Genomic DNA, 55,771 nt, shown 5'->3' with positions numbered 1-55,771 from the left:
TTCCACCTCCAAAGCCACCACCACCTTCGGGAGGATTTCCAGTTGCTTCTCCATCTGGTTTATTTCCAGGTGCTCCATCAGGCGCCTCACCGTCCGGCTTTTCAGGTGCATCAGAAGGGTTGCTGCTTTCTTCAACTGTACTTTCCTGTGTAACTACAGTGTCAGTTTCTTTTGTTGATGTGGCTGTCTGTCCGCATGCGGTGACAGCTACGCACATGATTGTTACTATTGCTAATGATAAGATCTTTTTTAACTCGTTTCTTTTCATAATTAGACTCCTTAGTAATTCCTGAACATTTATCAGGGAATATTTGTTTGTTGTTGGAATGGATTATGAATAAGAAAACTAAATTATAGTTAAAAGATTTTCTTAATTTTTCAATGTTTATAAATTGTTTAGAAACTGCCATCAGAAAACTGATGGCAGAAAATTTATTTTTTTGATTGTCTACTTGACGGGGAGCGGTTCATGTTCAAAGGTCAGGGGCTTTATTATTTATTGCGCCATTGATATTTATGTAAATCAACAACTCCATCTTTGACTTCGACTCCTTCAGAGAGCAGGATTTCTCCCTGCTTCCAGGCTCCGCCAAATGCATAGTTGCCGGCAAGTTCTCCTTTTGAGTTTACTACACGATGACAGGGAATTGTGCTGGGGTCAGGGTTTTTGTGAAGAGCATTTCCTACAGCTCTTGCCATCTTTCTATCCCCGGCTTCTTCTGCAACCTGCGCATAAGTTGCAACACATCCCTTTGGGATTCTGGCTACAGCATCATAAATCCTCTTAGTCGGAGAGTCTGCTATCAGGTCGTAGCTCTCGGCAATCATGAGCTTTATGTCTTTATCCGGGATACTTCCATCGAGGATGATTGTATTCCAATGCTCCTTATTCTGATGGTATCCGGGAATAACTGAGCTGTAAGCCTTTCTCCAGAAAAAAGCCGTCTCGGGATCAACCTTCACATTGAGATTTATAAAGCCCTCTCGTTCATAAGTCCACAGGAATGCTTTTTTATTATACTTATATCGCACCAGCTGCCAGTTAGGATCGTGGAAGGGCGCTTCCTGATAAGTATCCGGAAAAGATAATCCGTATTTTAATGCTTCTTCTCTTGTTTTCATGAAATAATTCTAACACATTCAAATAGAATTACTCATAATTCACTGTTATTTTTCCCAACGTTATTTTATCCAGAACCTTATCATTAGTCTTTACTGTATGTTCCGGTAGAATCTTTTCTTGATAATACACGCCGTCCCAGTTTAGAAGCTTTTCTGGTTCTTCGGAATACCCTGTTAAATCACAGGTATTTACAAGAAATTTGGCATATTTTACTGCAAGAGCATGTTTTATCCGCATATTAGTGAGGATGCTTTCATCCACCCCTGTTCTTGCAAGCTGATTCCCGGTCATGCTGCTTAAGATCATCTTTGCTTCGACCATTGCTTGTTTTTCTTCCGCGCTACTTAATACAACTCCTTCAGAAAGAGCTCTTTTATAATAAATCTCATCTGATATACAAGTGTTAACTGCCACCTTCTTGGCGTAATCACAGACAAACTGAGAATCCATGCCGGCTGAAAAATGGGTATTCCACCAGTGCTTTGGATTCTCAGGATCATACAAAAGAGCCTGGTTCTGCACAAACTCTTCTACTTCATATATGTAATATCCAAATTCTCTTAAGGTAATCTCGGTATCATCAACTGTGATCAAAGGCTCATCAAGATGATCTTCATAAACGAATCTGCTCAGTATTCTCCCGCAAATAGCAGCAACTATCAGGATGACGTTTGCAATTAAAATTATTATGATAGCTCTTTTAACTGATCTCTTCATAATCACTATCCATCCTGTGTAAACAGCTCTTGGAATTCCTTTCTTCCGGGAACCCACGCCTTTTCATAAATGTGAGTGAAATGATTTTTTACCGTCTGCTCAGAAATTCCGAGCATATAAGCAATTCTATGATTTGAAAACCCCGACACTTTAAGGTATCCGAGTTCAAGCTCTCTTTTCGTAAATCCGAATTTACGAGCTATATTAAGATACTGCTCCTTTGTAATTCCGGGATCATTCATCTTCCATGTCCATCTCTTCATTCATCTTACGCTCGGCATTTAACTTAAGCGGCAGAAGAAAAAACTCGATTATTACTGCATAAAAACCTGAAAGGAAGCAGACAGCAAGGTTTGGTCCAAACGTTTCCGGCTCAGATAAATGTCCCATAAGAATTATTGCTTGAGTTATGATGGCAAAAAGAGCTCCAAATACAGTAAGCTTCTGGGCAGCGCCTACGGCTTCTATGAACTACCTCCACCGACTCTGCGTCGGAAGAGGTTTCTGTTATGCCGCAGAACGGCATGAACCTTTGGGATGGTTAACGCATCCCAAAGAACAGGGCATGTCCACTATGCCTCTATCCCATTGGGTTACCTTTGGGAATACTTTTCTTAAGATGTTTGCAGCTCCATTTATATCTGCATTTGTTATTGTCCCATCGTAGTGCCTGTAAAGTCCACGTTTTATCCTTTTTCCGGAAAAAACATAGTCAGCATTACTTCCCTTTTTATACACAGGGATTGCATCCATCGCAAGGAAATCCGCTTTGGATGTATAGCTCTCTTCCGTAAGTGCAAACCTTATCCCGTATTCAGCAAGCTTATATCTTAGCATATCTGCAAATATCAGCATTGGTATCTGCACAAAATTCTGGTTATTCATATGTCCCATATCTGCTTCCTGTTTCTGGAATACGTTATGCCCCATCACTACTACATCTACGTGGTTATTCCTCGCATAGTCTGCCAGCTGTCTGCTTATCTTATGGAACTCATCCTTTATGCGCCTGTTGCGTTTTTCTGTGAGTATGTTCATTTTCCTGGTGCGGTATCTGTTATTGCACTTCATGGCACATGATGAGAGCCGCCCCATTTCTTTGTTGTAGAACTGGTTTACGGACTTTATCAGTCCGCCCTTTATCACAAACGGTTCTGCTCCAAAGTTGTTCGCTACGGCTGCTATATTGTCCGTACCAGGATCTATCGACATGACCCTGATATCGGATATGCCATCTTTTGATGAAAGAAATCTGAGAACATCCTTGTCATCCAAAGGCTCTATACCCACTGTTAAGACATCGATCACCACATCCATCACAAAGTCCTTACCATGTGGTTTTATCCGTACTTCCTTAAGTTTCCCATGGGGAAAGTCCCTGCCAAGTCTTAAAGTATCTGTTGTTCCGGGAAAACGTATATAGGAATCCTCCTTTATCCTGCATATCTGATTCGTAAGGATGGCTGTCTTGTATTTTCCCTGGCGTACATAACCCGGCATGCGGGGGCGCCCCGTAAATGCAGATGGTGTCTTGGCGTATGCCTTCACTGCTTCAAAAAATGACTTGTAATCCCTAAGAAGAATCTTAAGTATCTGCTGGTTAGCCTGAGATGGAATACCATAGTACGCCTTATCCCCGGTACTCTTCAGAAGATAATCAAGGGCATTATAAGAAAGCCATGAACCAGCTGCATGATATTTGGTCCCTTCAAGGGTTTCACTTACAAGTTTATACACCTGCATCTGATTGGGAAAAAGAGGCCTGTAAGAGTCAAATGCCTCTATGGCAGAAGCATACTGTCGGATGATGAAATTCGCCCTGTTGTAAAGAACTGCAGATGCCCTGCAAATATCCTGGCAGTAACTGTATAGTGTGTTGTTTTTAGCTATTCTGTACTGCCTTGTCCTATACACAGTTGAGATTTCCTTTCCAAAAGATTATATTAGTATTATAACATAATTTCCAAGAGCAATCAAAACATTTGTTCTTTTTAGAAGGAGTTTTTATGGATAAATACAGAAGAGGTTCACATTCAGTTTACCTGCTTACCTATCATATCATTTTTGTCACTAAATACAGGAAAAAAGTGATAACCGATGAAATGGGGGATTTCATGAAAAATCACGCCGCTTATCTGTGTGGAAGGATGAACTGCAATATGCTTTCTGCTGAGACAGATGAGGATCATATACACATGCTTATCTCCATGCCTCCGGATGTTGCTCCGGTAAAACTGATCAACACCCTAAAGTCCCAGCTCTCTAAAGAAGTCAGGATCGAATACCGTGAACATATAGAAAAATTTCTGCGGGGAGATGCTCTTTTCTGGAGCAGGAGCTATTTTTGCGCCACAACCGGATCAGTTTCACCTGAAACAGTGAAAAAATATATAGAAAGCCAGCGCACGGATGACCACAAAAGAAAATATGAAAAAACAGGACGATACAGCAAAGCGAAACGCTGAGGGCCAGCGATTCATCCCCACCGACTATGTCGGAAAGAGTTTTCTCGCTGATACATCATAATATTAAAGATTTGCATTGACCAGTTTTAAAAACTTCTTATCATTCATTTGCTCATTAGTTACATAATCCCCATCACAGAACAGTGCATATGTGGTAATTGGTGTTGGAGCATTCTGAGCCTGATCTCTGGTCTCTATTCTGATTGCTCTAAACGGTATTCCATTGTTCTTAGCAGTCTCTTCCAAAACAGGCACATACTTGGCATTAAATGGACACTGATTCGTGTAATAAAGCACGTATCCTTTTTCATCGATACGAGGATGCTTTGCACATTCCTTGAAGCATGGTGTTTCAACACTTTTTTCAAAGGACAGATACCACAGCTGGATTCCATTATCGGCTTCATCACAAACTTGAAAGCCTTTGAATGCTAGAAACTTTGGATCAGAAAGGAATGGCTTTTTCTTAGCAGCAGATAATATGCAAATTCCCTTCTTCCCCTTTTCCTTACTGTCCTTTATGCACTCATTAAGAAGATCACTTGAATATCCATGTCCCTTTAAGGAACCTGAAACCCACAGACAATCGATATACATATATTCCGGTGCATTTATCGGATTCCACGCATACTCTGCCGGGATATATTCAATAAAGCATTTACCGCGTTCGACACTCTTTAAGAAAACAAGCCCTTCATCAAATCTGTCAGCAAGCCAGGCTTTTTTGGATGATACCTGTATATCTTTATTGTTTGATATAGCACAACAGATGTGTTCTTCTTCAAGATTATCCTTGGATACTCTTATATACTCCATCTTCAGCTCTCCTTTCTAATAGGATGTCTTATAACCGTCTTAAGCTTCTCTGGCACCACTTTCCTTGCATCGCTAAGAATCGAATGTCATGTCTTTATTCCTCCGAAATGTCTTTTGACTCGTAAGGCTTATTCCATGAACCAATCTCAATCAGGTTGCCTTCAGGATCTGCTATATAACAGGTTCTCTGCCCCCAGGGTTCTAGTTCAGGTGCAAGGACTGATGTTGCACCGTTTTGTACAGCCTTATTATAAGCTTCATCCACTTCTTTAAATGTATCAACATAAAGCGCTATTTCGAAATGTCCGTTGAGACCTTTTATGTACTCATACCTGCGTCTTGTCATCTTCTCAAAGTCGTTCCTGCCGTATAACAGAAAAAGGGTCCCATCCTTCACCAGATACACATTGGATGTATCCTCTGTCTCTTTTATTTCAAACCCCAGCACATCCCTGTAGAAGCGTACCATTTTGCCCATATCCTCAACAAACAATCCAAAACCATCAAGTCTCATTTTCATTAGTCCTCCTTGTAAATCGTCGCCATCTCCTGTACCATCTTTGAAATCTGCCTCCTGGCTTCTACCGGCTCAAGCACTTCTGCTTTATTTCCAAAGGTCATTATCCATGTGATCAAATTATCTGAGTCCGTGTAATCCGCAGTAAACATAAGTCTACCATCCTCTGTTTCCGTAAAACAGTTTGGTCCGAATTCCTCCACCAGGCGCCACTTTACATCCTTTGAAAACAGCGCTTTTACCTTGATTCCACCAGGAAATATCTTTTCTGTAGACAGATCAGGTAATGGAGCATTTCTGCAGACAAATCCTTTATCCGTTTCAACCACTTTAACCATGCGGTTTAATTTAAATAGACGATAATCTTTGCGCTTTTCACACCATCCATAGACATACCAGCTGCTCCACTTAAACACTACATAATATGGCTCAATAGTTCGTTTTCCTTCTCCCGCCTGAGCATAATAGTGGAAGGTCAAAAGATGCCTGTTTTCTATCGCATCCTGAATAGTAGATATCTTTGGAGCCAGCGATGTCTTGTACCAAGAAGACAGGTCGATAAGGACAGAATCCCTACCGCTGATAAACTCCGAAGAACCTGCCTGGAGCTTCTCCATAAGCTGCCCATAATATCCGCTTCCACTAACACTATCAAGGCTTCGTAGTCCCGCCAGAATCATCTGCATGTCACGGGATGTCAAAAGAGTCCTATCCATCTTATAGCCATCCATGATGCTTATACCGCCTCCAACTCCCTGGGTCGTTTTGATTGGTATTCCTGCCTGACAAAGAGTCTCAATATCTCTGTTTATTGTTCTTCTAGACACCTCGAAATGCTCAGCCAGCTCCGGAGCTGTCGTCACCTCTTTTTGCAAAAGAATTGATAGTATGCCGATCAGTCTGTCTATCTTCATTTGATCACCTTCTATGATTATCATACAAGCACAAACATGTCATCTATATGTCATGTTTATATTCTACACTATTTTTGACAACAAAAAACCCACAACCAGATGGTTGTGGGTTTCTGAAATCTGCAACTGCAGATATTCTCATCTCTTTGAGAACTTTTTCACTCTCTTAAATGCCTTGTTTTGGGCATTTGTAGGACGAGTTGCTGTTTACCTGCTGCGTACGGTAGAAAACTCAGGGCTACTGTATGCGGCTGGTGGCAACTCTGTTATTTCATCCTAAAAACAGATCTATCTTTCTGTTTCATCATATTCTTTCATTTCAAGACTGATCTGAGTATAAAGCCTTCTCAATAGTCACGTTCATATGAGATTTCTTGCGAAATCCCATAGTCCCCATCCTGCTTCGGAACGCTTGCATTCCATACAATGCCTCCTACCACTCGCGCCTTATCTTTTCAAAATCAATTGTCTTACCGACTTTCTTCCATATGATCAGAACAAAGACCAGATTGATTACTATCAGTCCTACATAGACCAAAAGTAATTTAGCTGCATCTTCACCCATCCGGACATAGGAGCCAAGACCCTCTTCGGGAATAAATAATCCTGAGGTATAATCAGTAAGAAAATCATTTAGTCCGTGCGCCAGTCCGCATGCCCATATATTTCTTGTTTTCCAGTACAGTATCAGAAGAGCAAGTCCGAAAAGGCTTGCTTCAAGAGTTTTTCCAATAGCCTGTCCCCAAGCCATTGCTGAGAGTGGATCAAATCCACCTAAAACATGTACTGCTCCAAAGACAAGCGAGGAAACAACTGCCCCAAGTACAAATACATATTTCCAATTCCTGAATTTATATATGATCGCATCGTTGATAACAGCCCTGAAGGACAACTCCTCAAAAAGCCCCACAGACATATACATGAGGAACACAACAAACAGCTCCAGAACAGGATTCTGCAAAAGCGGCCTTTTTTCACTTATATCTGAAACCAACACAATAGTGCCAAGTGAAAAGGCTACTATCAGAAATCCAACAGAATACTTCAAAACATAACTTGTTGAATTATAGCTGGATGCAAGGGTCTTGTCTCCCGATATCTGATACAGGAAAAAACACGCTGCTCCACATAGCATCGTTCTTACGATGAAAAACTGAAAATGCGTCTGGGTCGGCACTGATTTGAAACATACGACAACATATACTATGCAGAGCGCAGCAGTAATCAGTGGAGATCTTTTCATGAATTCAATGTACTTTTTAAGCATTGGTATTCTCCTCTTTTACTGCGCGTCTTCAGGTAAGACAGAAAGAGCAGAGAACTTTTCAGCGTTCTTCTTGGCTCTTACCAGCACATAGATCAAAAGAACAATATTTGTCAAAACTGCTACTCCGCCAAGTATGCCACCTACAATAAAATCGCCATCCTTCATAACCGGATAGTTAAAAATTGTTCCGGCATCATACAGAGTATGTAAAGCAGTTGGAATGATGATTGCCAAAGCCCAGTACAGCGCCGTCGGACCTTTGCCCTTTAATTTGTTGTACCTGGCTCTTCCTATAAACTCTCCCATTATCATGTTCAATGTCATATGAGTGAACGCTAAAGGAGTTCTGATTAGTAACACAATAATCGAGTCTCCAAAAGTAAAGTCCTCTACAAACGTAAAGCCAAAGCCAACCGCTGCTCCCAGGAGGATATACTCATAAACATTGCGTACCTTATTTTTCAGAGCAACCAGCGTTATGATGATTGCAAGAAACTTAAGCACTTCCTCCACACCACCGGCCATAAAAAATGCTGTAAAGAAAGCTGCCGATAGCGCCTGCATTTTTGCACCCTCTATCCCGATGCTTCTTAATACAGCCAATAACCCAATCCCGGAACCGGCGGAAATCGGTACGCAAATACATCCCAAAACAACCGGCAGGATTGCCTGTAGTTTCCCTATAGGCTCCGGAACTTCCCTTTTGATCATTCGCTGATAGATAAATCCACAGATAACAAAGGCAAGTAATGCGGCAATAATTGAAATAATAATTGTTTTTGCGTCCATGAATAATTCTCCTCCTTAATTTGCATTAAACAGGTGTCCTTATCGTTCAGTACAGATTATTTATATACTCAGTCAAGGCCTCTCTATCATAGAAGTGCTCAGGCTGATGTATCACATAGTCCGGTTCTACACCCTGGTCAATGTCATACACAGAACCGTTTTTCATGTAGCTCAGACGGCGATTGCCGGACATCTGAAGCAGAGTTCCATCTGCTGTTGAAAATGGGATCACTGTGCATGCGCCGCCTCCGCTTTGTTGTCCTAAAATAGTAACCTGACCCGACGATTTTAATACACTTGGCACCAGATTACCGCAGGAAAAACTGATAGATGAGGTAATACAGTACAGATTGTAGTTTAGGAGCGAGTCCTTTTCGTCGTATACACCATCAAGATTGGCATCTGCACGAAAACATTCATTGGCATAAGCACCTGTCAGTGTATCCTGGATACATACTGAACCTTCTCCCAGAAACAGACTTATCATAAAACTTGCAGTGACGGTGTCTCCTCCGGAATTCATACTTAAATCAATAACTACATTCTCGACAGGGCTTCCCTTTCGCGTAATCTGTGAATATGAATACAAAAGAAGGCCAACAGTATCCTGTGTATCAGCGGTAGGTGCGTCCTTATAATAATCAGCATCCTTATCTTTTGCTTGGAAACTATCAAAGGTGATGTATGCTGTGTTTCCGACTTCCTCGTATCCGGGAATCCCGTCGGGATAATACTTTTCTCTGGCGGTATAATACTTCATCGCCGAATCACTCATGTTTTGAATTGACTTGCCGGTCATCCCGTCGATTTGCGCATCCATGCCAATCCGCCACGAATTAAGCATATACCCGCTATGTAAGTCATCAATGTAAAGATCCATCAAAACTCTCATCGCCCTTGCAGACATCTCAGGATCAGTACTCCTTAATGCGTCACGAAGAGCTGTTTCAGTAAAGAATTCATCAAAATCCTCAATTCCATGGCTTTCTTTCAAACCATAAAAATGATCCATCATCATACATAATTCGTTATATGTATAGTCTGCGAGTCCCTCGCTTTTGCTCTCCTTGGGCTGTGCTGCATAATACTTTCTCAAAAGCTCCCTGCCGGGTTCTGAACCATACTCATAGACAAATACTCCTTCGTTATTGTAAAGAAGGCATACATAACTCGGAAGAGACAGCATGATATCACTTAATGTCTGCATGGGAATATAGCATTTACCATTCTCTTCAATCAGGTCTATACCATATTTTTTAAGATCAAAAACCACCTCCGAACCAAAGCGGCTATAGGAGTTTTCCTCTGAGAGAATAAGGCCCTCAAAGGCACTATCCGGCTGCAGTACATCTATAACCGTGCTTGTCCAGGACGGAACGAAAAAAGCATCAAAATCATAAAAACTAATTGTGTCTTTATCGCAGTCTATCTGCATAGGATACTGGTTTTCACGGGTAATTGTTACCACTGAGCCCTGGGCCGAAGTGGTCAGTGCATAGTTTTTATCTTCGATAATCTCGTGATTGACTCTCTCTATGAGGGAGACGGCAGTATCAATGTCAAAGTAGGGAACCTCTTTGCTTTCATCAGCAAAGCAGAGTTTGATACTTTCCTCATTATCAACAGAGTGAAAATATAACGGAATCTCCATTTCACTAAGAGCGTTTCCGGATGGCGCCCCACAGGCAATCAAAAAAGTACTCCCCAATATGGTCAATGCTGAAACTATCCAGAGCTGATTGCATAAACGCTTTTTCATGAATCGCCTCCTCTTTTCTTATCTTAGCTCCGTCGAGGCTTTATATACCTCATTAAATTTTACAACATTCCGTCTTGCGATAGTCTTAAAAATCCATAAATAATGCATAGATACAAAAAAGACCCGGTACATTGTACCGAGTCTTCTGAAATCTGCCATAGCAGATATTCTCATCTCTTTGAGAACTGAGGAGCACGACGAGCTTTCTTCAAACCGTACTTCTTTCTCTCCTTCATACGAGGGTCTCTTGTGAGGTATCCAGCCTTCTTAAGTGTAGGTCTGTACTCATCTGAGTCAGCCTGAAGAAGAGCTCTTGAAATACCATGTCTGATAGCACCAGCCTGACCTGTTGTGCCGCCACCTCTTACAGTAACAACAACGTCGAACTTATCTGTTGTCTCTGTAGCTACGAGAGGCTGTCTAACGATAACCTTGAGAGTCTCAAGTCCGAAGTACTCATCGATAGGTCTCTTGTTGATTGTGATATTTCCCTTACCTGAAACAAGATATACTCTTGCGATTGATTTCTTTCTTCTACCGGTTCCGTAGTAATTAGCTGATTTTGCCATTATTTTGATCTCCTTTCAACCCGATTAAAATGTAAGTACTTCAGGCTTCTGAGCTGCATGAGGATGCTCAGCTCCTGCATATACGTGGAGTTTTGTGTACATTTCTCTGCCAAGGGATCCCTTAGGAAGCATTCCCTTTACAGCGTGCTCGATAACTCTCTCGGGCTTATCCTGGAGCATCTGACGGAGTGAGAACTCCTTGTGATGACCAACATAATCTGTGTGGTGCCAATACATCTTCTGATCAAGCTTCTTACCGGATACTTTGATCTTCTCTGCATTGATAACGATTACATAATCTCCTGTGTCGATGTTAGGAGTGTAGATAGGCTTGTTCTTTCCTCTGAGTACGTTTGCAACGTTAGAAGCAAGACGTCCAAGTGTCATATCTGTAGCATCAACTACATACCACTTCTTCTCTACTGTAGCTGCACTAGGCATATAAGTTTTCATTGTGTTTCCTCCATTACTGTTATGAGCCGTGGATTAGCTCGGTAAAATAAAAACTATAAATTGATAGTTTGCAAGAACCCTTCACCTGATTCTTACATATATATGTACATATTGCAGCTTACCGGGACAACAATATGACATTCTTAACGCTGTCAGTCAAAAGACTGCATTGCATTGTGGACATAACGTCACACAGTAAGATATTATATGACCATCTGACCCTGATTGTCAATATACAAAAGCTTTTTATTGCTAATTTTTCTATAAAATGTTAACCTTACCTAAATGTATTACCCTCAGGAGGAGTTTTACAGTGAAGCCGAAGAAATATATTCTTTTTTTAGTATATGAGTTTATATATCTTTTAATAATGAAGCTCATTTTGGGCGGCGCTGGTTATTTGCAATATGTAGGTAAAAGCATATTAAAATATAATACAGGCTCTTTTCTTTTAATTATTTCCACCGACACATACACCTACAATTTCTTTGCTTATTTTGCAGGTTTACTTATTTTTCTCGGAATAGTGCTCTTCAACTACAAATTTCTGCTCTCATCCTACGAAGCACGTGAAGTATATCATAAAATGTCCTATCCGCAAGCCTTTTTTGCCCTGGCTCTTATACTGCTAAGCTGCCCTACCCTTGCGGGTGTACTCTATGTTGTGGAGTTTTTAAGCATAGCTATCGATTCTATCAGTCCTGAACCTGCAGCATTATTCACTATTTGGGGTTGGCCCCTTATAATAGCGATCCTTTCCATAATCAAGTTCAATGAACTTAGGAATTACTGGAAAACCTACTCCAGTAAAAGTGATATCAGAAAAACAGTTCTGATGCAGCGAAACGCCCTATCCCAGGACGACATTGCCGATAAAAGTGAAATAATCTTCACTAAACTGTCCGATACTATTGAATACAAAAACGCTGAAAACATCCTGATCTACGCATCAACAGGATCCGAAGTCAGCACCGATACAATAATCCAAAACTGCCTGGATGAGGGCAAAAAAGTATTTTGTCCCAAGGTCATAGACAAAGAAAAGCGCCAGATGAAATTCATTCAGATAAACAGTCCCGAGGAGCTGATCGCAGGATTTAATGGAATCAGGGAGCCTAATCTTTCCGATAACTCCGTAATCTACCCCGAAACAGAAGACACATCACGAGGCACTCTGGTAATCATGCCCGGAGTTGCGTTTGATAGATACCGCAACCGCGTTGGATATAACGGCGGATTCTATGATACTTTTCTTGAAAAGCACAAGGAAATTAGTAAGATTGCTATAGCATTTCAGCTGCAGATCAGTGATACAATGATTGCCACTGATAAACACGACATCAAACCTGACCTGATCATAACCGAGCACAGCAAATACGCCGTTTGACCGGAAGTACCGATCTTGCTTGACCGGCAATTTTGTATCTTACTCCTGCTCAGGTTCAGGGATTCCGTCCAGAAATTCATATTTTATCAGAAAAAGTCCTTCCGGAGGAGCTGTAGGTCCCGCTGCAGCTCTGTTTTTTTTCTCCAAAATGGTCTTCATCTCGGCAGGGCCGCCCTTGCCTCTTCCTATCTGCATAAGGGTTCCGGCGATAATTCTCACCATGTTGTACAAAAAGCCATTGCCCGTAACGCTGATGATAACTTCATCCCCTTCACGCCTTACATGAACATCCTTCACGGTCCTTACATGGGTCAGAGCCTGAGACTGAGCATTGCAAAAGCTTGTAAAATCATGCTCTCCCACCAGATATGAAGCCGCCTCATTCATGATGTCCACATCAAGAGGCATTGAAAAATGACATGTGTACATTCTCCTGGTTGGATCACAGATCTGAGTGTTCAGAATCCTGTATTCATAGGTCTTCTCCGTGTTACAATGCCTGGGATGAAACTCCCTTGCCACCTGCCGTGAAGACGTTATCCTGATATCCTGCGGAAGCTCGTGATTGAGTGCAAACATAAATCGGTCCCCGGGAATCGTAGAATCCGTATCAAAAACCGCCACATTTCCGTAGGCGTGAACCCCTGCATCGGTGCGGCTTGCGCCAATCACCTCTGTCTTTTCTCCCGTGAGACGAAAAATGGCTTCGTTAAGCCTTCCCTCTATGGTGTCAGGGGTAGTCTCCTGAAGAGCCCATCCGCTGTAGGCGGTGCCATCATATGAAACTATCAGCATTATCCTGCGGGTCTGTGACATCTTTTCTCCAATACAAACTTAGAATCCAATAATTCCCAGAAGGTCGATCCTTCTCGCAACAATGATAAGCGCGAGGTATATAACCAGTACGATATATGCAATAAGATCAATCCTCTTGTAGATCAGGGGCTTCATCTTGGTCCTGCCTTCGCCGCCACGGTAGCACCTTGCCTCCATGGCCATAGCCAGGTCATTGGCCCTTCTGAAAGCTGAAACAAACAGCGGCACCAGCAGCGGAACCAGGCTTTTGGCCCTCTTTATCAGTGATCCACTCTCAAAATCAGCGCCTCTCGCCATCTGTGCCTTCATGATCTTGTCCGTCTCCTCCATAAGGATAGGAATAAATCTAAGAGCAATGGACATCATCATCGAGATCTCGTGAACAGGAACCTTCACCTTCTTCAAGGGATTAAGCAGGCTCTCAAGACCATCCGTCAGATTGTTGGGCGTAGTTGTCAGTGTCATGATCGATGAACCGGTTATAAGGAAAATCAGCCTTACAGCCATCATAACCGCCATTCGAAGGCCTTCTTTTGTTATCGTAAATTTCCAGAAACTAACCAGCGGAATACCCGGCGTCAGAAAAAGATTGAACACCATGGTTATCATCAGCAGGAAAAAGATTGCTCTCATACCCCTGAACATGAATTTAGGGGGCACATTTGAGAGTTTTATGCAAAGAGCGAGGAAAAGTGCGGCAATGATATAACCAAGCAAATTTCCCGCGATAAACAGCGAAATAATAAACGCAAAAGTAGCCACCAGCTTAACCCTTGGGTCCAGCCTGTGGATCACCGATTCAGTTCTGTAATATTGTCCTAAGGTTATGTCTCTTAACATCTTCCCAGCGCCTTTAAAATCTCATTTTTAGCTTCCGTAATGGTTGTGGCATTGGTGTCCACATTAAGTCCCGAAGCGGCAAGCTCCTGCATCACATAGGTAACCTGAGGTGCCGCAAGTCCGATCTCCTCAAGCTCCTTGTAATGGGCAAAAACATTCTTGGGCTCATCATCCAGAAAGACTCTGCCCTTATTCATAACGATTATCCTGTCGACATAGTCCGCAACATCTTCCATACTGTGGCTCACAAGAATAATAGTAATCCCCATTTCCTTATGAAGTGCGGAAATCAGACTCAAAATGTCATCCCTTCCCTTGGGATCAAGACCTGCTGTGGGCTCGTCCAGGATCAGCACTTCAGGCTTCATCGCAAGAACACCTGCGATAGCCACTCTCCTTTTTTGTCCACCTGACAGATCAAAGGGCGACTGGTAAAAATACTCATCGTCAAAACCAACCTGCTTGAGGGCCTCATAGGCTCTTAGCTCCACCTCTTTCTGGGAAAGTCCCAGGTTCTTTGGTCCAAAGCATACATCCTTAAAGCAGTCGGTCTCAAAGAGCTGATGCTCGGGATACTGGAAAACCAGTCCCACCTTGGCCCTGAGGCTCTTTTTGTCGTAGCCCTGTTCGCTTATGTCCTTACCATCAAAATAAACTGTACCGCTGGTAGGCTTCACAAGGCCGTTCATATGCTGGATAAGGGTGGACTTGCCGGAGCCCGTGTGACCGATAAGTCCGATAAACTGTCCCTTGGGGATGTTCAGATTGACATCAATAAGCGCAGCATGAGCCATTGCGGTATCTTCGTCGTATATGTAGTTGACATGATCAAGAATAATTGACATGTTATCTCCGTGTTAAATCGGCAATATTATCGCCTTTTTGTCTGTAAAAAATCATTTCGCCAGCTTCTTGAGCTCTGATACAAGCTCCTCCCTGGTAAGAACACCATCAGGAAGCGGCACACCGCTCTTTTTGAGCTCATAGGCAAGCTCTGTGACCTGGGGAACTCCCAAATGAAGCTCCTTAAGTCTCTCAACCTGGGAAAAGATCTCTCTGGGTGTTCCCTCCATTACAACCTTGCCCTTGTCCATGACGAAGACTCTGTCAGCATGAACAACCTCTTCCATGTAGTGGGTGATCAGGATAACCGTAATACCTTCAACATCGTTCAGGGCTCTCGCGGCTCTTATCACGTCCTTTCGTCCGTTGGGGTCAAGCATGGCTGTAGGCTCATCCATAATGATACACTTGGGGTGCATAGCGATTACGCCTGCAATTGAAACTCTCTGTTTCTGGCCTCCGGATAGGTGATTGGGTGAGGACTTGCGAAACTGCAGCATATTCACAGCTTTAAGGCTCTCATCTACCCGCTCCCAGATCTCATCCGTGGGAACTCCCATGTTCTCAGGGCCAAAACCCACATCCTCTTCTACAACCTGTCCGATGATCTGATTGTCAGGATTCTGGAAGATCATTCCGGCTTCCTGCCTGATGTCCCAAAGGTGGTCATCATCCTCGGTGTTGTAGCCATCTACGTAGACTTCACCCTCTGTGGGGTAAAGAAGAGCGTTGAAGTGCTTGGCAAGGGTTGATTTGCCTGAGCCGTTGTGGCCCAGGATAGCAATGAACTGCCCGGGCTTAACCTCCAGGTCAACGCCGTCTATGGCTCTGGTGATGCCCTCTACATTGCCTTCCTCGTCGCGCCTTATATATTCAAATACCAGTTTGTCTGTTTTGATCATATTTTTCATAATAATATCCAATACCCAGTATTTATCAATAATTGTTAGTGTACTAAAAAAGCGGCGTAAATACAAGATTACGCCGCTTTAAAAACCATATGTGTACTCTGTGTATACATTTAGCCTGCTGATTTAAGTGCCTTTTTGTTCTCATACATAAGTGCATCAGCCCTGGCAAATACTGTTTTGACCTCCTTATCATCCGTGAACCTTGCCATGCCTGCTGCGATGACAACACTGTTATTGGCAATGCTTTCCTGAATGGTCTTATCCCAGAACTGCATTATCTTATCTACATGCTTGTAGCTTCTTCCCTGGATAACCACCACAAACTCGTCTCCGCCCACTCTGAAAACAGGGCAATGTCTGAATACATCACATATAATGCTACAGCCCTTCTTGATAAATTCATCTCCGGCCTGGTGCCCGAGGGTGTCGTTAATCGTCTTAAGGCCGTTGATATCAAGTACCACCAGCGCAAATTCGGGAGCTGAGCCGTCTTTTATCATCCTGTTGATCTGCTTCTCCATGTTGTCGTAGGCGTGCTTATTCTTAACACCGGTAAGTCCGTCCACATTGGCTTCATTTCTTGCTCGAATGAGCTTCTGCTCAACCTCCTGCTCATGAAGAACCTCATCTGTTATATCACTGATGCCAAAGATAAGCTGCCTGCCACCCTTTTCTTCGGCAAAGGCCACTTTTATCTTACAGTATCTGATCTCATTATTTATAAAGATCCTGTAATTTATCGTAAATACGCCATTATCCTCGATCGACTTAAGGATATTTTCCCTGGTGAGCTGGCTCAGGGCATAATCAAGATCCTCCAGGTAGACAAATTTCTTTCTCGACTCCACAAAACGTCCAAAGAAATCCTCTCCCTCCATGCCGATGGTGTATCGATCTACTTCGTGGTTGGTGGCGCATCTGATATAATGTCCGGTTTCAGGATCCACTACAAAGATCGATATGAAGTTTTCCGCAAGAACCGAGAGCCTTGAATAGGTAAGGTTCTCTTCCTTAACCCTCTCCATGGCCTCCTGCTCCTTCATCTGAGTGTTTATATTGCTGACACCGATGATGATGCTGTTGCCCTTCATCTTGATACGCACAATCTTCATGTGTACATAAATTGGCTCTCCGTCCATAAGATACCTGTAGGACAGCGTGTATGTGCCCTCTTCAGCCAATTTTTTTTCAACCTTTTCCTTGGTAAAGCTCTCAAGGAAAAAGTCCCTGTCTTCCTCATAGATGCTGAACATTGCACCCTGTCTTACTTTTTCGAAGAAGTCAGTTCCGTGCTCCTCGATGGCCAGGTCATCATATTCGTCACCGGAGCTGTACTCAATGTACTTATCCGTATCAAGGTCAACATAGTACAGGTTTATACAGTCAGAGGACAATGCCTGGGCAATATAGGTATAGGTAAGCTCCTCTGCGCCCCTGTCCTCATTTATTCCCAAAATAGCTATAGCAATGGCCCTTACACCTGTCACCGGATTAATGGCAACTCTTCTGATAAAAATGTGCAAAATGGTGCCATCAATACCTCTTTCATCGATGATAATCCTTCTTCCATCCTTGCCGCACTGGATTATAGCCTTACTAAAGGCGGAGCCACGCATCTTTTTCATAACTTCAAGATTAGCCACTCCATTCATATCGTAGCCTTCGAAGTTTTTAGAAAAAAAGTCCTTATAGGGCTTATTGGCCCGGACAAGCCACATATCTGTGTCGCTGGTCTCCATGATAGCCATAGGCATGGTATCAAAATAGTTGCCTAACATGTCCTCATCGCCCTCGGCGGACATATGAAGATCATACAGACTAATTTTACCTATGGTTGTATAGTAATCCGACTCATCGGGATTCTCAAAGCCGATCTGCTTGCCGGTTGCATAGCGGTCAAAAAGTGCTTCAATGGATATGGGCTGGCAGAAGTGATAACCCTGGATCTTGGTACAGCCTATCTCCTTCAGGAACTCCACCTGCTCCACGGTCTCAACGCCTTCCGCCACCGTCTCTATTCCAAGGGCCCCCGCCATCTTAACAAGCTCAGTTACGATGATCTTACAGGAATCCCCCTTGTCAAATTTCCTCATGAAATCCATATCAAGCTTGATGGTATCAAAAGGAATCTCCTGAAGGATCTCGGGAGACGAATAACCACTGCCATAATCATCCATCCAAACCTTAAAGCCCAGTTCATGAAAACGTTCGATCTGGGTTTTTATATATTCCACATCGGTTCCCACGCCGCTTTCTGTGATTTCTATAGTGAGCTTGTCTCTGCCGATTCCCGACTCATCCACTAGTTTGGTTATTTCATCAACAATATCGCATATGTTGAAATCCGCCCTGGATATATTAACAGATTCAGGCACCACGTATATGCCGGCTGCCATCTGCTTTTTCATCTTTTTCAGGATCTCTTTTGCCACAAAAAGATCCAGCTTATATATGATCCTGGCATCCTCAAGGGCAGGGATGAATACACCGGGGCTGATCATTCCCCTGTCCGGATCGTCCCACCTGGCAAGAGCCTCCTCGTCGGATACCTTTCCATTGGCAGTACGGATAATGGGCTGGTGGAAAACCTGGATCCAGCCTTCTTCCAGAGCTTTATCTATATTTGTTATTACATATTCTCTTTCCTCAGCATACTTCAGCATTTCCTCATCGAAATAACTTACACAGGAAAAATAGCTGCTTCTTACCGCATCGCAGGCTCTCTTTGCCCTGTCACAGGCAATACTGGGATTTGCCAGCTCTCCCATATTTTTATATACGCCGATTCTCACAGGGAGATTCTGGCCGTTATTTATCCATTTTGACTCCTCTAAAATTTCATCCAGAGCCTTATCCAGTCCTTTTTCCGCCGTAAATGCACAGAAATGGTCACCTCCGAATCGTCCGCAGTTATTCTGTCCAAACTTTTTAGCGATCATTCTGGAAAATTCAATAAGAAGCTGATCTCCTTGCAGGAATCCGAATTTCTGGTTATAGGCCTTCATTCCGCACAGGTCAAAGAACAGTACACAGGGCTTTTCTCCTGACTTAAGGATCTCTTCCCTTCCGTTTTTTGCCAGTTCAAAGAAATAACCCATGTTGGGAAGGCCTGTCAGGTAATCGTAATTGAAGAAATGAAGCTTTGTTCTTTCCCTGACAGCTTTGGAAATAGTGTTTGAATATGTATCTGTGTCATCCCCTTCCATGTAGGTGCCTTCATCAGCAAACCATCCGTTAACCAGGCGTATGCCGCCCTCCTTGTAGATATTCACACCGTGAAAACGGAAAACTCTGTATTCTGCGCCAATCTTATATCTATAGATAGTTTTAACTTCATCCTTATCTATAGACAGTCTTTTTAGCATATCCTTCAGCCTGGTAAGATCATCAGGATGACAGTTCCTGAATAAATCGTTATTCATCCCTTCATAGGTTTCCTCAAGGCTCTCATATCCAAACAGTGCACTAAGGCCCTTTGTCACAGCAATAGTAACTATCTTTCCCTCACAGTACTGAAAGACAGCAAACGGGATCAGGCTGTTTTCTATTAATTTTTGTTCGATGTCACTATAACTGTATATCGGCATATAACTCTCCACTTATTCCTGTACACCTATTGGCGAGCCTACTTCCTCATACTAATCCATAATAATATTTTATCGGCATATCGTTCATCCTTCAATTTCTTAAATATTAAAAGTTTATAACCTGTACTTGTGGTAAAATCTTCATAGAATACTATTACTTGATGAGGACCGGTATGAAAAAAAGCGTTTTAAAGGAATTCGCCCTGTTACTTGGGCTTATCGTTATTATTTCCATCGTAGCCAGAGTAATGAACGGTGGAGAAACTCTTGAGGAATATGGTCTAAAAAAGGCTTCCGCACAGGAAAGTTCTGAGAAAGCAAGTTCTCAGGAATCAAGCTCTGCGACGGAAAGCGCCGTGGTTGCAGGCTCAGAATCTTCATCGGATGAAGTAATTGCTAATGATGAAACTGTTGATACAGAAATAGCTGCAGAAGCTGCTACAGTTGAAATAGAAACTCCCACCCCAAGCCCTGAAAGAGTAACATTCATGGAAAATTTCTATTATGAACCGCTATCTGATGAGGTCATAGCCCGAATAACAGGTATATCCTATGTGGAAAACGACAACATCAGTCCTGATGAACTAAGATTTTGTTCACTTTTGTACAATGATTTCCAGGGCAATACCCAGATCGGTGAAATGATCTGCAACAGAAAAATCGCAGATGATGTGGTAGAGATCTTTTACGAACTGTATAAGAACGGATATCAGATAGAAAGCATTAAGCTTATAGATGAGTTCGGAGGCGATGACACAGCCTCCATGGAAGCCAACAACACTTCCTGTTTCAATTACCGCGTAGTGGAGGGAACCACAAGATTATCCAATCACGCCTATGGTCTTGCCATTGACCTGAATCCCTTCTATAACCCTTATATCACCTACAATAAGGACGGTACAACCAAGGTTTCACCGGAAGGCAGCCGTCAGTACGAAGACAGATCCGCAGCATTCCCATACAAGATTGACGAAAATGACCTTGCCTACAAACTTTTTAAGCAGCACGGCTTCACCTGGGGCGGGGATTGGAATTCGGCTAAGGATTATCAACACTTCGAGAGACCGTAATAATCCACACAGACTCGGAATTCGCCGCATCATCTGAAATAAAAAAAAGAGAGTTAAGAATGCAAGCATTCTAACTCTCTTTTATCATTTCATCTGGCGTGGCTCATTACTCGCGCAATTAAACGAGCTCAAGAACAACCATCATAGCTGCATCGCCTTTTCTCTGGCCGATCTTGATCATTCTGGTGTAACCACCCTTACGATCAGCGTACTTAGGGCCATACTCGTCGAACAGCTTAGCTACAAGGTCAACTTCCTTAGTGTTCTTCTTTCTTCCTGCCTTCTCAGTAGGAACCTCAGTTACAGGATAAAGAGTCTTAAGGAGCTGACGTCTTGCGTGCATTCTTGAAGGAAGATCCTTCTTGATTTCCTTCTTAACAGTTGTATACTTTGTAACCTTCTTGCCGTCTACAACCTCTTTTACTCTCTTGCCGTCTTTGTCCTTCTCAGGAACCTTGCAATCAACTGTAAGAGTCTCGAAGTTGTCCTTTTCCTTAGCTGCAAGAGTGATCATAGGCTCTACGATCTTCTTGATTTCCTTAGCTCTTGCCTCTGTGGTAACGATCTTTCCGTTGTAAAGAAGTGCTGTTACCTGGTTACGAAGAAGTGCTCTTCTGGGTTTTGTAGCTTTTCCAAGCTTTCTGTACATTGCCATTGTTTTAATTCCTTTCTCATCTGAAGGGTTCCCCCTTCTGTGGTACATCTGAGAATGCTCATTGGACTTACTTCCCGGATGCTGTTAATAAATGCCATGAGAAATCCGCTTCGGTACCCATCGGATTTACCCTCCGCGGATAATTCATAAACTAATTGATAAGATTTACTGCTCGCCATCCTGTCTCAGGGAAAGTCCAAGCTCATCAAGCTTAGCAAGAACCTCCTCGAGGGACTTACGTCCAAGGTTACGAACCTTCATCATATCGTCAGGAGTCTTGTTTGCAAGTTCCTGAACGGTATTAATACCGGCTCTCTTAAGGCAATTGAATGAACGAACTGAAAGCTCAAGCTCATCAATTGACATCTCGAGAACCTTGCCCTTCTCATCATCTTCCTTCTCAACCATAACCTCAGCGGTCTTGGCATTCTCAGAAAGATCAATGAAGAGGCTTAAGTGCTCACTAAGGACCTTAGCTGCAAGGCTGACTGCCTCGTCGGGAGCAAGTGTTCCGTCAGTGTGAACATCAAGTGTTAATTTGTCAAAGTCAGTTACCTGACCTACACGAGTATTCTCTACAGTTACATTTACTCTCTCTACAGGTGTGTAGATAGAATCGATAGCGATAACTCCGATAGGAAGATCGCCGGACTTATTCTTGTCAGAGCTTACATAACCTCTTCCCTTAGTGATGGTGAGCTCCATGTAGAGCTTAGCATCCTTGCCGGAAAGTGTAGCGATAACCTGATCAGGATTCATGATCTCTATGTCCTGGTCAACCTGAATATCTGAAGCCTTAACAACGCCCTCGCCGTTGAACTCAATATATGCAGTCTTAGGCTCGTTTGTGTCAGAAGAATTTCTGATGGAAAGGTTCTTTATATTCATGATGATCTCAGTCACATCCTCTTTAACGCCGGGGATGGAGCTGAACTCATGCAGTACGCCTTCGATTTTGACCTGACTTACTGCTGCTCCAGGTAATGAAGAGAGCATAATCCTACGAAGGGAATTGCCCAGTGTAATACCGTAACCTCTCTCAAGAGGCTCAACTACGAATTTACCATATTTCTTATCATCTGAAATTTCAGCAACTTCAATATTTGGTCTTTCAAAATCAAACACTGATATACCCTCCTTATGTGGTTAGTTAACAAGATAATTTTAACACAAAATTGCAACGCAATTCTATATTTATTACTTAGAATACAACTCGACGATAAGCATTTCGTCTACAGGAACGTCGATAACTTCTCTTGAAGGAAGTTCCTTTACTGTACCCTGAAGGTTTTCCTTGTTAACATCAAGCCACTCGGGAACGAGTCTGCCAGCAGTGATTTCAGAAATATCCTTGAATCTCTGGATGTTCTTAGCTGCTTCCTTAACTTCGATAACGTCGCCAGCCTTGATAAGGTATGAAGGGATGTTGATAACCTTGCCGTTAACAGTGATGAACTTATGAAGAACAACCTGTCTAGCCTCTCTTCTTGTTCTAGCAAATCCCATTCTGAATACTACGTTGTCAAGTCTTGTCTCAAGAATCGTCATAAGGTTTGTACCTGTCTGACCCTTCATTCTGTCGGCTCTGTCATAGTAGTTTCTGAAAGGCTTCTCAAGAACGCCATAGATAAACTTAGCCTTCTGCTTCTCGCGGAGCTGAAGTCCGTACTCGCTCATCTTCTTACCAGCTCTAGCTGATGTTCTCTTAGACTTCTTGTCATATCCAAGGAAAGTTGGATCAAGATCAAGTGATCTGCATCTTTTTAATACGGGAACTCTGTTTACTGCCATTTTGTTGGCTCCTTTCTTTTACTCAGATATACCCTGATATCTGATGTTGTTTACAATGCTTTGAATAATTGCACCTTCGTCCAACGAGTTAATATCATAAATTTATATGCACATGTAACTCGATGCTGTGAATAAATCGGAAACCCGATTATACTCTACGACGCTTAGGTGGGCGGCATCCGTTATGAGGTACAGGTGTTACGTCTGTGATAGATGTAACTGTAAGACCACTTGCAGCGAGAGCTCTGATTGCAGCTTCTCTTCCTGAACCGGGTCCCTTAACGAATACATCAACAGTCTTAAGGCCGTGAATAAGAGCAGCCTTAGTTGCTGTCTCTGCAGCTACCTGTGCAGCATAAGGAGTAGATTTCCTTGAACCCTTAAATCCCAGACCGCCGGCACTTGCCCAGCTAAGAGCGTTTCCTGCAGCATCTGTCAATGTAACGATTGTGTTATTGAAAGATGACTGGATGTGTGCCTGTCCGTGTTCAACGTTTTTCTTGACACGTTTCTTTGCAGCTGCCTTCTTTGCAGCTGAAGATGATTTCTGATTTGCCATTTTAAACTAACCTACTTTCTTCCTATAAATACTAGTTATAATGTTACTTCTAAGCCCGCCATGCACAAGCTTATATGATACAAAAGCTCACGAAAAAAATTATTTCTTCTTGTTAGCGATTGTTCTCTTTGGTCCTTTTCTTGTTCTTGCGTTTGTCTTAGTTCTCTGACCACGGCAAGGAAGTCCTCTTCTGTGACGCATACCTCTGAAGCATCCGATCTCTGTGAGTCTCTTGATGTTCATGGCAACTTCTCTTCTAAGGTCACCTTCTACTTCGTAGTCGTTACCGATGATCTCGGCAATTCTCTTTACTTCTTCGTCTGTAAGATCACGAACACGTGTGTCCGGATTTACTTTTGCTGTTTCGAGAATCTTGTTTGAGCTTGTTCTACCAATACCGTAGATGTATGTCAAACCGATCTCTACTCGCTTATCTCTAGGTAAATCTACACCTGCAATACGAGCCATTTTAATTCCTCCATTTGAAAAAATAAATAATTTACTGATATGAGAAGCTTTACTCCTCTTGCTCCGACTTATTTACGCGGAGCTGTTACTTGTTTGATTGGGGTCAAAAAAGAATTTCGCGACCCAATCGGACAAAGTTTAATCCGACTCTCCAATACACATTGGTATCAAAAAGTAATCCGAAAACGGCTCGAATTAACCCTGTCTCTGTTTGTGCTTAGGGTTGTCACAGATTACTCTGATTACGCCCTTTCTCTTAATAACCTTGCACTTTTCGCACATAGGCTTAACAGAAGACCTAACTTTCATCGTTACTCCTTTCCTGCATGGTAAAAAGCATGTAATACCTAAAGAAGGGCATAATACGCCCTTCTTCTAAAAAGACCATCTAACACTATATCATAAGCAAAAGCAACTTGCAAGTGTTTTTTTGATTATTGGACAATATTTTTACGATTTGTCATCCTACATTTTCATGATTGTTGAAGCTTACGCCTCTGTTGATATCGCCCTGGTGATTTACGCCAAAGTCGTAATCATTTCCGGGAAGTACTGCATTTAAGATGATTCCAAGAAGTGCAGCGATTGCAAGAGATGTAAGTGTAATGGATGTGCCTGCGATCTCAAAGGTGATTCCGTTTGAGAAGCCAAGTCCTGATACCAGGATAACTGCTGCTACAATGAGGTTTCTTGACTTAGTGAAGTCAACCTTGTTCTCAACTACGTTGCGAACACCGATAGCAGAGATCATTCCGTATAAAACGAAGCTGATACCGCCGATGATGGCAGTAGGCATTGTGCCGATGATGTCAGCCAGCTTGGGAATGAAGCTGATCACGATAGCGTAGCATGCTGCAAGTCTTACAACCTTGGGATCATATACCTTGGACAGCTCAAGAACGCCTGTGTTCTCACCGTATGTTGTATTGGCAGGTCCGCCGAACATTCCAGCAAGAGCTGTAGCAAGGCCGTCTCCGAGCAAAGTTCTGTGAAGACCGGGGTCTTCAATGAAGTTTCTGTCTGTAGTAGCGGAAATAGCAGAAATATCTCCAACGTGCTCCATCATGGTAGCAATTGCGATAGGTGCCATTACAAGAATAGCAGTGATATCGAACTTAGCAAGTACAAAGGGAGGAAGTCCAACCCAGCTTGCTGATGCGATAGGTGCAAAATCGATGATAGCGCTGCCGTCTGCATTGGTAAAGCCTATTGCCTGAAGTCCAAGAGCAACAACATAAGAGATAACAACACCCAGAAGAATAGGAATAATTCTGAGCATTCCCTTGCCCCAGATATTGAATCCGATAACAACCGCAAGAGCAACCAGAGCCAAAGGCCAGTTAACGGATGCATTGTTAACAGCAGAAGGTGCCAGTGAAAGACCGATGCAGATGATTATAGGTCCTGTAACTACAGGTGGAAGGAAGTGCATTACCTTTTTAACTCCCACAAGCTTGATAACAAGTGCAAGAACAAGATATAAAAGTCCTGCAACTACGATACCTCCGCATGCATAAGGAAGTTTCTCCCCGTAAGTCATTTCAGCATATTTACCTGTATTTAAGTTGGCAACAGTGGCGAATCCGCCAAGAAATGCAAATGATGATCCCAGAAAAGCCGGAACCTTGAATTTAGAACATAAATGAAAAAGAAGTGTACCAAGTCCTGCAAATAAAAGTGTTACCTGTACCGAAAGGCCTTCTCCGTTAAAATAACCGTTGACCAGAATCGGAACAAGAATAGTAGCCCCAAACATAGCGAACATGTGCTGTAATCCAAGCAGCGCCATCTTAGGCTTCCCCAGCGTTGTAGCGTCATAAATAGCCTGTCTTTTTTCTCCCATAGCTTCTCCTCCTTGTCATCGCCAAAACGGCTTCCCCAAGCCTCTTTGCGACAACTGAAACATATTTAATTTTCAACCGTTAAAGATTATAACAGATTTTGATTAAATTTGCTTATAATTTTCACCTTTTTTACTTTCTTGTATTTATCTTCAATATTACAATGTTAGAAGGAGGTTAAAACACAATGTATAGAGCAAGCGAAAAACGATATGACACAATGAAATACAACAGATGCGGCAAAAGCGGATTGCTCCTTCCCGCCGTTTCTCTGGGCTTCTGGCACAATTTTGGGGATACAGGAAATTACGAAAACATGGTAGAGATGTGTAAAACCGCTTTTGACAAAGGTATCACGCATTTTGACCTGGCAAATAACTACGGCCCTCAGCCCGGCAGCGCTGAGACCAACCTGGGCAAGATCATGAAGGAATACTTCCGGCCCTACAGGGATGAGCTTATTATCTCAACCAAGGCAGGCTATGACATGTGGCCCGGTCCTTACGGAAACTTCGGAAGCCGCAAATACCTGATCGCAAGCCTTGATCAGTCGCTGATGCGCATGGGGCTTGATTATGTAGACATATTCTATCACCACAGAATGGATCCTGAGACGCCTCTGGAAGAGACCATGAATGCACTGTCCCAGATTGTCCACAGCGGTAAAGCATTGTATGCCGGCCTTTCCAACTATGATGGACAGACACTTGAAAAAGCCACTAAGATCCTCGAGGATCTAAAGGTGCCCTTCATCATCAACCAGAATCGCTACAGCATCTTCGACAGAAGCATAGAAAAGAACGGTCTTAAGGAGACTTCAAAAAAGCTCGGCAAAGGAATCATCTGCTTCTCTCCTCTTGCACAGGGACTTCTGACAAACAGATACCTTGACGGAATTCCTGAAGACAGCAGAATCCGTACCGATGGTCGTTTCCTTAAGGAAGGTCAGCTGACCGAAGAAAAACTCGGACAGATAAGGGCACTTAATGAAATAGCCAAAAGAAGAAATCAGACTCTTGCAGAAATGGCTCTTGCCTGGGATCTTAAAGACGACTATATTACATCGGTTTTGATAGGTGCATCCAAACCATCTCAGATTCTTGATAACATAAAAGCAATTGAAAATACAGTCTTTTCACAGGAAGAACTGAATGCGATCGACGAAATATGCAGATCTTAATATGAAATAAAAAAGCGGCATCAGATACCTTGATATCCGATGCCGTCTTATATTTCGATATATTATTTATCTCTCCAGATGATTCTGCCCTTGGTAAGATCGTAAGGTGACAGCTCAAGTGTTACTTTGTCACCGGGCAAAATTCTGATGAAATTCTGTCTAAGTTTACCACTGATATGAGCTAAAACAACATGGCCGTTCTCAAGCTCTACCTGGAACATGGTGTTGGGAAGCTTCTCGATAACTTTTCCTTCAATTTCAATTACATCAGCCTTTGACATCTTTTTCCTCCTTAATCTAATCAAAAACCCGAATAGCATAATATCCTATGCTTACACTATTGTCAATATCTCCGGTTCACCATCTGTTATGGCGATGGTATTTTCATAATGTGCAGCCAGCGATCCGTCAACAGTTACCACTGTCCATTCATCGTCCAGCCATCCTACATATCGCTGTCCCATGGTGATCATGGGCTCTACGCAGATCGTCATTCCCTTCTTCAGTTTGACGCCCCTGCGCCATTGTCTGAAATTAGGTACGTTGGGCTCTTCATGCAGGCTCGTTCCTATACCGTGTCCCGTCAGTTCTCTGACTATGCCGTAGCCGTAGGGCTTAATATAAGCATCTATCGCATTTGAAATCTCATGAAGCCTGTTGCCGGCCCTGGCCTTTTTGATTCCTTCAAAAAAGCTCTCTCTGGTAACATCAATTAGCTTCTGAGCCTCATCTGAGATCTTGCCAACGCCCCAGGTCCTGGCCGCATCCGAATGGTATCCCTTATAGATAAGTCCCGTATCGAAGGTGACTATATCACCCTCCTTAAGAATCCTGTCCTTACTGGGTATTCCATGGACAACTTCATCATTGACTGATATACACACGGCTGCAGGAAATCCTTCATAGTCCTTGCAGTTGGGAATGCCTCCCAATGCCCTGATTGTCCTCTCGCCAATCTCGTCAAGCTCCTGAGTTGAGATACCGGGTCTTACGGCGGCATGGAGTTCTTCATGAACCTTAGCCAAAAGATGTCCCGACTTCCTCATCAGTTCCAATTCTTCATCGCTTTTAATTGTTATAGCCATATGGTATGTACCGAAATCTTATGCATTAAGAATGTCGACGATAGCATCAAATACGTCCTTCATATCCTTTGTTCCGTCTACGGTTCTTAAAATGCCCTTCTTGTCATAATAATCAATAAGTGGCTGAGTCTGCTCATGATAAACGGACAATCTGTTCTGAACTGTCTCAGGCGCATCATCCGCTCTCAAAACAAGCTCGCTTCCGCATTTATCACAGATTCCTTCCTGCTTCGGAGGAATGTGCTCAATATGGTAAGTAGCACCGCACTTAAGGCAGGCTCTTCTTCCTGACATTCTGCGAACGATGTTCTCGTCGGGAACGTCTACATTTACAGCAAAATCTACTTTGTCACCAAGCTTGGTGAGTTCTGCATCCAGAACGTCAGCCTGGGGAATAGTACGTGGAAATCCATCAAGAACATAGCCGTCCTTGCAATCCTCATTGGCAACTCTGTCAAGGAGAAGCTCAACTGTGAGCTCATCGGGAACAAGAAGTCCCTTGTCCATATACTCCTTGGCCTTCTTGCCAAGCTCTGTTCCATTCTTGATATTAGCTCTGAAAATATCTCCTGTAGAGATGTGGGGGATATTGTATTTATCCGCGATCATCTGAGCCTGTGTACCTTTTCCCGCTCCGGGTGCACCCAACATAATAATTTTCATACTTGTGTTTCCTTCTCTTTTCCTATTATTTTTCGAAAAAACCTCACAACTAACTATGTTATCACAAACTTTTCCATAGAAAAAGAGATAGAACAAAAAAGGTTTCAGGATTTACATAAGCAAATCCTGAAACCTCATATTGTTTTTAGTAATCAATCTTCAAGGAATCCCTTGTAGTTTCTAACGAGCATCTGAGATTCAATCTGCTTGATTGTCTCTAAGATAACGCTTACTACGATGATAAGGCTGGTGCCGCCGAAGGAAACCTTAGCTCCGAACATACCATTGAAGAAGATAGGAAGTACACCAACGATGGTGAGTCCGCATGCTCCAATGAAAATGATGTAGTTCAGAATGTTGTTAAGGTACTCGCTGGTAGGCTTACCAGGTCTGATTCCCGGGATGAATCCACCCTGCTTCTTCATGTTCTCTGCAATCTCAATCGGATTGAAAGTGATTGAAGTATAGAAATAAGCAAAGAAGATCAACAATAAAATATAAACAATTAAACCGATTGAATAATTCCAATGGTTAGGATTGCACCAGTTGCTCTGATTCAAATATGCAACGAACTTACCCCAGAATCCTGTTCCTTTATAACCAACAAGCTGCGTGATTATAATAGGGAACTGGAACAGAGACATTGCAAAAATGATTGGCATAACGCCGGCTGTATTGACTTTCAGAGGAATCTCGGAACGGTTTCCACCGTAAGTCTTTCTTCCCTGAATCTTCTTAGCATACTGAACAGGAATTCTGCGCTCAGCGCCGTTAAGAAGAACTACCATTACAACCATCGCAACAACTACTGCAATAATGATAATGCCTGATACAACTCCCCTTGCAATAGGCTTGCCGCTTACGAACTGATCGTAAAGCGCCTTGAAATCTGACGGCATTCTTGAAAGAATGTTGATAGTCAGAACTATAGATATACCGTTTCCAACCCCATTTTCTGTGATTCTTTCACCAATCCACATCAGGAATGCACTGCCGGCTGTAAGAGCTACAACAACCTGGATTACCAGGAAGATTGACTGCTCTGTGAGGAAGCCTTGATTTCTGTAAAAACCAATAGCCATTGCAATGGACTCGATCAAAGCAAGTGCTACAGTCACATATCTTGTGAGTGCTGTAAGCTTCTTTCTTCCATCCTCACCATCTCTCTGCCATTCCTCAAACTTGGGAATTGCAATTGTGAGAAGCTGGATAATAATGGATGAAGTAATGTACGGTGTGATATTGAGTGCCAGGATTGACATGTTCTCAAAGGATCCACCGGTGAATCGATCCATGAAGCCAAAAGAATCGCTGCTTGAAAGGCTCTTAAACCAATTCTGGAATACTGAGACATTCATACCGGGAACCGGTACCGCAGATCCAAGTCTTATAACTGCGAGCATCGCAATTGTGAAAAGGATCTTTACTCTTAATTCTCTGACTTTTAATGCATTCATTAGGGACTTAAACATTATTAGATCACCTCTGTTGTTCCACCAAGAGCCTCGATCTTCTCCTTAGCAGATGCGCTGAACGCATTAGCCTTAACCGTAAGCTTCTTAGTAAATTCTCCGTTGCCGAGGATCTTCACGCCGTCAAGTTCTTTCTTGATGATTCCCTGATCCTTGAGTGCCTGAATATCGACAACTGCTCCGTTATCAAATACTTCAAGTGCGCTAAGATTGATGCCTACGATATTCTTATGGTTGATGTTCTTGAAGCCTCTCTTAGGAAGTCTTCTGAACAGTGGCATCTGACCACCTTCGAAACCAGGTCTGGGAGCACCAGAACGAGCCTTCTGACCCTTGTGTCCCTTACCAGCGGTCTTGCCATTTCCTGAACCATGGCCACGACCTCTTCTAAAATTATCGCTCTGTACAGAACCCTCAGCAGGTCTTAAGTTGGATAATTCCATGATATTCCTCCTTATAGATGCCGGGACTTTGTACGCTCAACGCAGCACATATATTATTATACACCACTTGCATACAGTAAAACAGTCCCGGATGAAATTTTATTTACAAAAATTTTCTATTACCGTTAATTTTGTACCAAAACGATATTAGATCTCTTCAACCTTTACAAGGTGTCTGATCTGCTGAATCTGACCTCTTGTTGCAGAGTTGTCAGGAAGTTCAACAGAACTGTTAAGTTTCTTGAATCCCATTGATTTTACGGTAGCTACCTGCTTAGGAACAGCTCCAATTGTGGACTTAACCAATGTGATCTTAAGCTTCTTCTCGTTTGCCATTGATTTTCTCCTTTTATTATGCGGTTACTTCTGCTACAGACTTACCGCGCTTTGCAGCTACTTCTTCAGGTGTCTTTAACTGAGCAAGGCCATTGATTGTAGCATAAACAACGTTCTGCTTGTTGTTTGAACCAAGTGACTTTGTTCTGATATTTCTGATGCCTGCAAGCTCACATACGGAACGAGCGGGACCACCAGCGATGATACCGGTACCTTCAGGAGATCTCTTAAGTAAAACCTCAGCAGATCCGAACTTACCAATAAAATCATGTGTGATTGAGTTGTTCTCATCAAGAGGAACAGTGATCAGGTTCTTGGTAGCATCTTCCTTACCCTTACGGATAGCATCCGGAATTTCAGTAGACTTTCCAAGACCTACACCAACGTGTCCATTGTTGTCACCAACTACTACGAGTGCAGTGAACTTCATGTTACGTCCACCCTTAACAACCTTTGTAACACGCTTGATGGTTACAACTTTATCTGTCAATTCGAGCTGACTTGCATCAACGATATTACGCTTCATTTTGTGTGTTCTCCCTTCTTAGAATTCCAAGCCAGCTTCTCTGGCAGCCTCGGCAACAGCCTTAACCTTGCCGTGGTAAATATAACCGCCTCTGTCGAATACAACAGCCTTGATGCCCTTCTCAAGAGCTCTCTTTGCAACAACGTCTCCAACCTTTGTTGCTGCTTCAATGTCGTCTGTATTCTTAAGCTCAGCCTTGATATCTTTTTCAAGAGTTGAAGCAGATACAAGTGTCTTGCCGGCAACATCATCAATAACCTGTGCATATACATGATTATTGCTTCTAAATACTGCTAAACGTGGTCTTTCAGCTGTGCCGCTGAAACGATTACGAATCTTCATGTGCTTTTTAACACGAATTTTCTGTCTTGATTCCTTACTAACCATTTTGCACTCTCCTTATCTTAATTATTTCTTACCGGTCTTACCAACTTTACGCTTGATAACCTCATCAGAATACTTGATTCCTTTGCCCTTATAAGGCTCGGGAGCTCTCTTCTCTCTGATGATTGCAGCGTGCTGGCCAACCGCCTCTTTGTCGATACCCTTAACTGTGATTACCTGTCCCTCTACAACTGTCTCGATTCCCTCAGGATCTTCAAGTTCTACAGGATGTGAATAACCAAGTGTAAGAGAGAGTGTCTTGCCATTCTTAGCAGCCCTGTAACCTACACCGTTTACCTCAAGCTTTTTCTCAAAACCATCTGTTACACCAACAACCATGTTGTTGAGAAGGCTTCTTGAAAGGCCGTGTAAAGCTCTTGTCTTCTTCTGATCGTCAGGTCTCTTAACCTCGATCTGTCCGTCGCCCTGCTCGAAAAGAATCTCTGCAGGGAAAACTCTTGTAAGGGTACCCTTAGGTCCCTTTACAGTCACCTTATTATTTTCTGCAACTTCTACTGTTACACCAGCAGGAACTGCGATTGGCATTTTTCCAATTCGTGACATGCCCGTACCTCCAATTTACCAAATGAATGCAAGAACTTCGCCACCAACCTGGAGCTCTCTTGCTTTTTTATCAGTTACAACGCCCTGGTTAGTTGAAAGAATTGCAATACCAAGACCACCTAATACTCTGGGAAGCTCTTCCTTGCCTGCGTATACACGAAGACCGGGCTTAGAGATTCTCTTAAGGCCTGTGATAACCTTATCGTTTCTGTCTACGCCATACTTAAGAGTGATGTGAAGAGTCTTGAAAGCGCCATCTTCGATTACATCAAGCTTCTTAATATAACCCTCTTCAAGAAGGATGTTTGCGATTGCAAGCTTCATCTTTGAAGAAGGAACATCAACAGTGTCATGCTTTGCAGTGTTTGCGTTACGAATTCTTGTAAGCATATCTGCAATAGGATCGTTCATTGCCATTTTATAATTGCCTCCTTAATTATTATTGCTTCGCCTTACTACTCCCCGAATTGAGCAGAGACACGAAGCCGCAATGTCTGAGGGCTGAGCCCTCAATTACTAAACTTCTATTTTTTTATAAAATGTGATCCCCATCCCGGATCACAATTATAAACTGTGTGAATTACCAAGATGCTTTTCTAACACCAGGAATCTCGCCCTTATATGCAAGCTCACGGAAGCAAATTCTGCAGATTCCGTACTTTCTAAGATAAGCATGAGGACGACCGCAGATCTTACAACGGTTATAAGCACGTGTAGAGAACTTTGGTTTCATCTGCTGTTTTAACTTCATGGATAATTTAGCCATGTGTTTCTTTCCCTCCTATAATTACTTTGCAAAAGGCATATTGAACAGAGTAAGAAGCTCACGAGCCTCCTCGTCTGTCTTAGCTGTTGTTGTGAAAATGATGTCCATACCTCTTGTCTTGTCAATCTTATCGTACTCGATCTCAGGGAAGATGAGCTGCTCCTTGATACCAAGAGCATAGTTTCCTCTGCCATCAAATGCGTTGGGATTGATTCCTCTGAAGTCACGTACACGAGGAAGTGCAAGGTTTACGAGACGATCAAGGAAATCGTACATCTTGTCGCCACGAAGAGTTACCTTACATCCGATAGGCATACCCTCTCTAAGTTTGAAGTTAGCGATTGACTTCTTAGCCTTTGTGATTACAGGCTTCTGACCAGAAATAATAGCCATATCATTAGCGGCATTCTCAAGAAGCTTAGCATTCTCCTTAGCCTCTCCAACGCCCATATTGATAACGATCTTGTCGAGCTTGGGAACTTCCATTACGTTCTTGTAACCGAACTTCTTTGTCATAGCATCAACGATCTCGTTCTTGTATAAATCCTTATATCTACTCAACGTTATTTACCTCCTTCCTGAATTAGTCGATAACCTCACCGGTCTTCTTAGCGATGCGGCTTTTCTTAACAACCTTACCATTCTCGTCTTTCTCTACTTTGAATCCGACCTTGGTAGGCTGTCCGTTATGAAGTAACATAACGTTTGAGATATCAAGAGCAGCTTCGCGCTCTACAATACCGCCATTAGGATTCTTTGCAGAAGGCTTCTCGTGATGGATTGCCTTGTTGACACCCTCAACGACTACCTTTCCGTTCTTTGTATCAACTGAAAGGACTTTTCCTTCCTTGTCGATTTCACCACCGGCGATAACCTTAACCATATCACCCTTCTTGATCTTACTTGTTGACATATGGGCGCCTCCTTATAATACTTCCGGAGCAAGAGAAAGGATCTTCATGAACTTTTTCTCACGAAGCTCTCTGGCTACGGGTCCAAATATACGTGTTCCCTTAGGCGTACCATCTTCATTGATAACAACAGCAGCGTTCTCATCAAATCTGATGTAGGAACCGTCCTTACGACGTGTCTCTTTTACAGTACGAACGACAACAGCCTTAACAACGTCACCCTTCTTTACAACTCCACCGGGTGTTGCTTCTTTAACAGAAGCAACTATTGTGTCGCCGATTCTCGCATATCTTCTTGTAGATCCACCCATAACACGGATTGTAAGAAGCTCTTTAGCACCTGTGTTATCAGCGACCTTCAGTCTACTTTCCTGCTGAATCATGATATTTCTCCTTTTTTGAATTACTTTGCACGTTCAATAATGGATACAAGTCTCCATCTCTTATCCTTGGAGATAGGCTTTGTCTCCATGACCTTAACTGTGTCACCAATACGGCACTCATTGTTCTCGTCATGAGCCTTAAGCTTATAAGTTCTCTTTACGATCTTCTTGTAAAGAGGATGCTTAACATGGTCCTCAATGGAAACTGTGATGGTTTTATCCATCTTATCGCTTGTTACTTTACCAACACGCGTTTTTCTTAAATTTCTTTCCACGGTCTATTTCTCCTTTATAAAGTCAAGGTTAAGGCGATCAAGCCTTAGCATTCTGTGTAATAACAGTCTGGATTCTTGCAATATTTCTTCTTACTTCTTTAATTCTTGCTGTATTATCCAACTGGTTTGTAGCGTTCTGGAACTTAAGATTGAAAAGCTCCTTCTTAGCTGAAACAAGCTCTGTCTGAAGCTCATCAGCTGACTTAGCCTTAAGCTCTTCTACATACTTATTAGTCTTCATTAGATACACCGCCTTCCAAATCAGCCTTAGATACGATCTTGCATCTGCAAGGAAGCTTGTGAGTCGCAAGACGAAGAGCTTCTCTCGCATCGGCTTCGGCAACACCACCGATCTCGAACATTACACGACCGGGTTTAACAACAGCTACCCATCTGTCAGTTGCACCCTTACCAGAACCCATTCGAGTTCCAAGAGGCTTTAATGTGACAGGCTTGTCAGGGAAGATTTTGATCCAAACCTGACCACCACGCTTGATGAAACGTGTCATAGCTACACGGGCTGCCTCAATCTGGTTTGAATTGATCCAGCAAGGCTCAAGCGCAACGATACCGAATTCACCGTAACTAATTTTGTTACCACGAGTAATTTTATGAGCCATTGAACCGCGGAACTGCTTGCGGTGCTTAACTCTCTTTGGCATTAACATTATTTATCGCTCCCTTCCTTATCTGAATTCTCACCTGCTTTGGTCGGAAGTACTTCACCCTTGTAGATCCATACCTTTACACCAACCTTACCGTAGGTTGTGTCTGCTTCAGCAAAACCATAATCGATATCAGCTCTAAGTGTCTGAAGAGGAATAGTTCCCTCACTGTAGAACTCTGAACGAGCGATATCAGCACCACCGAGACGGCCTGAGCAGCATGCCTTGATACCAAGGGCATCTGTCTTCATTGTTCTGCTCATGCAGGACTTCATTGCTCTTCTGAATGATACACGGTTCTCAAGCTGCTGAGCGATGTTCTCTGCAACGAGCTGTGCATCCTTATCGGGCTTCTTGATCTCTTTGATATCAACAAGAACCTTCTTGTCTGTAAGCTTAGAAAGCTCTTTCTTGGTTACTTCGATCTCAGCACCGCCCTTACCGATAACAACACCGGGCTTAGCTGTGTAAACGATAACCTTAACTCTGTCTGATGCTCTCTCGATCTCGATCTTAGAAACACCAGCTGCATATAATTTCTTCTTCAGAAATTTTCTGATATTGTAATCTTCTACAAGATTATTGGCAAAATCGCCAGATTCAGCATACCACTTGGAATCCCAGTCAGCGATTACACCAACTCTGAGACCATGAGGATTAACTTTCTGTCCCATTTTGTGCTTCTCCTTTCAATTATCTCTCGTCCAAAATAACAGTCAGATGACTCATTCTCTTGTTAATTCTGTAAGCTCTGCCCTGTGCTCTAGGCTGAATTCTCTTCATGATAGGGCCGTTGCTGGCAGTGCACTCAGCAATGTAAAGATTTGCTCTGTTCATGCCCTTGTTGTTCTCAGCGTTAGCTACAGCGCTGTTAAGAAGCTTGTAGATTACGCTTGAAGCATATCTGGGATTGTATGCGAGGATTGCAAGTGCAGTCTCAACATCCTTTCCTCTGATAGCATCCATGACAAAGCATGCCTTCTGAACTGGTATTCTTGCATAAGATAACTTTGCAAAAGGTCTTGTTTCTTTATTGTCACGATTTCTGTCTCTTTTAATTTTTGATCTATGCTTGATCTCGTTTTCCATGGATTAACCTCCTTTCGTCGAACAAATATTAGTTTACGCTGCTCTTTCTCTCTGCAGGAGAATTTCCAGCATGTCCTCTGAATGTTCTTGTGGGAACAAACTCACCGAGCTTGTGTCCAACCATATCTTCAGTAACATATACAGGAATATGCTTTCTTCCGTCATGAACAGCGATTGTGTGTCCAACAAAAGACGGGAAAATTGTAGAACGACGTGACCAGGTCTTAACTATCTGCTTCTGGCCCTCTGCGTTCATAGCATCTATCTTCTTAAGCAGGCTTGCGTCTGCAAAAGGTCCCTTTTTAAGTGATCTAGACATTTCATTCCTCCTTATTTGATGGCTTTACCGTTTCTTCTTCTTACGATCAGCTTGTTAGAAGCCTTCTTAGCCTTACGTGTCTTGTAACCAAGAGCAGGCTTGCCCCAAGGTGTGCTAGGGCCAGAACGTCCGATAGGAGCTCTACCTTCACCACCACCGTGTGGATGGTCGTTGGGGTTCATAACAGAACCACGAACTGTAGGACGGATACCCATGTGACGAATTCTTCCGGCTTTACCATAGTTGATAAGGTTGTGATCACCGTTTCCTACTACACCGATTGTTGCACGGCACTCGATAGGAACCATTCTCATCTCGCCTGAAGGAAGACGAAGTGTTGCATACTTACCTTCTTTAGCCATAAGCTGTGCAGCGTTACCGGCTGAACGAACCATCTGGCCACCCTTTCCGGGATAAAGCTCAACGTTGTGTACGTTTTCACCGACAGGAATCTGTGAAAGAGGGAGGCAGTTACCAACACGAACTTCTGCGTTAGCACCGTTCATAACTGTCATGCCATCCTTAAGACCGTTAGGTGCAAGGATATAAGCCTTTGTGCCATCCTCGTACTCGATGAGCGCGATATTTGCTGATCTGTTAGGATCATACTCAATTCCGATAACCTTTGCAGGCATATCGTCCTTGTTTCTCTTGAAATCGATAATTCTGTACTTAACTCTGCCGCCGCATCCACGATGTCTAACAGTGATCTTACCCTGGTTGTTACGACCAGCCTTGCTGTTCTTTGAAACAACGAGTGACTTCTCGGGAGTCTTCTTTGTGATCTCTGAGAAATCAGATCCTGTCATGTTTCTTCTGGAAGGGGTATATGGGCCGTATTTCTTAATTCCCATGATTTTTTCTCCTTTTTGTTTATCACGTATCTAATGATCAAATCATTTGGATCCCGGACTTTGTTTGGATCCGTACGTATAGTTATGAGTTACTTATAATTAAAGTCCCTGGAAGATCTCGATGTCCTTGCTGTCTTCAGTAAGCTGAACAATAGCCTTCTTGGTCTTAGCTGTGAAGCCTACGATCATTCCACGTCTCTTTCTCTTACCGTCGGAATTGATTGTGTTAACCTTGGCAACCTTTGTTCCCTCGAACATCTTCTCTACAGCTTCCTTGATCTGTGTCTTGTTAGCTTCAGGATTAACAAGGAAAGTGTACTTCTTATCTGCCATGCCGTTCATGCTCTTCTCTGTAAGAACAGGCTTAAGGATTACGTCATAATACTGTAATGCTGCCATTAGCAATACACCTCCTCTATCTTTGCTACTGCATCCTTAGTAAGGACGAGTGTTCTAGCGTTTACGATATCATAAACATTAAGTGTGTTTGTAAGTGTTGTGTTAGCCTCAGCGAGGTTTCTTGCTGAAAGAACTACGTTCTTATCATTGTCTGCAAGAACTACAAGAGCCTTACGAGTTGCCTTAAGGTTGTTCATAACCTCAGCGAACTTCTTGGTCTTGATCTCGTCGAACTTAAGCTCATCAACAACTACGATGTTGTTGTTAACTGCCTTGTCTGTAAGAGCAGACTTAAGAGCAGCTCTCTTCTCTTTCTTGTTCATCTTGAAAGAGTAATCTCTTGGAACGGGAGCAAATACAACTCCGCCGCCCTTCCACTGAGGAGCTCTGATTGAACCCTGTCTTGCGTGACCGGTTCCCTTCTGTCTCCAAGGCTTTCTTCCGCCTCCGGAAACTTCAGAACGTGTCTTTGCTTTCTGTGTACCCTGGCGCTTGTCAGCGAGCTGCTGAAGAACTGCCATGTGTACGAGATGTTCATTTACTTCAACTCCGAAGATAGCATCATTTAATTCAATTGAGCCAACTTCTTTGCCTTCCATATTGTAAACAGATACATTAGCCATCTGTATGGTTCCTCCTTTCGCGTTCTATTAGCCTTCAACCTTAACGGTTTCCTTGATTGTAACAAGTCCCTTCTTAGGTCCGGGAATAGCACCCTTAACAAGAATAAGATTCTTGTCAGCATCTACTCTTACAACCTCAAGATTCTGAACTGTTACCTTTACGCTGCCCATGTGACCAGGCATTCCCTTGCCCTTGAATACGCGGCTGGGATCTGAACTTGAGCCATTAGAACCCTGATGACGGTGGAACTTGGAACCGTGTGCCATAGGTCCTCTGTGCTGACCGTTCTTCTTAATAGCACCCTGGAATCCTTTTCCCTTTGAAACAGCTGTTGCGTCAATCTTGTCGCCTTCTGCGAAGATATCAGCCTTGATCTCTGCGCCAAGTGCATAATCAGCAGCATTCTCGAACTTGAACTCTCTTACATATCTCTTGCAAGAAACTCCAGCCTTCTTGAAATGTCCCTGCTCAGCCTTAGTAGCGCCATGACGGTGATAGATTGTCTTGCTGCCGTTCTTGTCCTTGTTGACAGTCTTCTCTTTCTTGTCAACGTAACCAACCTGAACAGCGCTGTAACCATCGTTCTCAACTGTCTTGATCTGAGTTACTACGCATGGTCCTGCCTGAAGAACAGTTACAGGAACCAGTGAACCATCTTCCTTGAAGATCTGAGTCATTCCGACTTTAGTAGCTAAAATAGCCTTCTTCATGTTTTTTTACCTCCTTATTACGTCTACAGCGGATGCTTACTTCATTCGCAATGTCGCTTCAATTGCCTATCAGCAACTCTCCAGTTATCGCGGCATCATGCGTCTCGCATCATACTAGTAGAGGTCTGTTATTATTTCATCTTGATATTTATGTTAACACCTGCAGGCATCTCGAGTCTCTGAAGAGCCTCAACTGTCTTTGATGTAGGTGTGATGATATCGATAAGTCTCTTGTGTGTTCTCTGCTCGAACTGCTCTCTGGAATCCTTGTACTTGTGAACAGCACGGAGAATTGTAACAACTTCCTTCTTAGTAGGAAGAGGTACAGGTCCGGAAACCTGAGATCCATTCTTCTTGACTGTCTCGATAATCTTCTTGGCAGATGCATCAACAAGCTGATGATCATAAGCCTTAAGTGTAATTCTCATTACCTGATTTGCCATAAAAAAAGTCGCCTCCTTTTCGCACTTTTATGAATAAGTACGACAAGCGGTGACTGTACACTCTCCCGTGTGTGTCCAGAACCTCATCGCAAAATAAGATCCCGAACTTATCCTACACGTCGTTTCTGCCTTGGGTTAGTCGGCAGACCTAAATTAACTGTACAGTGACTTGTCGTCAGTTTGTTTGGCCGATCACTCGGTCCTTGACATTCGCTCCACGGAAAACCTGCTTAACTGGATAAAGCAGCAACCTCACGCTTCATAGCTATCATGTCACAGCGTTTATGAGTATAAAACATTTTGGTATTTAATGCAACACCTTTTTTAAAATTAATCTCTTTTTTCGCATATTAGGTGTTTTTCGCTTGTTTTTCTTGATGTTTTTTATCATATTGGAAATTCACACTACTCCGGCAGCTCCTTCGGTAGTAGAATACATCCTGCGCTTTTTCCTATTTTAAAATGCGCATTTTACTGATACTATCATTAATATAAGTAAATAACCATTATCAATAAGTAAACAATTATAAAATATTTATTGTCCATAGACATTTATAAGGAGAAACATATGTGGATTGCAGACGGATGGAAAGACTATGAGGTTATCGACACCTCCTCAGGTGAGAAGCTTGAGAGATGGGGTGACTACCTTCTTGTAAGACCGGACCCCCAGGTAATATGGAACACAGACAAAAAGCACTTCGGCTGGAAGAAATGGAACGGCCACTACCATCGCTCCAACAAGGGCGGCGGTGAATGGGAGTTCAAGAATCTCCCCGAAGAATGGTCCATTAATTATAAGGAACTTACCTTTAACCTTAAGCCCTTCAGTTTCAAGCACACAGGCCTTTTCCCTGAGCAGGCAGCCAATTGGGATTGGTTCTCTTCATTAATAAATGAAGCTGATCGCCCGATCAAGGTTCTTAACCTTTTCGCCTATACCGGCGGTGCTACAGTATCAGCTGCCAAGGCAGGTGCCAGTGTAACTCACGTTGACGCAGCCAAGGGCATGGTAGCCTGGGCAAAAGAGAATGCTGCGTCCTCAGGTCTTGGCGATGCCCCCATCAGGTATCTTGTTGATGACTGTGTAAAATTCGTTGAAAGAGAAATAAGACGCGGCAACAAGTACGACGGAATCATCATGGATCCTCCTTCCTACGGAAGAGGTCCCAAGGGTGAGATCTGGAAGATTGAAGAATCGGTTTTCCCTTTCATCAAGCTATCTTCTCAGCTTTTATCAGATAAGCCGCTGTTCTTCCTGATTAATTCATACACAACAGGCCTGCAGCCGGCTGTTCTTTCTTATATGCTTCACACTGTCCTTGATCCCATTCATAAGGGCACAGTTGAAGCTGATGAGATCGGACTTCCCGTTAAGGGCAACGGTCTTGTGCTTCCCTGCGGCGCAAGCGGACGCTGGACTGCAATAAATGACTGATGCATACATTATTAATAAATTAAGACAAAAGAGCCGGAAGGTTGTTCCTTCCGGCTCTTACTCATGACATGATTATGAAAGCTGTATTATTTCCAAACCTATCACTTATCTTCGCTTGCATCAATCCGCTCTCTGATCTGTTGCATTCTGCGATCCAGCTGATTGATAAGGTCTGCACTGAATTTTAAGTCATCAACTATAACATCCTGGTTCTCGATATTCTTCTTGTATTTCATCTTATGTTCAAGACTTGCCCAGAAATCCATTGCTATGGTTCTGAACTGAACCTCTACCTTCATGTATTCCTTCCTGTCGGTAAGGAATATAGGTATCTGAATTATAAGATGAAGGCTTCTGTAACCGCTCTTCTTAGGTTTCTTGATATAGTCCTTTTTCTGTAATACCGTTATATCGTCCTGGTTCTGAAGACATTCCGCCAGCATGTAGATATCATCTACAAAGGAACAGATTACTCTGATACCGGCTATGTCGGAGAGCTGATCGTTGATGTTCTCAAGAGTGAAATCAACGCCCTTATTGCTAAGCTTGTTATAGATACTGACGGGAGTCTTGATCCTCATCTTGATAGACTCGATGGGATTTCTGTTGGTTATGACTGATAATTCCTTGTTAAGTACATCAAACTTGGTCCTTACTTCTGATAAAGCACATTCGTATTTCATCATAAGAACCTGAAATTCTCTTACCTGATCCTTGATCTTAAGGATATTCTCTATATCTGTCTGAGTTATAGAATCGCTTTCAATCATCTTGTCTACGCCGCCCGCAATCGCTGCGAAATCGACTTTGGAGTAGTCCTGGTGTTTAACTGCCATAGACTTCACTTCCTTTCTGCCTGATTCTTCTATGTATAGTATATCAATATTCCTTTAAAATTCTGTGAACGAAATATAAAGCTTTTCTATAACGCCCAAAATTCCGCAGAGCGCACAAGGCGCCTGCGGAATTCTCATAAGAATATCCTTTTCCCCCGAAAAGAATCTTGTAAATCATATTAAAAGCTGTGGCTGTTACTTTGCCTCCGCCAGCTTGTCGGGAAGCTCTGCCAGAGATACAACGCTGTATTCCAGCTCTGTTCTGGGTCCTGCCAGAACCTTGAGCTTGTTCAGGACCCTTCGAAATACTATCTTGCAGCTCTCCTTGCTGGTTCCCACAAGAAGGACCAGATACTGGGATGCCGAGTACTTACAGTAAGTATCGCCCTGACGAAGAGTATCGGATATAGCCTGCTGAAGGAGTTTGCTCCTTGCTTCAAGCTTGGCCTGATTGGATATCTTTTTACCCTCATAATCAACAAGAGTAAGTAACATCATGAATACCGACTGCCCGCTTCTCTCCATGTTCCTGCTAAGGATGTGATAAGCATCGATAAAGCTGGGATAGGATACGTCATAGGCGCCTTCATCACTTGTAACAACGCTCTCCCTGTGTTCAAGGATGTCATCTCTTATCTGAAGTATCTCGTTTGGAGAGTTGGTGATCTTCCTGCTCATCTTGTCATAGCACTCAAGAAGATCGTTACTGGGAGTAATACCAAGCTCATCAGTGTAGTACCTGACAGTCTCGTTATAAATAGCATAGGCATCCTTGTATGCCTCCATGCCTATCAGCGCATTGATCTCTCCAACCTGCCACTCATCATCCGGATACAGCTCCGCCGCCTTCTTGTATACGCGGTACATGGCATCATAATCCTTGCGTTTCTGATAATAGTTGCCCAGTGATACGACGCACTCTGAATACATCTTCTGGAACTGAACGCTCTTCATAATGACCCACTCCTGCGTGGATATCTCAGGAAGGAGCTCCGATACATACAGGTCAAAAGCCTGCTTGTAAAGGATTATCTCCGTGGTATTGTCATTGCAGTTCCTGGCACTCTCCACACACTCTGTGAACCTGACCGCATCAGAATCAATCTCCACATTGTCATCAGGGAAAAAGATTCCGTCTCTGTTCACGATATAGTCGCTGTCAGGAAGTCCGGATTTCTTCAGCTGCTTGTGCATCTGATAGATCAGATTGTTGAAGCTGTTGCTGATATTGGACTGTTCTTCTCTGTCGTAGAGGATGTTGATGAGAGTATCCTTGGGTATTCCCTTTCGTCCGCTAAGCCAGACTATCTCTAAAAGCTGTATGTATTTGGCTGTCTTATTCTTGCCGATCGATATGTTCTTCCCCTCATAAGAAATCGCAAGCCCGCCAAACAGCTGTATATGTAGTTTTATTTTCGTCCCCGTGTTCTCCATATGAGTTCCTCACCTGGTTACTGCTTCTTTTGCATTGCCCACATAATTACAAACGCTAAAGCATTCACTTGAAGAATTCTTGATCTCATTCCGAAAGTTAGACCACTTGCAACACCAGCACTCTTTCATCGGAACCAGAACCCCATCATCAGGCTCCAAGTGCTCGCAGCAGTGATTCTCCTTCACAATGAGCAGGCCACTTTCATCATACATGTTACTATCCATCCCGTTCCCTCATAAATAATCGCAGACTATTCGTCTATCTTACGAGTCTAATATAGCACGAAATATTATTTCACAAACAAATTTTGTCGTGAAATAGTATTTTTTTGTCGCGGATTGTATTATCTTACCAGTTCATCCAGGGTAAGAATCTCATATCCTTCCGCCTTTCCCTTAAGCTTAATGCTATCACCAAGGGATGTGACCTTCGCCCTGTCCCCCAGCATATCCGCAACAGCCCTTGATATAAGGATTGTACCTCCGGGGGCGTTGGCTTCCAGACGAGCAGCTGTATTGACGGTGTCACCAATGGCAGTATAATCCATACGATGCGGAGCACCGATATTTCCTACAACAGCGGGTCCCCAGTTAACACCGATACCAAAAGAAACACTTCTGCCAAACCGCCTCTGAAGCTCTTCGCCAAGGGCTTTGGAGCCCTCCACCATGTCCATTGCGGCGCAGCATGCCAGATACACTGAATCCTCCTGGGGAACAGGCGCATTCCAGAATGCCATGGTACAGTCTCCCACGAACTTATCCAAAGTTCCGTGATTTTTCATAATACACTGCGTAGTGAGGGTCAGATAAGAATTGATGATCTCCACAACCGTTGGCGGATCAAGGGTCTCGCTCATAGTCGTAAAACCTCTGATATCGACAAAAAGGACTGCTATATCATAGATCTTGCCTCCCAGCTCCAAGGCTGATGTTCCCTGTTCAAGGAGCTGTTTCATGACTGCGGGATCCACATAATGGCCAAAGGTGTTCTCAACCATGCGCCTTTCCCGCTGGGCTCCGATATAATTAAGAGCCACCGACACCACAAAAAGTACGCTGACAAAAAGCGGTATCCACAGAACATGAAGCACCACACCGCCCTTCATATAGAGAACATGGCATATAAGAAGTGCTAATAGGCATACCAGCACTTCCCCTGCCAAAGCCTGAAGTATTTTTCTGTCATAGAAAAACAGAAGCATAAAAAAGCTGATGATAAACAAGGCGACAAGCTGGAGATTCTGCGAAGCCTCCTGAGGGAAAAAGCCCCTTCTGAAGGCATCCACGAGGTTAGCCTGAATCTCAACTCCGTAGATTGGAACTGCGTGATCTATAGAGGTCCGGTATTCGTCCTGAAGTCCCGGTGCATAGGGCCCTATAAGAACTATTTTCCCGGCAAAAAAGTCCGGCGGAATGCTTCCATCACAGATATCCGCCACGGAAATATAGTCGTAGTAGGCTCCGCTTTTTCCAGTATATGGAATATAGAAAAATCCATCCTTTGTTGTAGGTGAAGGCGCCGGTTCAAGATTTTCGGCCTCACAGTATTTTTCATAAATGGTTCTTGAAAAGGACTGTACCCTCCCAGATTCCGGAACATCTACATATAAAAGAGCATGACGGATAACACCGTCAGCATCGGCCATTGTATTGATGTGGCCGGTTGCCGTGACGTTTTCAAGAGCCTCATAGGGTCTGTCGTAGGCCTGAACACTCCTTTTATCCACCAAAAAACTGCTGTCTGATACAACTATGTCACTTCCAAAAGATGCTGCTGAGGCAGTGACTACATTTCTGCCATTCTCTGCGGCCGCAGCCAGATAAGCATCGCTATCCGAGTCAGCACTCTCTCCTATATAGAGGACATCGATTGCGATCACAGAAGGCTTCTCCTCAGCGCTGTTCAGGATAGATATGACATCCGCCATAACGCTCCTTGGCCAGGGCATTGGTCCCAATTCCTCCAGTGCTTTTCTGTCGATGCCCAGCACAAGTATCTCACCGTCTGTAGCCTGCCGCCTCTGATACAGCACATCACTCACGGTATTATCCCAGGCATCAAGAAGCCCGGATGCTGCCACCAGAGTGAAGGCCGCAGCCACGAGAAGGGCAATTATGTTTTTCAGGAGCTTATCCGTTTTCTTTTTATTCTTCATAAGGAATCACAAATATTCTTCTGCCAAAGTTGTCGGCTACATATATCTCTTTTCCTCTGATGCAGATGCCCACAGGTGTTGTAAGTTCTACCTCAGAAGCAGCCGGATCTGTTACATCTATCGTTGTAACCTGTCCGTCACTGATCCTCCTTAGTCTGCCATTTACAGAATCAGCGACAAATAGGCTTCCATCATCAGGGGCTGCAATTCCCATCGGCGATGAAAAAGAAGCCTGTAATGCCTCCCCATCGCTATCTCCCACTTCTCCGGAACCTGCCACGATCTCCGATTCATGCTCATCCCGGTAAGGATCGCCTATCTGTGCCCGAAGAATCCTGTTATTTCCGGTCTCAGCTATATATAGGTAACCGTCGTGATATGCAAGGCCCATAGGACTGTTCAGATTGTCCAGGAAAACATGGTACTCACCGATAAAGTTAATAACCGCTATTTTGCCTTCATTGGTGTCAGACACATAGATATTACCGGCATCATCTGTAGCAAGACCGGTAGGATGATTATAGACAGCTCCCTGCTTACCACCGCTCTCACCATCCATTGCAGCATTTACCGTTTCCACTCTGCCTTCTCTTATCAGCCGCAGTGCATTATTGTCAGTATCCGATACCACATATCCTTCAAGAAAAGGAGATATTGCCCAGGGCATTCTGAAAAAAGAGGCATCTGCGTCCGCATCATTATATCCTCCGAGAGGCTCGCCATAGATGTCCAAAGTGGTGTCGTCTCCGGCGTATACTTCCGCTCCTTCAGGGCTAAGCCTCCAGATTTTTTTGGAATAGCTGTCGGTTATAAGAAGAGCATCACCGTCGAGAGCAAAGCCGCAGGGGCTTAGGTACTCAGGTAGAAGAGAGAAATCAAGAGGCGGATACTCAATCCCGGGCTCATATGCACCGGTTGTTTTCTCCTCTTGCATAGCAGCGGCTTCTTCAGGCGCGCTTTCGCTCGCAGCATACTCCGCTACCTGCTCTGATGTTGGCGTATCAGTCTTCTCAGTATCACTTTCACAGCCGGATAGTACAAGCAACATCGCAATCAGCAATATTAAGTTAGGCTTCATGTGACTCATATTCATGTATTTTCCTGTTTCATACCTTTATGCATTATCTGATATTTTCCGAATCGTTACGGAGTAGTTACAGTCATCGTATGAATGGTAGTTCCATCCTTTTCTGTCAGCTTTATAGTGATCGATTGTATATCATCCGACGGCATCATGAAACTGATAGGCGGTCCGTAGTTATCATCCGGAATAGTTACAGTAACAGACGAGCCCCCCTGACAGGAAATGGTGATAGCTGTATTGCTACTTTTCAGGGAATCAAATTTACTTGAATCCAGACCGGATATACTGATATACATTGTTCTTCCGCTTTGCGCATAGTTATAACCCTCTATTTCAAAAGGATAGGATGCATAATCAGAATACTGTATTCTTACTCTGCCTATGGTACTGCCATTGTCATTCAGTTCCATTTGCTGCCGCGGGCACTTATAGAGCCCGGTCAAATATTCTGCGATTACCGTCACATCCTCATCCGGCATTGTAAACCAGGTTGAAACATGGTTTTGGTCACCATGATATGCCAGTCGTAATGCCAAGCTTGTTTCAGGCGTTGTTGATCCACTGTATTTAATATCTGTTAAAAGAGTAAGTCCTGCCCCATCGTTCTTTTGTAATTGTCCATATACTTCCACAGTCTCATCCTTAGCATACTGCTTAGTAGGGCCTGTATTATCAGAGAATTGCATCCCATCTGTCGCTAATGTCACAGTATGTGCCTGATTTTCCTCAAGTGTGATGCTCACCGTTACGTCCTTATCAGGCATCACAAAAGTAAATGTGGAGGTATTGCGAGTCTTTGTACTCTCGCCCTCTGCCATAATCTCCGCCTTCTTAAAGACATAGTTTGCTCCGACATTAATAGTCACAGTAACCTCTACTGAAGCTCCCTGCGTTGCGCTGTCAGGTCCGCTTACCGTAGCAACACCATCATGATTAAACTGGTATGTAATGGTATGCGTTACCACTTCCAATACAAATGTGGCGCTGACAGTCACGTTTTTCCCGGGCATTGTAAACGATCTGCTGTTATCACTTCCGGATACAGCCACTGCACTGCCATCCGCATCTGTAACAGATACGGTATCAACCTTATAGCCGCTGTCAGGAGCAAGGGTAAATGACACAGTATCTCCTTCTGCAGCTGATGTGGTTCCAAGCGATATACTACCATGTTCAAGACTTCCAATAGTAATGCTGTAGGTTGTAGCAGGCAAAAGCTTAAAGGTTACGCTGACGCTGACGTTTCCGGCGGGCATAGTGAAGGAATAACTGTTGCCGCTTCCGCTTACGCTCACACTACCTGAAGGACCGGAAGCAGTCACGCTATCAACTTCATAGCCTTCTGCCGGTACACAGGATATGGTCACATTGGTTCCCTGACTTGCGCTGCTTGCTGATGCAGTGGCGCTTCCACCGGTTCCTGCAGATACAGAGATGCTGTAAGTTGTCTCAGGCTTTTTACTGAAAGATACGGAGACTGTAACATCGCCCGCAGGCATGGTAAAGGAATAACTGTTTTTGCTTCCCGATACGGAGACACTTCCATCAGAACTTGTAGCAGTTACGGATTCCGTTTCATATCCATCGTTCGGCGAGCAGGTTATTGTGATCCGCTCACCCTTTTTGGCACTACCGGCAGAAGCTGCTGCGCTTCCACCTCTTCCCGATGATACTGATATACTGTAGGTCTGTTCCTGTATTGCCCTGAAGGTCACGGTAACGGTAACATCTTTTGCAGGCATGGTAAAAGAGTAACTGCTGCCGCTTCCGGATACGCTTACTCCGGTTACGGAAACAGAATCAACCTCATATCCCTCAGCCGGAGTTGCTGTAATATTAACGGTAGCGCCCTTCGTGGCAGAACTCTTATCCACACTTACGCTGCCGTTCTCTGCTGTAGCTACGGTTATCTTGTAGGTTTTTTCTGTCTTATCGTCTTCTTTTTTATCATCGTCATTTTTGTCATCATTATTGTCATTGTTATTATTGTCATCGTTATTATCGTTCCCTCCACTGTCTGTATTGTCGGAGGGCTGCTCATTGCCGGAATTGTCTCCGCCGCCTGCGCCGCCGCCATTACCGTTATCGGTGTTTCCTGCATTCCCGCCGTTACCACCTATACCTGTTGGCACTCCGATTCCTGCAGGAATCTGAACATTTGAAGCACTGGTAGCTGTACCAACAGAACCTGTGCCTGTTCCCCTGCCACTCTCAGATTCTCTCTCCGGAACGTCCTCCGAATTATTCTCAGTATCCTCGGTATCCGGATTGATCTCCCATACATTATCCTTGGAGACATTCTGCTCCTGAACCCGCTCCTCTTCTTCGACTCTGGCAATAAGTTCTTCTTTGACCGCCTCGTCTTCCTGTATCCTTTGCTCTATTTCCTCCAACGGGATGCTTCCTACGTCAATTCCGCTGGTTTCTTTTATCTCCTCAGATCTTCCCGCCTCAATAATAGCCATAAGGACATAGCCCTTAACATCATCAAGATCAATATCTCCAACCTCTGCGCTGACCGACAATCCTGCCTTATCGTCGCCTTTATCTGACTTATCTTCCTCGCCTGTCTCATCAATCTCACCTGTAATGCCGGTTTCTGCGACTGCAAAAGTACCGCTCTGCCCTGGCTCCAGCTCAAGGGTTGTGGTCTCATTGGTCCTGGTGTTGGTCACAGTACAGACAAGTCTTCCGGTATATAGATTGATCACCACATGACTATGATCAACTATGGTAACATCCGCATTGGTTCCTCTGATACCCATGATCATATTTGAGGTCTTGATATTCAGGGTCTCATCCTCTGCAAGGGGCTTGGAGACATCAAAATAGAGCCCTCCCGAAGCAAGGAGAACTTCCAGTTTCTTGCCGTTCTTCCTGATCTCTGCCTCACTTACAGAGTCCAGTTTGACAGCCTTGGATTCATCAAGTTTGAAATAAGCGAAGCTACGGGATGCTGTAGTGATATGATTGCCGGTAAAAAGGCGCATGTTGTCGGTAGCCTTAATTTCTTTTCCCGCGCTGTCACTTACCTCGACCGTGCCCTCAATCCTGGAAAGTCTTATGACGCTTGCTGCATCAGAAACAATCTCTTCAGCCCTCGTATACAGCGAGGATGCGAAAAGACAGTTAAGCAGCAGCAATATGGAGATGGCCACATAGGGAATCCCGGCCTTCATTAACTTCCTGTAAAGTCTCAATACTTTTTCTCTCCAAGATGATATAATTGTTAATATATGAACGTTATTTAGAATAAGGCTCTGCCTGAGAAAGGTACTAATCTATGAGCGGATACAATCTTGATCGTCTTGTAACCCTGACAACACTTATGTCCCGACCCGTGGACCAGGATGTTCTCTTTGAGGTGGCCCTTAAGGAATCAATGCTGATTGGCAACTGTGATGGAGGTACCATCTACACCATCGAGGACAACAAGCTCATGTTCAGATATATCTACACCATATCCAAGAGCATCGCCATGAATTATCAGGCCGGTTCTCTGGATATTCCGCCGGTACCTATGCAGAAACAGTACGCCTGCGCCTACTCCGCCATCACCAAAAAGAGACTTAATCTCAAAGATGTCTACGTATCCAAGGAGTTTGATTTCACCGGCACCCGCAACTACGATGCAATGAACAATTACCGCACCTGCTCAATGCTGGTTGTGCCAATGCTGGTAGGTAACGGCGAGGTAATGGGCGTTCTGCAGCTCATTAATGCCAAGGATAAGTATGGCATGTGGATACCTTTTACCCAGGAACAGGAGATGCGGGTCAGCGCAGTGGCTTCCATAACCGCTCTGTATCTGGAAAATCTCAAGCTAAAGGGACAGCTGGCAGAACTCACCAAGAAGGAAGATTCCGAAGAAAATGATTCTTCCGGTAAGTCCAGGTCCTCCAAACCAAAGGCCAAAGCCGGCGGCATTGGTAAAAAAGCCCAGAAGAAATCCGGGACCTCCGGCTGGCACACCAAGAGCATCAAGTGATCTCAATTCTCATTCCGCTTCTTGCAAAGGCGATGTTTTTATCACCTATTTCTGCCTCAAGTTTCTCCAGATCACTGTCTCTGTGTTTGGGATCGTGATGGATCAAAAGGAGCCTACCTGCCTCACTGGCCTTGTACAGCTCAATCGCCATCTCCGGCGTGGAGTGGCCAAAGCCTTTTCTGTTCTCATATTCAGCTGATGTATATTGTGCGTCGCACAGAAGTACATCAGCTTTTTTGCTGAAACGGACCAATCTGTCGGAGAGGCTCTCTCCTATCTCACAGTCCGTGACATACACAACTTTTTTACCCTCGTAGGTCACTGAAAGGGCCAGACACCCTCCGGGGTGCCTTACTTCCATGCCTTCTATAAGGATCACGTCCCTTCCGTTTAATATGGACAGCGGAAGCTCCAGATCCACGTATACGAAGTTGGAAGGGTATTCCGCGATGGTCAGAGGCCAATAGGGCGGTGAATAGGCTTTTTCTATCTGGGCCTCTATGGACCTGCCGTTTGCCTGTCTCCCATATAGTGTTATCTTCCTGTCCTTTTTGGATAATTCAGGGAAAAAGGGAAGTCCGATAATATGGTCAAGATGGGGATGGGACATGACAACATAGATGCCTTCCTTGTCATCAAGACTTGGCGCATCGATTATCCCTGTACCGGCGTCCAGGAAAACCACCTGGTTTCCCGCCTCCAGCATGTAGCAGGAGGTAGCTCCGCCGTATTTGATATATTCACTTCCGCTTACCGGAACAGAGCCTCTGGCTCCCAGTATCGTCAGGGAAAAAGGCGATCCCGCCATTGCCGCTTCCTCCTTTCCCCGTTTAGTTTGGCATAAACATCTGATTCTACTTACTATTATCCCTTTAACAGGTATAGGTTGGCACCCTTTATTTTATTAAAATATTATAAATTTTTATACGAAAAAGCAGGCATCAGTGAAATTATCACCAACGCCTGCTTATATGTTCTACAGTAAATTGTTCATATACATTCCGCCTTATCTTAATTGTAGTTGTAAAACTCAAGGGCAAACAGGATTGCCAGTATTGAAACGCCGTCCATAGTGCGGTTTTCTCTAAGGAGCGTTTTGACTTCATCTATGGGCATCCACACTTTTTCTGCCACTTCATCCACGTCCAGAATGCTGCTTTCTGTGTCTACCTTGGCGCCAAAAACGTGCAGGACATTATCAGCCATTCCGTTGGCAGGATTATGAGAGCAGAGAAATTGTAAGTCCTTCAGAGTACAACCGGTCTCCTCCATGGCCTCGCGCCTGGCTGCATCTTCTTTTGATTCTCCGTCCTCGACACGCCCAGCGGGAATCTCCCACTCCAGTCTTCCCACTGTATACCTTTTCTCGTGGATCATAAGGATCTCATTCTTCTCATTAAAGATCACGATGCTTACAGCCTCATGGGGATAGTGGATCTGATGATACTTATCTATTATCTGCCCGCTGGGAAGTTCTACTTTGTCTGTGTAAAGGCAAACGTAGTCGCTTTCATAAATGGTGGTTCGCTCCAGTCTCTTTGGCATCTTGTCTGATTCTTTTGTGTTGTTACTCATTGCTGCCTCCTATATAATGATCATCTTTTGCCTGACATTATTTAACTGTCACAGCTTATGTTTCATAAAGTATTCCCGAACCTGTCCTGCTGCCTCAATCACAGCGGCCCTCTCTGCTCCTGTGGCATTTTCTCTTGCATATGAAGAAATGTCTCTCAGCTTACTTATTCCCTAAAATGTCTTTTCTCATATCACCTACAAATCCCCTTTAATCATCGCGCCTTAGTACAATTGCTTCCCCATTCCTGTATTCCACACGATTTTTGTCTGCCGTGAAGCCTTCTTTTCTCAGTGCCTTGATCAATGTGTGCATGAAAAAACCATGTGTGACTATTGCACAATCTTCATTACTCTTGATAATCTGTTTTACAAATTGCTCTGCTCTTATAGTGGTATGTGCCTTAATCTCAGGTTGCCTCTTGATTCCAGTCAGCCACTGCAACCTCCCCAACACATTCCAAAACCATAGAGGCATTTTGACCGCTGTATCAAAACCAGAGCGAAGCGGAACCTCATTTATCAACGACGTTCTCTTGAAATCTCTTTTGCCAAATATAGCCTCAGCAGTCTGAAATGTTCTATCAAGAGTGCTTATGTACACTGTTTGAGCATCTTCTACCCCTTTATCAACTGCTACATCAATCGGAGCCTTATCATACAATGAACACTGCTCATCAAACTCAGCCGATGTACACCACTTTTTCCAGTCATGAAGTACTTTTCCATGTCTAGTTACAACTATTCTCATATAATCAATTCCGTCCAAATATCACCAACGCGTCATATTCTTTTCAAACTTGCTTGTATAGGTTTCTTTCAATTCCTCTGCAGATATTCCGTAGCAGAGCAAAACGTCGTTATAATACATTAATACATCTGCAAGTTCTTCCACCAGATGTTCTCGCTCCGGATGATCTACATCACAGGACTCCGACCCATACTTTTTTACAATATCAATCACTTCCCCAACTTCACCGATCATCCATAAAAGCTTGTTTTTACCAACCTCAGGAGAAATGCCTTCCCACTTATCTTTGTACCTCTCCTGCAAAGTCCTTTGCATCTCAAGCATTTCATTAATACCAAAATCAGACATTGTTCTTCCCCTCCTCAAAAATCTCATTTAATCGATACCGTCCAGTTATCTCCATCCACCAGGTATTGGAACTCTGTATGCTCAGGATTATTGATGACTTCCAATAGTTCTTCCAGGTCATTCACGGTGTCTAATTCCTCCAGTTTGCTGTATTCAACCCACTCCATCTTACCTTCGGATGAAGATATCACCTCTCCACTAAACTCGCTTGTTTTGAAAAGAAATACTATGTATCTTCCATTTTCCTTTCCACCATCTATTATTGGAAACTGCTTGACTCCCGCCAGCCTTGGATTCTTTATGTCCAGCCCCGTTTCCTCTTTCATCTCTCGAATAACCGCATCAACAAAAGACTCCCCGGGCTCCACGTGACCTCCCGGAAGAGTATAGCCTTTCCAGTCCTCTTTGATTCTATTTTGAAGCAGCACTTTGTCCCCGTCTGAAATAAGACAAAGAACTGTTATTTCTGCAATTTCTGTTCTACCCATATACTCCCCGTCTCCTTTGCATCAACACTCAAATTATACTGTCCGGGCAAGGGTTTGTCATTTAATTTGTATTCAAAATGCCCATAACAAAAGGGTTCCAAGCATTATGCCTGAAACCCGTTAAATAATAATATTTATTGTGTCATTGTCAGCAACCTTCTGATCGCAATATGCTTCCCCTTAAGCCTCCAGATAAGCAGTATATGTTTCTTCATATGCGTTTCTCTCTTCAAAAAGTTTTCTTATCCGTTCCTCCTGATCCTTCTCCTCCTGCTTCTCCTCTTTCTCAAGGAGGGCCTCATGCACATTCTCAAGCTCTTTATCAATCCTGTCCATGAGCTTATCCCATTCCTTAACACTCATTTCCTGGCTACCTATCTGAATTTTGACCTCAGTCTCATTATTTATCAGCTTTTCAAAAAGCTCCATTCTGAAAGCACTGATCTGCTCCGTCAAAGTCGTTTTAACAGTCTCAGGCTCTATCTCAGATTCTTTTTCAGCATCCGGAGTTTCTGACTCTGCAGCTGCCTCCTCCGCGGTTTCAGTTTTTTCCTCCTCCATCTCCATGCGTTTCCTGGTGCAGTGATTATATTCAGAAATTGCACGCATAATGGCCTTGAGATCCTCGGGCGTAAACATGCCTGCTGCCTTTGCCAAAGTATCGATATTATCTACGTTCACATGAAGGCTGCCACCGCTTGGAAGGGCTATTTTCAGCACCTTTTCTTTTTCATACATATTTCCCAGAGTTATAGCATTCTGCTCGTAGTCGCAGACGAAAGTTACTCCTTTATACTGTATGACACCATCCTTCGCCAAAAAGCTGTAGGGGCATTTCTTTTCAGTTTCAGCCTTAAGTGTCCGGCCAAAACTTCCTACGCCTTCTGCGCCTTTAGTATTCTCTTTTTCTAAAGAAGACTTATACGATCCCATCAGATAATCATTCGATATTGCCGTTATTCCCATATTGCCTCCGGATAAAAAGTGTTTCCAAGAAATAAAAAACGTGCCCCTTCAAGGATGGTCAATCCATTGAAAAGACACGCATTTCCATTGCTATCTATTATATCGGCATTATCCTTTAATTATTTATAGGTGCGCCTCTGCCTTACTCATAATATAGCTATCAGCCTTTTTAAGCATCTCTTTTTTGTTGTCATACTCTAAAACATTAATAGCTTCTTCCAGGCTAAGGCTCTTGAGAGACCTGACCTCGTTTGGTCTTACGATGTGCGGACATGTATCTTTATATTCAGCAAGGTAATACACAACCTGCTTTGTTATGCCAGGTTTTTCCGAAAGCCGGTACAACTCGCTTTCTCTAAAGTCAGTACAAAGCTTAACATCAAGATCTGTTTCTTCTTTTATTTCACGAAGAGCAGTATCTTTTTCTGTCTCGCCTTCTTCCATATGTCCTTTGGGAAA

General features: G+C 43.5%; 70 protein-coding genes (2 of these 70 only partly in view). 6 read left to right on the top strand and 64 right to left on the bottom strand.

The annotated features are described in order from the left end of the window. The 6 genes from G588_RS0107515 to G588_RS0107490 form a co-directional block, all read right to left on the bottom strand. Nucleotides 1-268: the beginning of a hypothetical protein gene (locus tag G588_RS0107515; protein ID WP_022778135.1), read on the bottom strand. 1,217 nt of this gene lie to the left of the window's left edge; the window shows 268 of its 1,485 coding nt (coding positions 1-268); its start codon is at nt 266-268; the stop codon falls past the left edge of the window. A gap of 224 nt (nt 269-492) precedes the next feature. After that, a complete protein-coding gene (locus G588_RS0107510; protein ID WP_022778134.1) occupies nt 493-1,122 on the bottom strand; it encodes a methylated-DNA--[protein]-cysteine S-methyltransferase in 630 nt (209 codons plus the stop codon). Nucleotides 1,123-1,150: 28 nt separating this feature from the next. Next, the gene (locus tag G588_RS0107505; RefSeq protein ID WP_022778133.1) at nt 1,151-1,840 is read right to left on the bottom strand and encodes a hypothetical protein; all 690 of its coding nucleotides are present in this window, start codon (nt 1,838-1,840) and stop codon (nt 1,151-1,153) included. 5 nt (nt 1,841-1,845) lie between these two features. After that, nucleotides 1,846-2,082, bottom strand: a complete 237-nt coding sequence (locus G588_RS19535) for a helix-turn-helix transcriptional regulator (protein ID WP_022778132.1) — start codon at nt 2,080-2,082, stop codon at nt 1,846-1,848. Next, complete coding sequence (locus tag G588_RS22710) at nt 2,075-2,230, bottom strand: hypothetical protein (RefSeq protein ID WP_022778131.1); 156 nt, start codon at nt 2,228-2,230, stop codon at nt 2,075-2,077. Before G588_RS22710 ends, G588_RS19535 begins: the two co-directional genes overlap by 8 nt. 117 nt (nt 2,231-2,347) lie before the next feature. Continuing rightward, complete coding sequence (locus tag G588_RS0107490) at nt 2,348-3,754, bottom strand: RNA-guided endonuclease InsQ/TnpB family protein (RefSeq protein WP_022778130.1); 1,407 nt, start codon at nt 3,752-3,754, stop codon at nt 2,348-2,350. A gap of 92 nt (nt 3,755-3,846) precedes the next feature. Here G588_RS0107490 and tnpA point away from each other — a divergent pair, with 92 nt between their 5' ends. Continuing rightward, nucleotides 3,847-4,305: an IS200/IS605 family transposase gene (gene tnpA, locus G588_RS19530; protein WP_022778129.1), complete on the top strand. Its 459-nt coding sequence runs from the start codon at nt 3,847-3,849 to the stop codon at nt 4,303-4,305. 63 nt (nt 4,306-4,368) lie between these two features. On the opposite strand, the gene G588_RS0107480 is transcribed toward tnpA, so the two are convergent. The 8 genes from G588_RS0107480 to rplM all read right to left on the bottom strand — a co-directional run bounded on the left by G588_RS0107480 (nt 4,369) and on the right by rplM (nt 11,389). Then, complete coding sequence (locus tag G588_RS0107480) at nt 4,369-5,121, bottom strand: N-acetyltransferase (protein ID WP_022778128.1); 753 nt, start codon at nt 5,119-5,121, stop codon at nt 4,369-4,371. Nucleotides 5,122-5,215: 94 nt separating this feature from the next. Continuing rightward, the gene (locus G588_RS0107475) at nt 5,216-5,635 is read right to left on the bottom strand and encodes a VOC family protein (protein WP_026668650.1); all 420 of its coding nucleotides are present in this window, start codon (nt 5,633-5,635) and stop codon (nt 5,216-5,218) included. Between the two features lie 5 nt (nt 5,636-5,640). Next, nucleotides 5,641-6,552, bottom strand: coding sequence for a helix-turn-helix transcriptional regulator (locus G588_RS0107470; RefSeq protein ID WP_022778126.1), 912 nt, complete (start codon nt 6,550-6,552; stop codon nt 5,641-5,643). A gap of 433 nt (nt 6,553-6,985) precedes the next feature. Next, a complete protein-coding gene (locus G588_RS0107460) occupies nt 6,986-7,819 on the bottom strand; it encodes a CPBP family intramembrane glutamic endopeptidase (RefSeq protein ID WP_022778124.1) in 834 nt (277 codons plus the stop codon). A 15-nt stretch (nt 7,820-7,834) separates the two neighbouring features. Continuing rightward, nucleotides 7,835-8,608: a PrsW family glutamic-type intramembrane protease gene (locus tag G588_RS0107455; RefSeq protein ID WP_022778123.1), complete on the bottom strand. Its 774-nt coding sequence runs from the start codon at nt 8,606-8,608 to the stop codon at nt 7,835-7,837. 46 nt (nt 8,609-8,654) lie between these two features. Further along, complete coding sequence (locus G588_RS0107450; protein WP_022778122.1) at nt 8,655-10,367, bottom strand: S41 family peptidase; 1,713 nt, start codon at nt 10,365-10,367, stop codon at nt 8,655-8,657. A 170-nt stretch (nt 10,368-10,537) separates the two neighbouring features. Then, nucleotides 10,538-10,936, bottom strand: a complete 399-nt coding sequence (gene rpsI, locus G588_RS0107445) for a 30S ribosomal protein S9 (protein ID WP_022778121.1) — start codon at nt 10,934-10,936, stop codon at nt 10,538-10,540. 24 nt (nt 10,937-10,960) lie between these two features. Next, complete coding sequence (rplM, locus tag G588_RS0107440) at nt 10,961-11,389, bottom strand: 50S ribosomal protein L13 (protein ID WP_022778120.1); 429 nt, start codon at nt 11,387-11,389, stop codon at nt 10,961-10,963. Nucleotides 11,390-11,657: 268 nt separating this feature from the next. Here rplM and G588_RS21415 point away from each other — a divergent pair, with 268 nt between their 5' ends. Then, a complete protein-coding gene (locus tag G588_RS21415) occupies nt 11,658-12,776 on the top strand; it encodes a 5-formyltetrahydrofolate cyclo-ligase (RefSeq protein ID WP_081644285.1) in 1,119 nt (372 codons plus the stop codon). 39 nt (nt 12,777-12,815) lie between these two features. On the opposite strand, the gene truA is transcribed toward G588_RS21415, so the two are convergent. From truA to G588_RS21410, 5 genes are all read right to left on the bottom strand, one after another. Further along, entirely contained in the window at nt 12,816-13,592 is a 777-nt protein-coding gene (gene truA / locus G588_RS0107430; protein ID WP_022778118.1) for a tRNA pseudouridine(38-40) synthase TruA, read from the bottom strand. A gap of 18 nt (nt 13,593-13,610) precedes the next feature. Then, nucleotides 13,611-14,432: an energy-coupling factor transporter transmembrane component T family protein gene (locus G588_RS0107425; protein WP_022778117.1), complete on the bottom strand. Its 822-nt coding sequence runs from the start codon at nt 14,430-14,432 to the stop codon at nt 13,611-13,613. Beyond that, nucleotides 14,426-15,277, bottom strand: coding sequence for an energy-coupling factor transporter ATPase (locus G588_RS0107420; RefSeq protein ID WP_022778116.1), 852 nt, complete (start codon nt 15,275-15,277; stop codon nt 14,426-14,428). The genes G588_RS0107425 and G588_RS0107420 overlap by 7 nt, the downstream gene beginning before the upstream one ends. A 51-nt stretch (nt 15,278-15,328) precedes the next feature. Then, the gene (locus tag G588_RS0107415; protein ID WP_026668648.1) at nt 15,329-16,177 is read right to left on the bottom strand and encodes an energy-coupling factor transporter ATPase; all 849 of its coding nucleotides are present in this window, start codon (nt 16,175-16,177) and stop codon (nt 15,329-15,331) included. A 119-nt stretch (nt 16,178-16,296) separates the two neighbouring features. Beyond that, nucleotides 16,297-19,773 carry a sensor domain-containing diguanylate cyclase gene (locus tag G588_RS21410; protein WP_022778114.1) on the bottom strand — a complete coding sequence of 1,159 codons (3,477 nt, stop codon included), beginning with the start codon at nt 19,771-19,773 and terminating at the stop codon, nt 16,297-16,299. Between the two features lie 173 nt (nt 19,774-19,946). Between G588_RS21410 and G588_RS21405 the strand changes: the two genes are divergently transcribed. After that, nucleotides 19,947-20,843: a M15 family metallopeptidase gene (locus G588_RS21405; RefSeq protein WP_022778113.1), complete on the top strand. Its 897-nt coding sequence runs from the start codon at nt 19,947-19,949 to the stop codon at nt 20,841-20,843. Nucleotides 20,844-20,961: 118 nt separating this feature from the next. On the opposite strand, the gene G588_RS0107400 is transcribed toward G588_RS21405, so the two are convergent. The 7 genes from G588_RS0107400 to G588_RS0107370 all read right to left on the bottom strand — a co-directional run bounded on the left by G588_RS0107400 (nt 20,962) and on the right by G588_RS0107370 (nt 26,159). Continuing rightward, nucleotides 20,962-21,498 (bottom strand): bL17 family ribosomal protein, encoded by a 537-nt coding sequence (locus G588_RS0107400; protein WP_026668646.1) that lies wholly within the window; start codon nt 21,496-21,498, stop codon nt 20,962-20,964. 165 nt (nt 21,499-21,663) lie between these two features. Continuing rightward, nucleotides 21,664-22,623 carry a DNA-directed RNA polymerase subunit alpha gene (locus G588_RS0107395; protein ID WP_022778111.1) on the bottom strand — a complete coding sequence of 320 codons (960 nt, stop codon included), beginning with the start codon at nt 22,621-22,623 and terminating at the stop codon, nt 21,664-21,666. A gap of 72 nt (nt 22,624-22,695) precedes the next feature. Next, complete coding sequence (gene rpsD / locus G588_RS0107390) at nt 22,696-23,289, bottom strand: 30S ribosomal protein S4 (protein WP_022778110.1); 594 nt, start codon at nt 23,287-23,289, stop codon at nt 22,696-22,698. A gap of 148 nt (nt 23,290-23,437) precedes the next feature. After that, nucleotides 23,438-23,848, bottom strand: coding sequence for a 30S ribosomal protein S11 (rpsK, locus tag G588_RS0107385; RefSeq protein ID WP_022778109.1), 411 nt, complete (start codon nt 23,846-23,848; stop codon nt 23,438-23,440). Nucleotides 23,849-23,947: 99 nt separating this feature from the next. After that, a complete protein-coding gene (gene rpsM, locus G588_RS0107380) occupies nt 23,948-24,316 on the bottom strand; it encodes a 30S ribosomal protein S13 (RefSeq protein ID WP_026668645.1) in 369 nt (122 codons plus the stop codon). Between the two features lie 195 nt (nt 24,317-24,511). After that, complete coding sequence (rpmJ, locus tag G588_RS0107375; protein WP_013280022.1) at nt 24,512-24,625, bottom strand: 50S ribosomal protein L36; 114 nt, start codon at nt 24,623-24,625, stop codon at nt 24,512-24,514. 151 nt (nt 24,626-24,776) lie between these two features. After that, a complete protein-coding gene (locus G588_RS0107370) occupies nt 24,777-26,159 on the bottom strand; it encodes a uracil-xanthine permease family protein (protein ID WP_022778107.1) in 1,383 nt (460 codons plus the stop codon). A 185-nt stretch (nt 26,160-26,344) separates the two neighbouring features. Between G588_RS0107370 and G588_RS0107365 the strand changes: the two genes are divergently transcribed. After that, complete coding sequence (locus G588_RS0107365) at nt 26,345-27,337, top strand: aldo/keto reductase (RefSeq protein ID WP_022778106.1); 993 nt, start codon at nt 26,345-26,347, stop codon at nt 27,335-27,337. A 62-nt stretch (nt 27,338-27,399) separates the two neighbouring features. On the opposite strand, the gene infA is transcribed toward G588_RS0107365, so the two are convergent. The 25 genes from infA to rpsJ form a co-directional block, all read right to left on the bottom strand. Beyond that, the gene (gene infA / locus G588_RS0107360) at nt 27,400-27,618 is read right to left on the bottom strand and encodes a translation initiation factor IF-1 (protein ID WP_013280019.1); all 219 of its coding nucleotides are present in this window, start codon (nt 27,616-27,618) and stop codon (nt 27,400-27,402) included. 51 nt (nt 27,619-27,669) lie between these two features. Beyond that, nucleotides 27,670-28,422 carry a type I methionyl aminopeptidase gene (gene map / locus G588_RS0107355; RefSeq protein ID WP_022778105.1) on the bottom strand — a complete coding sequence of 251 codons (753 nt, stop codon included), beginning with the start codon at nt 28,420-28,422 and terminating at the stop codon, nt 27,670-27,672. A gap of 18 nt (nt 28,423-28,440) precedes the next feature. Continuing rightward, a complete protein-coding gene (locus tag G588_RS0107350) occupies nt 28,441-29,085 on the bottom strand; it encodes an adenylate kinase (protein WP_022778104.1) in 645 nt (214 codons plus the stop codon). 152 nt (nt 29,086-29,237) lie between these two features. After that, nucleotides 29,238-30,557, bottom strand: a complete 1,320-nt coding sequence (gene secY, locus G588_RS0107345) for a preprotein translocase subunit SecY (RefSeq protein WP_022778103.1) — start codon at nt 30,555-30,557, stop codon at nt 29,238-29,240. Between the two features lie 2 nt (nt 30,558-30,559). Beyond that, entirely contained in the window at nt 30,560-31,000 is a 441-nt protein-coding gene (rplO, locus tag G588_RS0107340) for a 50S ribosomal protein L15 (RefSeq protein ID WP_022778102.1), read from the bottom strand. A gap of 147 nt (nt 31,001-31,147) precedes the next feature. Beyond that, nucleotides 31,148-31,336: a 50S ribosomal protein L30 gene (gene rpmD / locus G588_RS0107335; RefSeq protein ID WP_022778101.1), complete on the bottom strand. Its 189-nt coding sequence runs from the start codon at nt 31,334-31,336 to the stop codon at nt 31,148-31,150. 16 nt (nt 31,337-31,352) lie between these two features. After that, nucleotides 31,353-31,862, bottom strand: a complete 510-nt coding sequence (gene rpsE, locus G588_RS0107330; protein WP_022764367.1) for a 30S ribosomal protein S5 — start codon at nt 31,860-31,862, stop codon at nt 31,353-31,355. Between the two features lie 18 nt (nt 31,863-31,880). Further along, on the bottom strand, nt 31,881-32,249 hold the full coding sequence (gene rplR, locus G588_RS0107325; protein ID WP_022778100.1) for a 50S ribosomal protein L18: 369 nt from the start codon (nt 32,247-32,249) through the stop codon (nt 31,881-31,883). 21 nt (nt 32,250-32,270) lie between these two features. Next, complete coding sequence (rplF, locus tag G588_RS0107320) at nt 32,271-32,810, bottom strand: 50S ribosomal protein L6 (RefSeq protein WP_022778099.1); 540 nt, start codon at nt 32,808-32,810, stop codon at nt 32,271-32,273. Between the two features lie 15 nt (nt 32,811-32,825). Then, entirely contained in the window at nt 32,826-33,227 is a 402-nt protein-coding gene (gene rpsH, locus G588_RS0107315) for a 30S ribosomal protein S8 (RefSeq protein ID WP_022778098.1), read from the bottom strand. 163 nt (nt 33,228-33,390) lie between these two features. After that, nucleotides 33,391-33,576 (bottom strand): type Z 30S ribosomal protein S14, encoded by a 186-nt coding sequence (locus tag G588_RS0107310; RefSeq protein WP_022764364.1) that lies wholly within the window; start codon nt 33,574-33,576, stop codon nt 33,391-33,393. Nucleotides 33,577-33,597: 21 nt separating this feature from the next. Beyond that, nucleotides 33,598-34,137: a 50S ribosomal protein L5 gene (rplE, locus tag G588_RS0107305; protein WP_022778097.1), complete on the bottom strand. Its 540-nt coding sequence runs from the start codon at nt 34,135-34,137 to the stop codon at nt 33,598-33,600. A gap of 22 nt (nt 34,138-34,159) precedes the next feature. Then, nucleotides 34,160-34,489, bottom strand: a complete 330-nt coding sequence (gene rplX, locus G588_RS0107300) for a 50S ribosomal protein L24 (protein WP_022778096.1) — start codon at nt 34,487-34,489, stop codon at nt 34,160-34,162. Between the two features lie 12 nt (nt 34,490-34,501). Beyond that, nucleotides 34,502-34,870 (bottom strand): 50S ribosomal protein L14, encoded by a 369-nt coding sequence (gene rplN / locus G588_RS0107295; RefSeq protein ID WP_013280006.1) that lies wholly within the window; start codon nt 34,868-34,870, stop codon nt 34,502-34,504. 20 nt (nt 34,871-34,890) lie between these two features. Further along, on the bottom strand, nt 34,891-35,145 hold the full coding sequence (gene rpsQ / locus G588_RS0107290) for a 30S ribosomal protein S17 (RefSeq protein ID WP_013280005.1): 255 nt from the start codon (nt 35,143-35,145) through the stop codon (nt 34,891-34,893). Nucleotides 35,146-35,182: 37 nt separating this feature from the next. Continuing rightward, complete coding sequence (gene rpmC, locus G588_RS0107285) at nt 35,183-35,386, bottom strand: 50S ribosomal protein L29 (protein WP_022778095.1); 204 nt, start codon at nt 35,384-35,386, stop codon at nt 35,183-35,185. Further along, complete coding sequence (gene rplP, locus G588_RS0107280) at nt 35,376-35,813, bottom strand: 50S ribosomal protein L16 (protein WP_022778094.1); 438 nt, start codon at nt 35,811-35,813, stop codon at nt 35,376-35,378. The genes rpmC and rplP overlap by 11 nt, the downstream gene beginning before the upstream one ends. Continuing rightward, on the bottom strand, nt 35,813-36,484 hold the full coding sequence (gene rpsC, locus G588_RS0107275; RefSeq protein WP_022778093.1) for a 30S ribosomal protein S3: 672 nt from the start codon (nt 36,482-36,484) through the stop codon (nt 35,813-35,815). Before rpsC ends, rplP begins: the two co-directional genes overlap by 1 nt. Nucleotides 36,485-36,503: 19 nt before the next feature. After that, complete coding sequence (rplV, locus tag G588_RS0107270; RefSeq protein WP_022778092.1) at nt 36,504-36,899, bottom strand: 50S ribosomal protein L22; 396 nt, start codon at nt 36,897-36,899, stop codon at nt 36,504-36,506. 28 nt (nt 36,900-36,927) lie between these two features. Then, complete coding sequence (gene rpsS, locus G588_RS0107265) at nt 36,928-37,218, bottom strand: 30S ribosomal protein S19 (protein ID WP_013280000.1); 291 nt, start codon at nt 37,216-37,218, stop codon at nt 36,928-36,930. Between the two features lie 11 nt (nt 37,219-37,229). Then, nucleotides 37,230-38,072 carry a 50S ribosomal protein L2 gene (rplB, locus tag G588_RS0107260; protein WP_022778091.1) on the bottom strand — a complete coding sequence of 281 codons (843 nt, stop codon included), beginning with the start codon at nt 38,070-38,072 and terminating at the stop codon, nt 37,230-37,232. 99 nt (nt 38,073-38,171) lie between these two features. Next, a complete protein-coding gene (gene rplW, locus G588_RS0107255; RefSeq protein ID WP_022778090.1) occupies nt 38,172-38,471 on the bottom strand; it encodes a 50S ribosomal protein L23 in 300 nt (99 codons plus the stop codon). Continuing rightward, nucleotides 38,471-39,094, bottom strand: coding sequence for a 50S ribosomal protein L4 (gene rplD, locus G588_RS0107250; protein WP_022778089.1), 624 nt, complete (start codon nt 39,092-39,094; stop codon nt 38,471-38,473). Before rplD ends, rplW begins: the two co-directional genes overlap by 1 nt. Before the next feature lie 27 nt (nt 39,095-39,121). After that, the gene (rplC, locus tag G588_RS0107245; protein ID WP_022778088.1) at nt 39,122-39,805 is read right to left on the bottom strand and encodes a 50S ribosomal protein L3; all 684 of its coding nucleotides are present in this window, start codon (nt 39,803-39,805) and stop codon (nt 39,122-39,124) included. 131 nt (nt 39,806-39,936) lie between these two features. Beyond that, nucleotides 39,937-40,248, bottom strand: a complete 312-nt coding sequence (gene rpsJ, locus G588_RS0107240; RefSeq protein ID WP_013279995.1) for a 30S ribosomal protein S10 — start codon at nt 40,246-40,248, stop codon at nt 39,937-39,939. Nucleotides 40,249-40,816: 568 nt separating this feature from the next. On the opposite strand from rpsJ, the gene G588_RS0107235 reads away from it, so the two are divergent. After that, nucleotides 40,817-41,686, top strand: a complete 870-nt coding sequence (locus G588_RS0107235) for a class I SAM-dependent methyltransferase (protein WP_022778087.1) — start codon at nt 40,817-40,819, stop codon at nt 41,684-41,686. A gap of 101 nt (nt 41,687-41,787) precedes the next feature. Here the strand turns inward: G588_RS0107235 and G588_RS0107230 are convergent, their stop codons facing one another. The 6 genes from G588_RS0107230 to G588_RS0107205 all read right to left on the bottom strand — a co-directional run bounded on the left by G588_RS0107230 (nt 41,788) and on the right by G588_RS0107205 (nt 50,399). After that, nucleotides 41,788-42,522, bottom strand: a complete 735-nt coding sequence (locus tag G588_RS0107230; RefSeq protein ID WP_022778086.1) for a GTP pyrophosphokinase — start codon at nt 42,520-42,522, stop codon at nt 41,788-41,790. A 195-nt stretch (nt 42,523-42,717) separates the two neighbouring features. Continuing rightward, on the bottom strand, nt 42,718-43,956 hold the full coding sequence (locus G588_RS0107225; RefSeq protein WP_022778085.1) for a bacterial transcriptional activator domain-containing protein: 1,239 nt from the start codon (nt 43,954-43,956) through the stop codon (nt 42,718-42,720). Between the two features lie 9 nt (nt 43,957-43,965). Further along, nucleotides 43,966-44,181: a hypothetical protein gene (locus G588_RS0107220; RefSeq protein WP_022778084.1), complete on the bottom strand. Its 216-nt coding sequence runs from the start codon at nt 44,179-44,181 to the stop codon at nt 43,966-43,968. 119 nt (nt 44,182-44,300) lie between these two features. Further along, nucleotides 44,301-46,115 carry a CHASE2 domain-containing protein gene (locus tag G588_RS19520; RefSeq protein WP_022778083.1) on the bottom strand — a complete coding sequence of 605 codons (1,815 nt, stop codon included), beginning with the start codon at nt 46,113-46,115 and terminating at the stop codon, nt 44,301-44,303. Next, nucleotides 46,105-47,163 carry an NHL repeat-containing protein gene (locus tag G588_RS0107210; protein ID WP_196804962.1) on the bottom strand — a complete coding sequence of 353 codons (1,059 nt, stop codon included), beginning with the start codon at nt 47,161-47,163 and terminating at the stop codon, nt 46,105-46,107. The genes G588_RS19520 and G588_RS0107210 overlap by 11 nt, the downstream gene beginning before the upstream one ends. 95 nt (nt 47,164-47,258) lie before the next feature. Beyond that, nucleotides 47,259-50,399 (bottom strand): InlB B-repeat-containing protein, encoded by a 3,141-nt coding sequence (locus G588_RS0107205; protein ID WP_155830764.1) that lies wholly within the window; start codon nt 50,397-50,399, stop codon nt 47,259-47,261. An 83-nt stretch (nt 50,400-50,482) separates the two neighbouring features. Here G588_RS0107205 and G588_RS0107200 point away from each other — a divergent pair, with 83 nt between their 5' ends. Next, a complete protein-coding gene (locus tag G588_RS0107200) occupies nt 50,483-51,187 on the top strand; it encodes a GAF domain-containing protein (protein WP_022778080.1) in 705 nt (234 codons plus the stop codon). Here the strand turns inward: G588_RS0107200 and G588_RS0107195 are convergent. The 7 genes from G588_RS0107195 to G588_RS21400 all read right to left on the bottom strand — a co-directional run. After that, a complete protein-coding gene (locus G588_RS0107195) occupies nt 51,180-51,995 on the bottom strand; it encodes an MBL fold metallo-hydrolase (RefSeq protein WP_022778079.1) in 816 nt (271 codons plus the stop codon). The genes G588_RS0107200 and G588_RS0107195 overlap by 8 nt on opposite strands. A gap of 203 nt (nt 51,996-52,198) precedes the next feature. Beyond that, nucleotides 52,199-52,762, bottom strand: coding sequence for an NUDIX hydrolase (locus G588_RS0107190; protein WP_022778078.1), 564 nt, complete (start codon nt 52,760-52,762; stop codon nt 52,199-52,201). Between the two features lie 208 nt (nt 52,763-52,970). Continuing rightward, complete coding sequence (locus G588_RS0107185; RefSeq protein ID WP_196804961.1) at nt 52,971-53,528, bottom strand: histidine phosphatase family protein; 558 nt, start codon at nt 53,526-53,528, stop codon at nt 52,971-52,973. A gap of 3 nt (nt 53,529-53,531) precedes the next feature. After that, nucleotides 53,532-53,858 (bottom strand): MazG nucleotide pyrophosphohydrolase domain-containing protein, encoded by a 327-nt coding sequence (locus G588_RS0107180; protein WP_022778076.1) that lies wholly within the window; start codon nt 53,856-53,858, stop codon nt 53,532-53,534. Nucleotides 53,859-53,881: 23 nt separating this feature from the next. Then, nucleotides 53,882-54,346 carry an 8-oxo-dGTP diphosphatase gene (locus G588_RS0107175; RefSeq protein WP_022778075.1) on the bottom strand — a complete coding sequence of 155 codons (465 nt, stop codon included), beginning with the start codon at nt 54,344-54,346 and terminating at the stop codon, nt 53,882-53,884. 180 nt (nt 54,347-54,526) lie between these two features. Continuing rightward, nucleotides 54,527-55,312 (bottom strand): hypothetical protein, encoded by a 786-nt coding sequence (locus G588_RS0107170; RefSeq protein WP_022778074.1) that lies wholly within the window; start codon nt 55,310-55,312, stop codon nt 54,527-54,529. Between the two features lie 123 nt (nt 55,313-55,435). Further along, nucleotides 55,436-55,771: the final stretch of a GNAT family N-acetyltransferase gene (locus G588_RS21400; protein WP_022778073.1), read on the bottom strand. Its footprint extends 591 nt past the window's final position; the window shows 336 of its 927 coding nt (coding positions 592-927); its start codon lies off the right edge, out of view — the gene reads right to left on this strand; its stop codon occupies nt 55,436-55,438.

This window comes from Butyrivibrio sp. AE3009, assembly GCF_000420845.1.
In the GTDB taxonomy this organism is placed as follows: domain Bacteria; phylum Bacillota; class Clostridia; order Lachnospirales; family Lachnospiraceae; genus Butyrivibrio.
This window is presented reverse-complemented; position numbering and strand designations above follow the sequence as displayed.

Coding starts and splice junctions, on each gene's coding strand:
- G588_RS0107510 (WP_022778134.1), bottom strand. CDS start 1,122: ATGAAAACAAGAGAAGAAGCATTAAAATACGGATTATCTTTTCCGGAT.
- G588_RS0107505 (WP_022778133.1), bottom strand. CDS start 1,840: ATGAAGAGATCAGTTAAAAGAGCTATCATAATAATTTTAATTGCAAAC.
- G588_RS19535 (WP_022778132.1), bottom strand. CDS start 2,082: ATGAATGATCCCGGAATTACAAAGGAGCAGTATCTTAATATAGCTCGT.
- G588_RS22710 (WP_022778131.1), bottom strand. CDS start 2,230: ATGGGACATTTATCTGAGCCGGAAACGTTTGGACCAAACCTTGCTGTC.
- tnpA (WP_022778129.1), top strand. CDS start 3,847: ATGGATAAATACAGAAGAGGTTCACATTCAGTTTACCTGCTTACCTAT.
- G588_RS0107480 (WP_022778128.1), bottom strand. CDS start 5,121: ATGGAGTATATAAGAGTATCCAAGGATAATCTTGAAGAAGAACACATC.
- G588_RS0107475 (WP_026668650.1), bottom strand. CDS start 5,635: ATGAGACTTGATGGTTTTGGATTGTTTGTTGAGGATATGGGCAAAATG.
- G588_RS0107470 (WP_022778126.1), bottom strand. CDS start 6,552: ATGAAGATAGACAGACTGATCGGCATACTATCAATTCTTTTGCAAAAA.
- G588_RS0107460 (WP_022778124.1), bottom strand. CDS start 7,819: ATGCTTAAAAAGTACATTGAATTCATGAAAAGATCTCCACTGATTACT.
- G588_RS0107455 (WP_022778123.1), bottom strand. CDS start 8,608: ATGGACGCAAAAACAATTATTATTTCAATTATTGCCGCATTACTTGCC.
- G588_RS0107450 (WP_022778122.1), bottom strand. CDS start 10,367: ATGAAAAAGCGTTTATGCAATCAGCTCTGGATAGTTTCAGCATTGACC.
- rpsI (WP_022778121.1), bottom strand. CDS start 10,936: ATGGCAAAATCAGCTAATTACTACGGAACCGGTAGAAGAAAGAAATCA.
- rplM (WP_022778120.1), bottom strand. CDS start 11,389: ATGAAAACTTATATGCCTAGTGCAGCTACAGTAGAGAAGAAGTGGTAT.
- G588_RS21415 (WP_081644285.1), top strand. CDS start 11,658: ATGTTAACCTTACCTAAATGTATTACCCTCAGGAGGAGTTTTACAGTG.
- truA (WP_022778118.1), bottom strand. CDS start 13,592: ATGTCACAGACCCGCAGGATAATGCTGATAGTTTCATATGATGGCACC.
- G588_RS0107425 (WP_022778117.1), bottom strand. CDS start 14,432: ATGTTAAGAGACATAACCTTAGGACAATATTACAGAACTGAATCGGTG.
- G588_RS0107420 (WP_022778116.1), bottom strand. CDS start 15,277: ATGTCAATTATTCTTGATCATGTCAACTACATATACGACGAAGATACC.
- G588_RS0107415 (WP_026668648.1), bottom strand. CDS start 16,177: ATGATCAAAACAGACAAACTGGTATTTGAATATATAAGGCGCGACGAG.
- G588_RS21410 (WP_022778114.1), bottom strand. CDS start 19,773: ATGCCGATATACAGTTATAGTGACATCGAACAAAAATTAATAGAAAAC.
- G588_RS21405 (WP_022778113.1), top strand. CDS start 19,947: ATGAAAAAAAGCGTTTTAAAGGAATTCGCCCTGTTACTTGGGCTTATC.
- G588_RS0107400 (WP_026668646.1), bottom strand. CDS start 21,498: ATGGCAATGTACAGAAAGCTTGGAAAAGCTACAAAACCCAGAAGAGCA.
- rpsD (WP_022778110.1), bottom strand. CDS start 23,289: ATGGCAGTAAACAGAGTTCCCGTATTAAAAAGATGCAGATCACTTGAT.
- rpsK (WP_022778109.1), bottom strand. CDS start 23,848: ATGGCAAATCAGAAATCATCTTCAGCTGCAAAGAAGGCAGCTGCAAAG.
- rpsM (WP_026668645.1), bottom strand. CDS start 24,316: ATGGCTCGTATTGCAGGTGTAGATTTACCTAGAGATAAGCGAGTAGAG.
- rpmJ (WP_013280022.1), bottom strand. CDS start 24,625: ATGAAAGTTAGGTCTTCTGTTAAGCCTATGTGCGAAAAGTGCAAGGTT.
- G588_RS0107370 (WP_022778107.1), bottom strand. CDS start 26,159: ATGGGAGAAAAAAGACAGGCTATTTATGACGCTACAACGCTGGGGAAG.
- G588_RS0107365 (WP_022778106.1), top strand. CDS start 26,345: ATGTATAGAGCAAGCGAAAAACGATATGACACAATGAAATACAACAGA.
- infA (WP_013280019.1), bottom strand. CDS start 27,618: ATGTCAAAGGCTGATGTAATTGAAATTGAAGGAAAAGTTATCGAGAAG.
- map (WP_022778105.1), bottom strand. CDS start 28,422: ATGGCTATAACAATTAAAAGCGATGAAGAATTGGAACTGATGAGGAAG.
- G588_RS0107350 (WP_022778104.1), bottom strand. CDS start 29,085: ATGAAAATTATTATGTTGGGTGCACCCGGAGCGGGAAAAGGTACACAG.
- secY (WP_022778103.1), bottom strand. CDS start 30,557: ATGTTTAAGTCCCTAATGAATGCATTAAAAGTCAGAGAATTAAGAGTA.
- rplO (WP_022778102.1), bottom strand. CDS start 31,000: ATGGAATTATCCAACTTAAGACCTGCTGAGGGTTCTGTACAGAGCGAT.
- rpmD (WP_022778101.1), bottom strand. CDS start 31,336: ATGGCAAACGAGAAGAAGCTTAAGATCACATTGGTTAAGTCCACAATT.
- rpsE (WP_022764367.1), bottom strand. CDS start 31,862: ATGAAGCGTAATATCGTTGATGCAAGTCAGCTCGAATTGACAGATAAA.
- rplR (WP_022778100.1), bottom strand. CDS start 32,249: ATGGTTAGTAAGGAATCAAGACAGAAAATTCGTGTTAAAAAGCACATG.
- rplF (WP_022778099.1), bottom strand. CDS start 32,810: ATGTCACGAATTGGAAAAATGCCAATCGCAGTTCCTGCTGGTGTAACA.
- rpsH (WP_022778098.1), bottom strand. CDS start 33,227: ATGGCAATGAACGATCCTATTGCAGATATGCTTACAAGAATTCGTAAC.
- G588_RS0107310 (WP_022764364.1), bottom strand. CDS start 33,576: ATGGCTAAATTATCCATGAAGTTAAAACAGCAGATGAAACCAAAGTTC.
- rplX (WP_022778096.1), bottom strand. CDS start 34,489: ATGTCAACAAGTAAGATCAAGAAGGGTGATATGGTTAAGGTTATCGCC.
- rplN (WP_013280006.1), bottom strand. CDS start 34,870: ATGATTCAGCAGGAAAGTAGACTGAAGGTCGCTGATAACACAGGTGCT.
- rpmC (WP_022778095.1), bottom strand. CDS start 35,386: ATGAAGACTAATAAGTATGTAGAAGAGCTTAAGGCTAAGTCAGCTGAT.
- rplP (WP_022778094.1), bottom strand. CDS start 35,813: ATGTTAATGCCAAAGAGAGTTAAGCACCGCAAGCAGTTCCGCGGTTCA.
- rpsC (WP_022778093.1), bottom strand. CDS start 36,484: ATGGGACAGAAAGTTAATCCTCATGGTCTCAGAGTTGGTGTAATCGCT.
- rplV (WP_022778092.1), bottom strand. CDS start 36,899: ATGGAAAACGAGATCAAGCATAGATCAAAAATTAAAAGAGACAGAAAT.
- rpsS (WP_013280000.1), bottom strand. CDS start 37,218: ATGTCTAGATCACTTAAAAAGGGACCTTTTGCAGACGCAAGCCTGCTT.
- rplB (WP_022778091.1), bottom strand. CDS start 38,072: ATGGGAATTAAGAAATACGGCCCATATACCCCTTCCAGAAGAAACATG.
- rplW (WP_022778090.1), bottom strand. CDS start 38,471: ATGGCAGCATTACAGTATTATGACGTAATCCTTAAGCCTGTTCTTACA.
- rplD (WP_022778089.1), bottom strand. CDS start 39,094: ATGGCTAATGTATCTGTTTACAATATGGAAGGCAAAGAAGTTGGCTCA.
- rplC (WP_022778088.1), bottom strand. CDS start 39,805: ATGAAGAAGGCTATTTTAGCTACTAAAGTCGGAATGACTCAGATCTTC.
- rpsJ (WP_013279995.1), bottom strand. CDS start 40,248: ATGGCAAATCAGGTAATGAGAATTACACTTAAGGCTTATGATCATCAG.
- G588_RS0107235 (WP_022778087.1), top strand. CDS start 40,817: ATGTGGATTGCAGACGGATGGAAAGACTATGAGGTTATCGACACCTCC.
- G588_RS0107230 (WP_022778086.1), bottom strand. CDS start 42,522: ATGGCAGTTAAACACCAGGACTACTCCAAAGTCGATTTCGCAGCGATT.
- G588_RS0107225 (WP_022778085.1), bottom strand. CDS start 43,956: ATGGAGAACACGGGGACGAAAATAAAACTACATATACAGCTGTTTGGC.
- G588_RS0107220 (WP_022778084.1), bottom strand. CDS start 44,181: ATGGATAGTAACATGTATGATGAAAGTGGCCTGCTCATTGTGAAGGAG.
- G588_RS19520 (WP_022778083.1), bottom strand. CDS start 46,115: ATGAAGAATAAAAAGAAAACGGATAAGCTCCTGAAAAACATAATTGCC.
- G588_RS0107210 (WP_196804962.1), bottom strand. CDS start 47,163: ATGTTGCTTGTACTATCCGGCTGTGAAAGTGATACTGAGAAGACTGAT.
- G588_RS0107200 (WP_022778080.1), top strand. CDS start 50,483: ATGAGCGGATACAATCTTGATCGTCTTGTAACCCTGACAACACTTATG.
- G588_RS0107195 (WP_022778079.1), bottom strand. CDS start 51,995: ATGGCGGGATCGCCTTTTTCCCTGACGATACTGGGAGCCAGAGGCTCT.
- G588_RS0107190 (WP_022778078.1), bottom strand. CDS start 52,762: ATGAGTAACAACACAAAAGAATCAGACAAGATGCCAAAGAGACTGGAG.
- G588_RS0107180 (WP_022778076.1), bottom strand. CDS start 53,858: ATGTCTGATTTTGGTATTAATGAAATGCTTGAGATGCAAAGGACTTTG.
- G588_RS0107175 (WP_022778075.1), bottom strand. CDS start 54,346: ATGGGTAGAACAGAAATTGCAGAAATAACAGTTCTTTGTCTTATTTCA.
- G588_RS0107170 (WP_022778074.1), bottom strand. CDS start 55,312: ATGGGAATAACGGCAATATCGAATGATTATCTGATGGGATCGTATAAG.